The following is a 57,671-nucleotide window of genomic DNA, read 5'->3' as shown; positions in this document are numbered from 1 at the left end:
TAATTACTACATGGATAATATCTGATTGAAATGATATATATAGTGCTTTATTGATAAGATTGATATAATTTTCTTAATAAAGAATGGGATGATGATATACATCAATAGTAATCACGCTGTTAAAACATTCACATTTTATTCTGATTAGAGTGGGATTGTAGGAATAATATAACCCATCCTTGGGTCTGAAAATTATTCAGCATGGATTATTGGATCATTTTTATAACCTAATAACCAAACAATAAGACCGATAATGCCAATGACAAATCCAGAAATAGAAACTCCCATCCAGCCATATTGATGATAGGCATAACCTGATAATAAAGAGCCTAATGCTCCACCAATAAAATAGCTTGTCATATATGCTGCGGTTAAGCGGTTTCTAGCATCAGGTAAAATACGATAAATGGTACTTTGATTTGTGACATGGACGCCCTGAACCGCTAAGTCTAGCAGGACAACGCCAATAATAAAGCTGATGAGCCCAACCCAGTGATAATAAGGTGCAATAATAATAAAACCCCAAGATAGAAGGAGGATAATTAATCCTATTGTGGTGGTTTTCTTGCCTTTCCCTTTATCGACTAATACGCCTGCTTTTCCTGCCATCAATGCGCCTGCAGCACCCACAAGACCAAACAGTCCAATAACTGCATCAGAATAGTTAAAAGGATCTGCGGCTAGTAAAAAGGCCATCGATGTCCATAATAAACCAAAGTGGGCAAAAATCAGTGCACCGATTAATGAACGAGTTCGAAGTACGGGGGTTGTAACAAATAATTTGAAGATAGAACCTAATAACTGAACGTAATTTAAGTCTGTTTGACTTTTATAAGTGGGTAAACAGCGCCATAACGTAATAGCTAAGATTGTTAGAAAAATACTTGCAACCCAGAAAATACCTTGCCAATTTGTAAATGATGCCATTAGGCCAGATACTGTTCTAGCCAGTAAAATACCCAATAAAAGGCCACTCATAATAGTGCCAACGGCTTTTCCTCGTTGGTGTGGTGCGGCGAGAGTGGCCGCAAATGGAACCAGAATTTGAGCGACAACAGAAAACATACCAGAAAGTGCAGTACCTATTAACATTACCCAAATATTTGTTGCCATCGCTGTAATTAATAGCCCACTGGCAGAAATTAATGTCATGGTAATAATGAGTGAGCGACGTTCAAAAATATCTCCCAAAGGCACTAATAGCATCAGTCCTACGGCATAACTGAGTTGCGCGGTGGTGACAATAAACCCAGCTAAAGTTGCTGATATATGAAAGTAATTTGCGATAGAATCAAGTAGAGGTTGTGCATAGTAGTTACTGGCGACAACCATGCCTGTAGCAACGGCCATTAGCAGAATAAGGCCTTTGCTAAGTGATGTTTGGGATACGGTGTTTTCCATAATACTCATAACAAATCATTTGTAAGGTAAATGATAGTAACATGAGTCATTTTTTTGAGAAAAGAATTACTGTGATAGAAATGTTCAATTAATTTGATGTAAATTCTTATATTTGATTGTTATAACATATTGTTTTATATAATAAATAAAGTTATTAATTGATCCTTTAATAACTAAAAAGGGTAATAAAGAGAATAACTAGACTCCATATCCATTGAATTGAAACTCCAATTATCGCAAAAGAGAATAGACGCTTAGTCCCTAGCCAGCGGGCTTCCATAGTCTGTTTTTGGGGACGTTTAGGAAATAATGTAGAGAGGCTTTTATCAAAGCTAACGTCATCTTGATAACGATACAGAGCCTGAAAAAAGTGACTATCAAGCCATAAACGAAAAAGAAAGTATTGGGTAAATAAAAACAAAAGAGACGCGACTAAAAAAGCCAGTTTATGATGAAAATGAAGGCTAAATACAGGCCATGTACTTAAATAAGGTAAAAGTGATAAAAACAGTAAATAACGCCAACTTAGTGTTAAAGATACAATTACTTTACCGCTAGTTTTAGTTGTTAACATGGTTGCCTCGTTATTTAATGTGTTGAAAATGTGAATACCAAATTTGTAGTGCTTCTCGTGTTTCTAGATTTAAAATAACGTGAGGGCGAGCTTGAGAGACTTTTTCTATCGCATCTTCTAACGTTGCTACTGTGCCAGTATAAACTAACCAAGCAACAACAACGGTTGCACTACGTGAATAGCCTAATTTGCAATGAATATAAACAGTACCCGCTTTATTTAGTTGCTCCATTGATAACATTGCTTTGTTGATATCATCCGGAGATAAAGGTAATAAATCAATTTGAGGTTGCGCTAAATAAAGCTGATTTTGGCTAAACTTATTTCTTGGCCATTCACAAGTTAAATCAAATACCGCATTGGCATTGAGTTCATAAAGAGGGCGTCCACCTAATAAAATGCCTTCAGTGACTAAACTCGGTGTTTGGCACTGTTTTAAATAATAACGATAAGTACACCAAGCAAAGAAGCGATAAGGTAATAGGATTATCTGTGCAGAAAGAGGAATTTTACCTTGTGTATTTTTTTGGAAAATAGAAGCCCCTGCGCCCAAATAGCCCAAAGTCACAAAAGTTAATGTGATTGCTGGCCAGAGAAAGATCCAAAAGAGCCCTTGCAGGCCAAAAGATAACAGATAAAACACCATTGCTGATAACGCATAGTTTTTACCAATCCGTAAACTACGTTTACTGCCAGTAAAGCGCCATTTCCAACGCGAATTTATTGGTAATAAATAGCAAATCACTACGCCAACACCAAAGCCGGTAATAATATCAATAAAGTGATGTTGCCATGTTGTGAGTACAGAAATAGCAATTAACAATGACCATAAATTTAAAAAATACTGCCACGATTTAGGCGTATGGGCGCGGAACCGTAACCAAATAATCCATAATAAAATAATGTGTAAAGAGGGGGCTTGATTATACGGTAAATCGAAGCCTTCTAATTGGGTAAATAACCAACCAGAAAATCCCTCTGTAGTTGGGCGAATAAAACTAAATTTTAAAGGGAATAATAAAAAGCCAGAGCAGGCTATAAGAGAGGCAACAATTAAACGCAATCCATGCATAAATTGTTCTCTTAGTGTTGTACAAATAAATAGGGAAATACCATAAGCAATATTAACACTCCAATAAGGAATAATTGTCCACGGTAAAAAGGGAATAACGTTTTCCCACGAATAAACAAAAGAAGGAACATCAGATAAGGTAGAAGTGTAAGTATTGACTTGCATATAAGTTAAATAGAAAAATGGGGCTAGAAATAACAGCCATATAATCCCAGCAAGCCAGATGCTTTTTCTTGATGATATTATTTGAGAGCGTTGAGTTCCCTCCATACTAAATTTCCTTTCTTTATTTATATTTATCGTTTTCTTCTATCTTTGCAGTTTGCTTAAAATTATCGCTATATGTTGCCATATAGCGATATTTCATTTAGCTATAGTTAACTTTGTTAGCGGCGTTTTGCTATCGATACACTAAAAATACCCCAGTGATCAATTTGTTGATCGAGCTTTTCAAAACCCGCTTCATTCACTAATGCATCCATTTCACCCTGACTGCGACAACGCATGATCCACGGTTGACCATCTTGGTGGCTGGGTAATACACGGGCAATCATTTCAAGTTGAGGATGCCAAGGTTGGCAGGTGTAAATCAGTAATCCTCCGCTAGGAATGGCTTGAGATAACCCTTTTAAAGATGCTTTTAGTAGATGATTTTCAGGAAATAATTCATAAAGCCCACTTACAATGCCCAATGTTGGTGAAGGTGAAACCGTACTCAAACTGTCTGTATCAAAAGCGTTACCTTCTTCAAAACGCACTTTGTCTTCTAAATGGCGTTCTTTAATGGCAATTTGACCTTGCTCAACATTAATCGGGCTATAGTCTCGCATTAAAATTGAGTCAACCTTACCATAGTCATTAACCGCATCAAAAAGATAGCGACCTTGCCCCGCGGCAATATCCATAATATGTACTGGCATATTATTTTGTGTTAATTGGCGAATAGCGTATCGGATCGTGTTTTCAATATTGATTTTACGTTGGCGAATACCTTGCCAACCAATACTGTTCAAATATTGTCTATCAACGATTCGACCAAATAAGCCTTTTCCTTGAGGTTGATTGCGATAGACATAATCAAGTGTCGATCCAGAATCAAAACCTTTATCGTAACCTAGTGCTACACCTTCGGATGCTTTACCTAGCGTGCTCATCGAACGACTAAGCACTTTGTAATAGAGTCTTTTGGGGCAAAATTGAGGAAGTGGTGTCTGTAATGTACGATAAACATCTGCACTATGGCTCCATATATCCTCATTTTGATAATCATGTTGATAAAGCGGTTGTGCAAACAACGTTTCAATAAAGTGACGCATTTTATTGATGGGGATTGCCCTGTCTTTCTCGCCTAAGGTATCGTGGTAAAAACCGGGTAAAACATGCTTTTCTTTAATGGAGGTATTTAAACGATCATAGAAAAGATGCTGAGGTTTTGCGTGAACAACATGATCATTACCCGAAATAAATAATTGTGTTGGTAAGGTAATAGCATTTGCATCTTCAACCACACGATCAGCTGTTTTATAAAGTTCTAATAAAATATTAACGGCAATAGGGCGGGTGATTAGCGCGTCTTGATTAAAAGAGTCGATACGATTTTGATCATGGGTTAAGTATTTAGCTTTTACATAGGAATTAACATAAAAAAGTCCGCGAATTTTTTGCATTAAGGCAAGGCCAGTGCGTGCAAAAGGAACATATAATTTTACTTTAAATGCAGGGGAAGCTAATACCATACCGCGAATTTTGGGTGCGTAATCATGTACCCAACCTGTGACTAAAACAGCGCCTACACTTTGGCCAACAACAAGAATATTCTCCATCGGAATATTATAGTTAGATGAAACATAATGGACGAACTCATCGATATCTTTTATTGACGTTCCCATGGATGGGCTATAACCGCGAGCACCTTCATTTTTACCATGTCCACGAGCATCCCAAGCAAACATTGAGAAATCAGGAAGATCTAACTCATCAACTAGATGAGAAACTCGGCCTGAATGTTCGTGACCTCGATGAAATAAAATAATTGCTTTTGGCTCAGTGGTAATTTGAGCCGGCCAATGACGATAATACAGCGGTGTTTTATCGCTGGTGGTAAATTCAGACTCAATCATATTCCTTTGAGTGTGATATTGCGGTTGTTGATTCATAACGATGTATCCTTATCTTTATCTGTCATCGTTGCTTCTTTTAGTGCGCGATGAATTCGGTGATAACAAGTCAACAAAAGTAATAAATTAATAATAATAAAAAGATAATGCGTGTTTTCTGATGATGTCAGTGAGGGGAATAATCCGATAAAAAAGGCAATAGTACCGAAAATAAAGGCTCTATCACTTTTTCCCATTGGGCCATCATAACGACGAGTAGCATGGATCGTTTGAGCAAGAACCCCTAGAAACTCAGTCATTATCATTAAAAAAAGTGCCAGCATGATCCACCAGTAGGCTTGTGGAAAAATAAGGGCAAAAGGGAGATAAAGTGCAATGTCTGAAATCACGTCGCTGGCTTCATTTAATATTGCACCTAGTGCACTTTTTTGATTATGTTCACGTGCCAGCATGCCATCGATAGCATTAAGTGCCATACGAAAAAAGAGGACGAAAGGAAGTAATAAAAATAAACGAGGGAAAGGATAAAGCAAAAGTAATCCACCAACGGTAATGGATAACAGTAAAGCAAAAAGCGTGACCTGATTTGCTGTGATCCCTTTTGTGAATAACTGTTCTACATAAGGGCGCAATAGAGATTGAAATTTGGGTTTTAGGTCATAAATTGTCATGACGCATCCTTGTGTTCAAAAGTGCGTATATTACCTCAAAATTATTATTTTATTATTAGCTGATTTTTATCTCATTGAATATCTTTATTTCAATGGTTTAATTTATTTATGATTTAAATATAAACCTAATATTTGAAATTTACTTGAGTTAATAATTATTTAGTACTAAAAATAAAGAGAAAATAAGATACACATAATTGTAATTATCAGACTGTTCCGTGTCTGTTTTATTCTTTCATTTCAAAAATGATTAAGTTTTCTTCAGTAATATATACGTAGTTATAATTATAGGATGACATGAGATGAACGAAAATAAGGAGCGTTAAATACCTTATAATAACTAATGAAATTAGTTTAATTTGTTATAAATATTATTTTGGATAAGATTTAAATCTAACAAGAATGCATCAATAGTGTAGTTATCTGTATTGAGTGATAAGTGCAAAAAAACTAGATAATGATAATTATTATCATTATCATAATTAGCGCTGTTAGTTACAGCAAAACACCTATCAAACTAATAACCATACAAAAAGATACGACTATTATGATCCATTTCTTAGCAAAAAATGATGCTTATCGTCAGGGAATTGGGATATTTTCATTTTCATCATCAGCGATTGCATTATTATTGACTTCACTCACTTCGTTAAATAGCTATGCGGCTGAAAGTGTTAAACCAGAAATAACGGCATCCACAAAATCAGAGAATCCTGCGCAACCCAAATCGCGTGAAAAAATTATTATTGAACCTATCTACGTATCAGGTGAACTCAATTCAAGTGTTGATGCAGGGAGTACGGTTCTGACATTAAAAGATATCGACCGAATTCAGCCTAATAATATTGCAGAGCTGGTGGATAAGTTACCGGGAATTTCATCATCTGGATCACCAAGACCTGGCGGTCAAACATTAAATATCTGGGGGATGGGCAATCCTGAAGATATTAAAATCACACTTGACGGTACACCCAAAACCTTTGAAAAATATCGCCAAGGTTCCATTTTTATTGATCCAGAATTAATACGCCGTCTTGATGTTGATAAAGGCCCTCATAATATTACTCAAGGTAATGGTGGGTTTGGTGGTTCGGTGAGAATTGAAACCAAAGATCCTGATGACCTATTATTACCCGATCAGAATATTGGAATGTTTTTAAAATATGGTCACCATACTAATGATAGGCAAAATCGTTATAGTGGTGCGGTATACGGTAAATTGCTTGATGGACAAGCAGATGGACTATTCTATTTTAACCGTCGTGAAAGTGATGATTTACGACGTCCTGATGGAACTAAATTTGGTTATTCACAATCCGATCAAGATTCTTTTTTAATTAAAACCAATATCTATTTAACAGAAGAACAAACATTAACGTTATCAGCATCACGATCAGAAAGTGATGGCTGGACACCTTGGGCGGCTAAACGTGATGAATTAGCTAAACCTAGCCAAGCTGATGTGGATAAATATGGCTTTGATGCGGCGATGAAACGTAAATTAGTTTATCGTGACCAAAAAGATGATACTTTCAGTGTGAAATGGAATATTCAGCCAGTTGATTCTGATTTAATTAATTTAACGCTGACTTATGGTTATTCAAAAACCAAACAAAATGATAGTCGCCCAGAGACAGCTAGCTCCTATTTTAGTGGCAGTATGGGAAATCAAAGTTGGGTAGATTATCGAAATCATCAAATTGAAATTAAAAATGAAAGCACAATTATGCAAGGTGCTTTAGAGCATAAACTATTAGTGGGAACACGTTGGCATCGTAATGATCGAGATGTCTTAATGTTTACACGCGATAAAGCTAAAAATCCGAATTATAACTATGGATATTATGCACCTCCTTATATGCCAGAAGGCACGCAAACGACAACCAGTTTCTATCTTCAAAACTCGATGAGTTATCGAAATCTGACAATAACACCGGGCGTTCGCTACGATATTGTTAAAAATCAAGGCAAGGGGAGTCGAGCTATTACCTATCAAGATCCTGATCCCTATTATGGTCATGATTATTCTGATGTAACTTATAGTGGGGCAACACCTCATTTAGGTTTATTATGGAAAATGAACCAGAATTTCAGATTCTTTGGTGATTTAACCTATACATGGCGAGCACCATTGATTGATGAGCAGTATGAAGTACAAGGAAGTATTTCTAGTTTAACAGGCACGAGCCGTCATCTAGACAAAGAAACAGTAAGAGCTGCACGGATTGGTGCAATTGCAGACTTTGAAAGTGTTATTCAACAAGAAGACCAACTGCAGTTAAGAACAACACTGTTTGATACTCGTGGTAAAGACGAAATCTTCCGTCGTCGTGGTGTTTATTGTGAAAGTCAAAAGGTGGATGGACATAATGGAAATTGTCCACCATCAATTGGTAACTACCGCAATTTACCTGGCTATCATATACAAGGGCTAGAAATTGAAGCCTTTTATAATAGTCCTAATGTATTCGGTCGTTTAGCGTATTCAACAATGAAAGGAAAACGCGACCAATCACCGCGTGACCCATGGTTTGGTCAGAAAACATGGATTGCCGAAATTCAACCTGATGCTTTACATGCCACTATTGGTGTAAAAGTCCCAAGTATTAACGTCAATATGGGATGGACGGGGGATTTTATTGGTGCTCAACGCCGTTCACCTATGGATACCGATCCTGATGCGGGCTATTGGTCATTACCAAAAAGTAAAGGTTATGCAATCCATGGTTTATTTGCGAATTGGGAACCTTCTTTTATAGATAATACTGAGATTCGTTTTACCGTCGCAAATTTATTTAACCGTGATTACTACCCTTATTTAGGTGAATCAGTTTCAGGAGTAGGACGTGATTATCGATTTACTGTGGTAAAACGTTTCTAATATTACTGAAAATAAAAACAGATAAACTCCATAGATATTATGGGGTTTATTGTAATTAAGAAATCAATAACCGTATGTTGCAGAAGTTGCAATCATTGCCATCATGGTAGTGAAGAATAAAATAAAGAAAATAGCCGCCATTACGATGCTGATAATAAAGTAAACAAAGCCAGCTCTATTCCATGTTTCTTGTACTTTCATAAAGGTTTCAACAGAATCGTAATCACCACTCTTCCAAGCCCATTCGTTACCTTTAATACCACAGACAAAAATCCAGATAAGGTTAAGTAAAGGAACGAGCGCTAATAATGGAAGGTAAGATTTATTACCAAAACCCCAAATAATATTAAACATGAAAGCACCCCAATTCCAACGTTTAATTTCTTCAGGTACTGGTTTGTTAGTGTAAGACACAATTTATTCCTTATCTAAATCTTCAATATAAAATAAGAATGCCAAAATGGCTACTGGAGAAAAAGATAATCATAATTGAATAAATCAATGAATAAAAGGAAGGGGTATTTAAGTGCCTAATAAGAAGAATAATCTTAATAATAGAGCAGGATTATTCTTCTTATTGTATAAACGTATTTTGTTTAATATCGTATCTTATTGTTTTTATAAATAAAAACAAGCCACAATATTGTGGCCTGTTTAATAATAATCTCTATTTTAGATTATTTTTTCTTTCATTATATTATTGTGCAGCACTTCGAGCTTGTTCAACCCAGCCATCAAATGTTTTCTGATGTGCTTTGATCCATGTATTTGCATGACGTTCAATATCAGCCTGTGATTTTTGACCATTATGCATACGTAAGTTTTGCGCATTGATATCGGCAACAGGCACTTTCATGACTTCAAAGAGTTTTGCAGCAGCAGGATTTTCTTCAGCCCACTTTTTATTTGCTGCAATATGCATGGTACTTGGTGGGAAACCATAGTTTTTACCATTTGCTAATGTGGTGTCTGTTTTATCATCACCTGGTAAAGATGAGAATGGCACTTGTAACCAAACAACATCTTTACCCGGTTTTAATACATCACTTATCCAATATGGTGTCCATGTGTAATAAAAAATAGGTTTACCTTCTTTGTAGCGAGTAATGGTATCTGCCATCATAGCCGCGTAGTTACCTTGGTTATGTGTAACCGATTTTTCTAAATCATAGGCTTTTAAGTGATTATTGATAGCTTCTTCACATCCCCAGCCTGGGTTACAACCCGTTAAATCGGCTTTACCGTCACCATTGGCATCAAAGAGTTTAGCAATTTTAGGATCTTTAAATTGCTCAATATTGGTGATGTTGTATTTTTCAGCTGTTTTCTTGTCAATTAAGTAGCCTTGAGCTGCATTAACGACATAATCACCTTTACGATAAAAAGTGTTATCGCCGCCCGCAGCTTCATATTGTGAGTTATGAAGCGGAACCCAACTTACCGCCATAAAAGTGGCATCACCGTTGGCGATAGAGGAATAAGCGACGTTGTAATCGACTTCTTTGATCGGTTGAACTGTGTAGCCTAATTGTTCGAGTGCTTTGTTGACGATTAAGGTTTGAAACGTTTCTTCAGAAATCGTACTTTGCACAGGTTGAACCGAAATCCCTTTTCCGGGTAAATCAGCAGCGGATAACTGGGTGCTTATCAGTGTGGCGGACAATACGGTTGCCCAGATAACTGGATTACGCATAGTTTTTCCTTCTGTTGTGATAGTAAGAGATAAATAGCGACAGCGAACTGTCGCCTCTATTTCTTATATTGATTGAACGTTATGTTCTTTATAGATTTTTAATTAATAATATTTATTACGATGCTTTTTTGCCAAATAGTCGGCAAATTAAGCCAATAGGGCCTGTCATATACCAGCATCGGTTGCCTTTATGACGGCTATTCTGACCCAAGGATTGTGTTAATCGGTCAAGAATAATCGCGAGAATAACAATACCGGCACCCCCTACAGCAGCAAGTCCCATATCAAGGCGACCAATGCCACGCAATACCATTTGACCTAACCCACCGACGGCTATCATTGATGCAATAACAACCATTGAAAGTGCTAACATCAAGGTTTGGTTTACACCAGCCATAATCGTAGGCATAGCGAGTGGTAACTGTACTTTAAACAACATTTGTCGTGGGTTTGCTCCGAATGATTGAGCTGCTTCAATTAAATCTTCAGGAACTTGTTTGATCCCTAAAATGGTCAGTCTCACAATAGGAGGTAAAGCAAAAATAATAGTGACTACAACACCTGGTACATTACCAATCCCAAATAGCATTACGATAGGCACTAAGTAAACGAATGCAGGGGTGGTTTGCATTGCGTCAAGCAAAGGCCGGACAATTTTTGATGCCTTATCACTATTGGCAAGCCATATCCCCAAGGGGAGTCCGATTATCAGACAGAACAGTAGGGAAGTTAGTACTAAAGCAAGCGTAACCATTGCTTCAGACCAAGCGCCAATCGCACCAATCAATATCAATGAAATAAACGAAGTGATACCCATCACTTTGCCTGAGAGTTGCCATGCAATCAGTGAAAATAAAATAATGGCAACAGGTGCAGGCATTGAGGTTAAGAAATTTTCAAAGCCACTTAACACAAAATCAACGGGGACACGAATACCTTGGAACACAGGACGAAAGTGCAATACAACCCAGTCAATTGCTTCGGTAACCCATGAATCCAAAGGGATCAGCGTATTGTGAAAGGGATCCATAAGATTAAAAGAGTCTGGAGCAACATCAGTAGGTGTTGCATCTAGCCAATCACTCCCTGCGGATGATGTATCAATACCTTCACTACCACTACCAGCTCCCCATGGATCGGCATCTGCTGATGAACTGTCAGCACTGCTCCAAGGATCATTTTCTGTTGTACTGGTATCGGTTGTAGCCCAAGGATCATCATTTACGCTATGGGTTGTTTCTTGTGCGGTCTCATTTGTCGCGGTTTCTTCGATATTTGTATCTAAAACAGTATCTTGACTTGTTGTATTACTCATTTGGCGTCTCCTTATCCAGTGCTTGTAGTAACATTCCTTTAGAAATTAAACCGATATAGCGGTTTTTTTCATCAATAACAGGAATAGCACAGGGAGATTGTGCAACAGTTGAAATCAGCTCATTTAATGGTGTATCACCATTAATAGCGCAAGGTTCGGATAAAATGGCTGATTCAATAGGTTGTTTATTTTTTAGAGCTTCTTCAAGAGAGTTCACAGAAACAATACCAATAAACTTCTTACCTCGTTCAATGAGATAACCAAAATTTCTATCTTCATCTTCAAGCACTTTTAATGCTGAACGAGGGCCGAAACCAGGAGCAATATGCAATAAGGTTTCAGGGCGACGTTTGGCAATATCTTTTGCACTAAATACGTGGCTAATATCAACCCCACGGAAGAATGTGCGTACATAATCATTAGCCGGATTATTTAGTATCTCATCCGGTGTGCCGATTTGGACGACGACCCCGCCTTGCATAATGGCAATACGATCACCAATACGCATTGCTTCATCGAGATCATGAGAAATAAACACAATAGTACGTTGTTTATCGCCTTGTAAGCTCAATAATTCATCTTGCATCTCAGTACGAATTAATGGGTCAAGTGCTGAAAAAGCCTCATCCATTAACAAGATATCGGGATCATTGGCAAGAGCGCGAGCCAGACCAATACGTTGACGCATCCCACCAGAAAGCTCATCAGGCCAAGAGTTAGCATAGCTACCTAGATTGACTTGTTCTAACGCATCCATTGCCTTTTTATAACGCTCATCTTTGCTTAATCCAGCGAGATCCATTCCAAAAGATGTGTTATCAAGCACATTCATATGTGGCATTAAGGCGAATGACTGAAACACCATACTGATTTTTTTACGTCGAACTTGTCGTAATTCTTTATCAGACATAGTGGCAATATTTTCACCATCAATAAGCACCTCTCCCTTTGTAGGAGAGATCAGACGATTGAGAAGGCGGACTAGGGTGGATTTACCTGAACCAGATAATCCCATGATGACAAATATTTCGCCTTCTTCAATTGCCAGATTTGCATTTTGCACACCTACGGTTAAACCTGTTTTATCAAAAATCTGATCTTTATTCATACCAGACTTTAATAATTCAAAGGCTCGTTTTGGATGCTCGCCAAATACTTTATAGAGATTTTTTACTTCGAGTTTAATTGCCATGCAATATATTATTTCCTATTTAAATAATGAAAGGAATAAATTAAATTTAATTAAAGCAGTATTGTTATTTTCCTAAATGAGATTTTTAGTAAGGGAAATACCCTAACACAATGATTGCGCCTGACAACCCTATGTTAATTATAATTAACTAAAAAACAGGGGTGTTTTTTGGTTGTTTTTATAATGATTAATAATTAAATAAAGTGAAATAAATTTTTTTTATTAAAAGATAATATTTCTTTTAACTTGCTGAAATACAGTTATTTTTAAAGGTATTATTATTTTGATTAGGATATCAATAGAAAGGGTCATTAAATAACTTAATTGAGGAAAAAAACAAGGAAAAATAAATGAAAAAAAATCCATATACATTAGAAAATATAATGATTTTTGGGTTGTTATCGGTTTGGATATTTAAAGTAAGCTAAAATAATTCGTAAAAAATTGATTGTTTTAATAAATCGAACGGTAAAAATCATACAATTAGGTGCTTTATTGAACAAATAAAAGCGCACTAAAAAATAATCTTTATTTTTCAGTGCATTATGTGAAGTGTGAAATACATAATCAAATTGAATGTATTGTGTCGTCTCTAATACATTTAATTGTGTTACTTCGTTTTAAAAATCCCAATCATCATCTTCGGTATTAATAGTTTTTCCAATAACATAGGATGAACCAGAGCCAGAAAAGAAATCGTGATTTTCATTAGCATCTGGTGATAATGATGAAAGAATTGCAGCGCTAACATCTGTTATTTCATCAGGGAATAAGGCTTCATAACCTAAATTCATTAATGCTTTATTTGCATTATAATGAAGGAATTTTTTTACATCTTCAGTCCAACCAACAGTATCATAAAGATCTTCAGTATATTTAACTTCATTATCATATAAATCCAATAATAATGAGAATGCAAAATCTTTAATATCCTGTTTCTCTAATTCGGATTTATTTAATAACTGATTTTGAAATTTATAGCCAATATAATAACCATGAACGGCTTCATCACGAATAATGAGACGAATTAAATCGGCTGTATTGGTTAACTTTCCTCTGCTTGACCAATACATAGGTAAATAGAATCCAGAGTAAAATAAAAAGGATTCTAAAAATACACTAGCAATTTTTTTCTTTAAAGGATCACTGTCTTGATAATAGCGCAGAATAATATCTGCTTTCTTTTGTAGATAAGAGTTTTCCTCACTCCAACGATATGCCTCGTCAACATCTGTTGTTAAACAGAGTGTGGAAAATATCGAACTGTAAGAGCGAGCATGAACTGCTTCCATAAAACAGATGTTGGATAACACCGCTTCTTCATGTGGTGTCAGTGCATCGGGCATCAATGTTGGCGCACCTACTGTATTTTGGATCGTATCCAGTAATGTTAATCCAGTAAAAACACGGATCGTGAGCTGTTTTTCGGCTTGAGTTAATGTATTCCATGAAGGAATGTCATTAGAGAGTGGAATTTTTTCAGGTAACCAAAAATTCATGGTTAAACGGTTCCAAACCTCTAAATCTTTTTCGTCTTCAATACGATTCCAGTTAATCGCATTAACATGACTTAATACAGGTGATGACATGCTATGTTCTCCTTATTGTAATTATTAAAGTGCGCACGAAACACAGCCTTTTATTTCAGTGCCTGCTAATGCGGATTGTCGGATACGAATGTAATACAAGGTTTTAATTCCTTTACGCCAGGCATAAATTTGTGCTTTGTTAATATCTCTTGTTGTGGCTTCATCAGAAAAGAATAACGTCAGTGATAAGCCTTGATCGATATGTTGTGAAGCTTCTGCATAGGTATCAATAATCTTTTCAGCCCCGATCTCATACGCATCTTGATAATATTGGCGATTTTCATTAGTCATAAATGGGGCTGGATAATAAACTCGTCCAATCTTGCCTTCTTTCCTAATTTCTATTGGTGCTGCAATAGGATGAATGCTTGATGTGGAATGATTTATATAGGAGATAGACCCAGTAGGTGGTATTGCTTGTAAGTTTTGGTTATAAATCCCATGCGTCATAATAGACTGCTTGAGTGTTTTCCAATCTTCTTGTGTTGGAATATGGATATTGGATTGGCTAAACAACTGGTGGACTTTTTGTGTTTTTGGTAGCCATTGTTGTGATACATACTTATTAAAGTATTCACCTGTTGCGTATTTTGAGTTTTCAAAACCTTTAAAGTGTTGTTTCTTTTCAATAGCTAATTGGTTTGAAGCTAATAACGCATAATAAGTGACAGTATAAAAATAGATATTGGTAAAATCTAATGCTTCTTCAGAGCCGTAATAAATTCTTTCACGCGCTAAATAGCCATGCAAATTCATTTGTCCTAAGCCAATCGCATGAGAAGCGAGATTGCCTTTTTCAATAGAAGGAACAGACTCAATTTTTGTCATTTCAGAGACATTACTCAATGCCCTAATTGCAGTGCTGACGGTATGTGCAAAGTTAGGGGAGTCCATTGCCATAGCAATATTCATAGAACCTAAGTTACAACTGATGTCATGACCAATATGGCGATAGCTTAAATCTGGGTGATATTCACTAGCGCTGTTGACTTGTAAAATTTCAGAGCAGAGATTGCTCATATTAATTCTACCCGCGATAGGATTTGCGCGGTTTACCGCATCTTCAAACATGATATAAGGATAGCCAGACTCAAATTGAATTTCGGCTAAGGTTTGAAAGAACTCTCTCGCTTTAATTTTCTTTTTACGAATTTGTGCGTTATTCACCATCTCACTGTATTTTTCGCTAATACTGATTTCTGACATAGGTACGCCATAAACACGTTCTACATCATAAGGTGAGAAGAGATACATATCTTCATTGCGTTTCGCTAATTCGAATGTGATATCTGGGATCACTACGCCTAAAGAGAGGGTTTTGATTCTGACTTTTTCGTCTGCATTTTCTCTTTTGGTATCAAGAAAATGATAAATATCAGGATGGTGAGCATGAAGATAAACAGCACCAGCGCCTTGTCTTGCACCTAATTGGTTTGCGTAGGAAAATGCATCTTCAAGCATTTTCATAACCGGAACAACGCCAGAAGATTGATTCTCTATACGTTTAATGGGGGCACCTGCTTCACGTAAATTAGTGAGTAGAAAGGCGACACCCCCTCCACGTTTAGAGAGCTGTAATGCGGAATTGACTGATCGACCGATAGATTCCATATTATCTTCTATACGCAATAGAAAGCAGGAAACCAATTCACCACGCTGTTGTTTTCCACAATTTAGGAAAGTTGGTGTAGCGGGCTGGAAACGACCACTAATAATTTCATCAACGAGATGAGTGGCAAGATTGGTATCACCTTGTGCAAGGGTGAGCGCTACCATGCAGACGCGATCTTCATAGCGTTCAAGGTAACGTTCGCCATCAAAGGTTTTTAAGGTGTAACTGGTATAGTATTTAAAAGCACCTAAAAAAGATTGAAAGCGAAATTTTTTGCTATAAGCATGTTTGAATAGCTGTTTGATAAAGGCAAATTCGTATTGTTCTAATACTTGAGCTTCGTAATAGTGTTGTTGTACTAAAAACTCGAGTTTTTCTTTTAGATCATGAAAAAATACCGTGTTTTGATTTACATGTTGACGAAAAAAATGATGTGTTGCTAGTTTGTCTTTATCAAACTGAATATTACCTTGCTCATCATACAGATTTAGCATGGCGTTTAAGGCATGGTAATCGAGTTGTTCTATTGATTGTGTCATGTTAATTATCTCGTGACGCATTGGTCTGCTAGGTTTGACCAAAACGTACTTAAACCAGTTTTTACACGTTTTACATCTTCTGGTGTGCCTAATAGCTCAAATCGATATAAAAAAGGGATTTGGCATTTTTGTGCAATGATGTCGCCAGCCAATCCATAAGCCACACCAAAATTTGTATTTCCAGAAGCAATAACACCGCGTATTAATTGACGGTTTTCAGGAATATTTAAAAACTGAATAACCGCTTTAGGAACTGCACCTTTAGTACCGCCACCACCATAAGTAGGGCAAAGTAACACAAATGGTTGTGTTGCAAGTAATATTTCATCTTCAATAATCCTCGTCGCCTGTAAATGGAGCTTTTGTACAAAGCGATGGCAGTTTTCTGAGCGACTTGAAAAATAGATCAAAGGTGCAGTTTGCATGAAAGGCTCCTTTAAAGCGTAATCTGTCTTATCTTATCAGGGCAAAAACCCGACCAATGTTGGTCACCATGAACAACAACAGGAACTTGGCGATATCCCATAGAGACAATTTGAGCTAAGGCTTGTGTATTTTGGGTGAGATCAACGGCAACAAACGGAATATTTTTCTGTTTTAATGCGCGTTCGGTGGCACTACATTGAACGCAATTCGGTTTGGTATAGAGGATAACAGACATAAAAATAACCCTTATAAAAATATGGATGCGTCTGTTTTCACATCCATAATGAGAAGTACTTAAATACTATATATAGAGTTATTTATTTTCAACCATACAATATATGGTGTTTTTCTGTTTTGATAATGATTATCATTAAAATTAAACAGTTAGCGCACTAATTTTATTTTTCGATCGCTCTATTGATCTATTTTTATTAGATATACAAGTAATTAGATGATTGCTTTATCAATCAAGCATGATTTACTCTTAGCGTTACAGACAAATCAGCAGAGAAAATATTATGTACCAAGACTATCTCGATGCACCTGTTGGCTTCCCAAAACCTTATATTTCTATTACAGCCAATGAAAAAGGGATCACCAGCCTCTATTTTGTAAATGACAAAGATGTTGCTGTGAATTCAAGTCCTGTAATTAATCAATGTATAAAACAACTAAAAGAGTATTTTGCGGATAAACGTACCACCTTTTCTGTGCCATTGGCGCCAGAAGGAACAGAATTTCAAAGTCGAGTTTGGAAATCATTACAAACGATCCCTTATGGTGAAATTTGGAGTTACAAAAAATTGGCACTTACATTAGGTTCAGTCAATTATTGCAGGGCGGTCGGAATGGCAAACTCACGAAATCCGATTTCTTTAATTATTCCTTGCCATCGTGTTATTGGTCATAACGGTAAGTTAGTTGGCTACACTGGTGGGTTAGATATTAAGCGTTGGCTACTTCAACATGAAAAAATAGAGATTGATGAATAGTTCAGATGGTAAGTATTAAGTATTGTTTCTTAAGTGAACTATGCGTTAAGTCATGGGATTTGTCTGAATATTAATCATTTGGCAGAAAAAAAATGTGAGTTTCGTGATCTAGACTGTGGACAGGGAATCATCATTTTTGTTTTACTATAGCCAACGCAAAACGCTTGCGTTTATTTTCTATTTTAAAGGTAAACTTGATGTCTAAATTAAAAGGTAACGTTAAGTGGTTTAACGAAACTAAAGGTTTTGGTTTTATCACTCCAGAAGATGGCAGCAAAGATGTATTTGTACACTTTTCCGCTATTACATCAGAAGGCTTTAAAACCCTTGCTGAAGGTCAAAAAGTAGAGTTTGAAGTTACTGACGGCGCGAAAGGGCCATCTGCTGCAAACGTTGTCGCTATCTAATTAACGACTTCTTTGAGACAGTAAAAACCCGTTTTTAACGGGTTTTTATGTTTTATATAGCTAAACCTATTATTAAATAGGTTGTTACGCATCTAATATTACATTTCACGTAATAACCAAAATGCAAATGCAGTCATTAAAAATGAGCCAGCTAAGTTAGCCCCCATGGTGCTTAATGCCCACCCAATTTTCCCTTCCGTCAAGAGTGCAACCACTTCAACCGAAAAGGTTGAAAAAGTTGTCAGACCGCCACAAAAGCCTGTTGTTAGCATAATTTTCCAAATAGGATCAATATGTGGTGCTTTGCTAAACCAAGCGATACCAAAGGCAATAATAAATGCACCAATACAGTTAGCAACTAAGGTGCCTGTGGCAAAATGAGGAAAAATAGAATTTAGGCGGTAGCTAATCAGCCAACGTAGTACGCTACCTAAACCACCACCTATAAATACAGCAATTGCAATGTTAAGCATGAGAGATTAATTGTTATTTAACCTCAATCCCCTGAGCTTGAAGGTCGGCATGATAAGATGAGCGAACAAACGGCCCACAAGCTGCATGGGTAAAGCCCATTGCAAGTGCTTGTTCTTTCATATATTCAAACTCGTCAGGACTGACGTAGCGTTGAACAGGAAGATGGTGACGACTTGGCTGTAAATATTGCCCTAATGTCAACATCGTTACCCCATGTTTACGCAGATCACGCATAACGTCAATAATTTCTTCGTTGGTTTCCCCAAGACCTACCATCAGACCTGATTTTGTTGGAATATCAGGGTGTGCTTGCTTAAAGCGTTCTAATAGCGTCAATGACCACTGATAGTTAGCACCAGGACGGACTTGACGATAAACGCGAGGCACATTCTCTAAGTTATGGTTAAAGACATCTGGTGGGGTATCTGTAAGGATCTCAAGTGCTTTATCCATACGACCACGGAAATCAGGCACTAGTGTTTCAATACGAATAGTGGGATTCTTTGCACGAATAGCTGCGATACAATCTGCAAAATGCTGAGCACCACCATCACGTAAGTCATCACGGTCTACTGAGGTGATAACGACATAGCGTAATCCCATATCTTTAATGGTTTGTGCGAGTTTCTCTGGCTCTTGTGGGTCGGGAGCATTTGGTCGACCATGTGCTACATCGCAAAATGGGCAACGACGTGTACAAATTGCACCCAAGATCATAAAAGTTGCCGTTCCGTGATTAAAACACTCTGCAAGGTTAGGGCAAGATGCCTCTTCACATACAGAATGAAGACCATTTTTACGCATTGCAGCTTTGATGCCCTGAATTTTACTTGAATCAGCGGGCAGCTTTATTTTCATCCAATCAGGTTTGCGTAGCAGTTGTTCTCGTTCTGTAGCGACTGTTTTAACAGGAATAAGTGCCATTTTATCGGCGTCGCGATATTTAACTCCGCGTTCCATCTGAATAGGTTTACTCATAATTGTGCCAGTTCCAGTTATCTAGAGTGATTAACACGATGTGACTGAGGTAATCAGGGTTTTAAAAAAAAATGACAAATGTTAAAAAAATTATAGCATTTTTATTACTGTGGTTGGAATCCTAGTTGTGTACAAAAATGCTTAACTAATAATGGTGCTACCTGTGTCGTTGTCGTATTAGGAGCAAAATCAATTAACTGTGTCATTTTCAGATCAGAATAACCACAAGGATTTATTCGTGCAAAAGGGGATAAATCCATATCGATATTGAGGGCTAAGCCATGAAAGGAGCAACCTTTACGAATGCGTAACCCTAATGAACAGATTTTATCGCCTTTCACATATACGCCTGGTGCATCAGCGCGAGCATAGGCTTCTACATTAAATTCTGCTAGCGTATCAATAACGGTATTTTCAAGTGCAGTGACTAATTGGCGAACACCAATATGGTTACGTTTTAAATCCACTAAAACATACATGACTTGTTGACCAGGGCCATGATAGGTCACCTGACCGCCACGATCAGATTGAATAACAGGAATAGTTCCTGTGTTTAATAAGTGTTCAGCTTTACCTGCTTGGCCTTGAGTAAAAACTTGTTCATGTTGAACGAGCCATATTTCATCAGGCGTATGACTTTCCCGTTTTTCCGTAAACTGATGCATAGAATCAGAAACCGGTAAGTAGGGTTTCACACCTAATTGGCGAATAATGATTGTTTTGTCTTGCACCGTGAAAATCTTCATTTGTAGCGTAATTGTGAAGAGCAGTATAACGCCCTAGTAAATGAACTACCAGATTGAGATGTTTTTTTTCCGAAGAGGAGAGATAAATGAAAGGTATTAAGATAAGAAAAAGCGCCTGAGAAAAAGGCGCTTTTGAAAAAGTTATCATTTTAAATGAAGGGACTATAGAACCATACGAACTAGTTCAAGCTCACCTAACTCTTTATACAGTGTTTCTACTTGATCGATATGTGTTGCATTGATCGTAATAGAAACCGAATGGTAATTACCTTTACTGCTTGGTTTTACAGAAGGGGTATAATCACCGGGTGCGTGGCGTTGAATAACTTCAACGACTTGATCGACTAATTCTGGTTTTGCATGACCCATCACTTTATAAGTGAAAGAGCATGGGAACTCTAGCAGTTCATTTAATTTTGTTTTCATCATAATGTAATTCCTTAAGACAACAGATACTGTTGTTTTAATTATCTATATCTACACCTAATCTTGACAAATAAAAAGCGCATTCCTTAATTAATAAGGAATGCGATACTGGTAATTAGGGTAAATAGGGGAATGGTAAATGTGTTTATGCCAATATCTATATGTAAGTTATATGTGGTCACATTTACCTTTTTCAAGTCTTAGCTAAACCAGTGTGAAAATAATAATTTGATGTAATCGATAATGCGACTAAAAAAGCCACCTTCTTTTACTTCATTCATCACCACGAGCGGACGTTGTTCAATAATTTGCCCATCAAGTTGGAAATTAATGGTTCCGACAACTTGGTTTTTAGTGACTGGGGCATGTAATTCTACATTATCAAGTATATAGCTTGCTTTTAAGTCTTTTAAACGACCACGAGGAATAGTTAAATAAACATCTTTATCTACGCCTAATTGCACTTTATCTGTTTCACCGTACCAAATTGGTTCAGCAGCAAACTCTTTACCTACTTGCAGTGGTTTTACTGTTTCAAAGAAGCGAAAGCCCCAAGTCAGTAATTTTTTACTTTCAGCATCACGACCTTTAGATGAATGTCCACCCATTACCACTGAAATTAAGCGCATATTGCCTTCGGTTGCAGAGGCAACTAAGTTATAACCTGCGGATGCAGTGTGCCCTGTTTTGATACCATCCACATTTAAACTGCTATCCCATAATAACCCATTTCGGTTTGTTTGGCGGATATTGTTATAGGTATACTCTTTTTCTTTGTAGATGGCATATTCGTCAGGTACATCACGAATTAATGCTACACCAATTAACGCCATATCACGAGCAGAGCTATATTGCCCTGGTGCATCAAGTCCATGAACTGTTTGAAATTGGGTGTTTTTTAAACCGAGGCGTTTAACGTAATCGTTCATCATGGTGACAAATGTATCTTGGCTACCTGCGACATAAGAGGCCATTGCCACACAAGCATCGTTACCTGATTGCAAATTAATGCCACGGGTTAATTGTGCGACAGTAACTTGGTCGCCAGGTTTTAAGAACATTAAAGAGGAACCACGAAAAACAGGGTTGCCCGTTGCCCATGCTTCTTCACCAATTGGCACGATATCATTATTAGTAATTTTACCTGCGCGAATAGATTGTCCAATAACATAACTGGTCATCATTTTGGTTAAACTCGCAGGATCACGACGAACATCAGCATTCATTTCAGCCAGCACTTTCCCAGAATTATAATCAATAAGAATATAAGATTCTGCTTCTATATTAGGAACAGCGGGTATCATTGTTTTTAGCGAATCATCAGCCAGGCTTTGATGCGTTACCGTCAATAAAGCAAAAGTGGCACTTAATAGGCTCGTTCTTAGTAATTTAGCTGGGAGTGTCTGTTTCATTCTGTTTGTTTAATCCGAAAATTCAAGGAAAAATAGGGGCTGATAAATAAAATATCAGCAAAACCAGGCGATTCTACGCTTGAATTTGCTGATATAAAAAGGATTTTACGTCATCTTACTTTTATTGAGTAATAATAAACCCAGAGATATCTTTAACTTGTTTCAGCTTGTTTTTTATTGCTTCAGCTTGATCTTTTGAGGAATAAGGGCCGAGTTGTACTTTATATAGCCCATCTGTTTTATTAATCACGCCTTGAGTACCAAATGATGACGATAAATCATTGAGCCAAAACTGAGCATTATTTTCGTTACTGAGTGCGCCAACTTGTACATAAAAGCCTTGCGCTATAGATTTTGATAGTAATACTGGAGCTGGAGCTGGAGCTGGAGCTGGAGCTGGAGCTGGAGCTGGAGCTGGAGCTGGAGCTGGAGCTGGAGCTGGAGCTGGAGCTGGAGCTGGAGCTGGAATTTTTGCTTCCGGTTGTGCTAGTGGCTCAATTGGCATATTAACAGGTGCTGATATTGTTAATGGCGCAGAGGTTGCTGGTTGAGCATTAAAATTAGGGCGTTCAGGTAAGGCTGTTGTTTTCTTCTCAATTTGAGCTCCATGTGTACCAATACCACTCATATGGCCATTTTGATCGACGACAATTCCTTCAATTTGCAATGGTGTTGTTGGCATTAAACGCAAACTATCAGAAACAGCGGGAGTAACTTGGATTTGTTTACCATTGACGTAAGGGCCACGGTCATTGATCCTGACAACCATTGTGCGCCCATTGAGTAAGTTTGTAATTTTTACATAACTTGGAATGGGTAATGTGGGATGTGCTGCTGCAAATTCATAGGGATTGATACGTTCACCAATAGTCGTTAAACGACTCATGGCTAAGCTATCATAAACAATAGCTTCTCCTCGCTCACTAAAGTTTGCAGGATCAGTCACAATACGATAGACCACACCATTTTTTCGGTAATCTTGGTTTGCCGTTGGGTGATAAGGCTCGTAACGAGGTTCAGCACCGAGAACACGTTGAGCTGGCACATTGGGTAATGGTGTTGGCTGTTTATTAGTGTTTGGTTTATCAACAACACACCCTGAAAGTAGCAATGTACTGATACCTATCAAAACCCATTGCAGACGCATAGAAACCTCATTATAAACTTTTCGATAATAGTTTTCGGTGTGTATGAATAGACATAACAATGCCAAATCCTGCCATTAAGACAATTAGGGCAGAGCCTCCATAACTCATTAGCGGTAACGGAACACCTACAACAGGAAGAATACCACTCACCATTCCTATGTTGACAAAGACATAGACAAAGAAGATTAGCATTAACCCGCCAATCATTACTCTACCAAATGTATTTTGTGCTTTCGTTGCAAGGTATAGGCCTCGCGCAATTAAGAGTATATAAAGAGCTAGTAGTATCAAAACACCAATTAATCCGAGTTCTTCAGCCAATACAGCAAATATAAAGTCTGTATGGCGCTCTGGTAAGAATTCTAATTGAGATTGCGTGCCTTGTAACCATCCTTTTCCATGTAATCCACCAGAACCAATGGCAATTTTAGATTGGATGATATGATATCCGGCGCCAAGTGGATCAGATTCTGGGTCAAGTAGCATCATTACCCGAGCTTGTTGGTAATCATGCATAAGGAAAAACCAGAGTATGGGGATAAAAGCAGCAACAAGAACTATAGCTACAGTGATAAGACGCCAGCTCATTCCCGCAAGAAAAAGAACAAATAAACCTGATGCAGCAACAAGAATGGATGTTCCTAAATCGGGCTGTGCTGCAACTAATAACGTTGGAACAAAAATAAGTACCAACGCAATGGCTGTATTACGCAATGTAGGGGGGCAGACATCTCGGTTCATAAATCGTGCTACCATTAATGGCACAGCAATTTTAGCGATTTCTGAAGGTTGAAAACGTACAATACCTAAATCTAGCCAACGCTGAGCACCTTTACTTATTTGACCAAAGACATCAACAAGAATAAGCAAGATAACGCAAAAGAAATAGAGATGTGGAGCCCAGCTTTCATAGACTCGCGGTGGAATTTGAGCCATGACTATCATGATCATAAAACCCATTCCAATCTGACCTAATTTACGTTGCATCATTTCGGGATCTTGGCCACTTGCACTCCACATAATAAATGCGCTGTATCCCAATAAAGCAATAATACAGAGCAAGAATAAAGGGTCGATATGGACTCGAGTCCAGAAGGATTTTTTCTTATTATTTTCAGTCATAATGATTATTCCTCTGAACCGCGTGGAGCTGGTGGCGAATCAGGTAACACTGTGTTGTTATCACCTAGGAGAATATGGTCAAGAATTTGTCTTGTAATATCACCGACAGAAGGGCCGGCACCACCATTTTCTAAAATAATTGCTATAGCAACTGTCGGCTTATCATAAGGCGCAAAGGCAATCATCAGTTTGTGGTCACGAAGATGTTCAGCCAATTGGCTCGCATTGTAGGTTTCGTAACTAAACACCTGTGCAGTTCCTGATTTGGCTGCCACTTTATAAGGAGCATCAGCAAAACTTCGGCGGCCTGTACCATTAGGGAAGTTAGCCACACCATACATACCATGTTTTGCTAATTCCCAATAGCCAGAGTTAATATCACCAATTTGACGTGTTTCAGTATCAACATAAGGCAACATCTCATTACCAAGTTTTGTACCGTAAAGTAGGTGAGGGGTTTTAACTTGGCCATCATTAATCAATGTCATTAAAGCTTTAGCCATTTGAATTGGCGTTGCTGTCCAATAACCTTGGCCAATCCCTACTGGGATCGTGTCACCTTGATACCAAGGTTTTTTATAACGTTGCTGTTTCCACTCACGCGTTGGCATGATGCCATTACGCTCTTCAGATAGATCAATTCCTGTGTATTCGCCATAGCCAAAGCGACTCATCCAAGTTGAGATACGATCGATTCCCATATCATAAGCAACTTGGTAGAAAAATGTATCCGCAGACTCAACAATGGACTTGGTAACGTTGAGTTTACCATGCCCCCAGCGTTTCCAGTCACGATAGCGTTTTTCAGAGCCAGGAAGTTGCCACCAGCCAGGATCGTGGATAGTCGTATTCGCGGTGATAACCCCTTCACTTAATGCAGCAACAGACATAAAGGGTTTAACTGTTGAAGCTGGAGGATAAAGGCCTTGTGTTGTTCTATTTATTAGTGGTCTATCAGGGTTATTTAGTAATCCTTGATAATCAGTATTAGAAATACCGCCCACAAATAAGTTCGGATCATAACTTGGATTTGAGACAAGGGCTAAAATTTCACCATTACGTGGGTCAGTCACGACAACAGCAGCTCGGCTTGTGGTAAGTAATGTTTCAATATAGGTCTGTAATTCAAGATCAACGGTAAGGTAAATATCTTTACCTGCTTGTGGTGGTTGTTCGTGTAATTGGCGAATAACGCGACCACGGCTATTAACTTCAACTTCTTCATAGCCAGTTGTTCCGTGTAATACAGACTCATAATAACGTTCAATACCTAATTTACCAATATCATGAGTAGCTGCGTAGTTAGGTGATAAACCTTCTTTATCAAGGCGTTCAACATCTTTATCGTTAATTTTTGCAACATAACCAATTACATGTGTTAATGCTGAACCATAAGGATAATAACGGCGTTGATAACCTTTGATTTCTAAGCCTGGATAACGATATTGATTGATAGCAAAACGCGCGACTTGCACTTGGCTAAGTGTGGTTTTTAAGGGAATAGAACTAAATCGACGAGAGCGCTTACGTTCTTTTTCAAAAGCTGCGATATCTTCATCAGTTAAGTCAACAACTTCTCTTAAACTTTCAAGCGTTTCTTGTAAGTTTGTTACCTTTTCAGGTACGACTTCTAACTGGTAGATAGTACGGTTGAGCGCAAGAGGGATCCCTTTACGATCGTAAATAATGCCACGACTAGGTGCAATTGGGACGAGTTTAATTCGGTTATCATTTGAACGTGTTTGATAATCGTCATGGCGAGCGATTTGTAAGTGATTGAGGTTAAAAACCAAAACACCACTTAATATAATAATTACTGAAAATGCGACGATCACACGGCGGATAAACAATCTTGATTCCGCAGTATAATCTCGAAACGGGGTACGTTTTTTTCTTTTCATCCCATTTGACTTCACTTACTGACCCGCCAATTTATTGATTATTCACGATGATAAGGATGGTTTGTCGTAATACTCCATGCTCGATAAAGGCTTTCTGCAACCACGACACGAACAAGAGGGTGTGGCATAGTTAAAGGAGATAAAGACCAGCTTTGCTCAGCTGCAGCTTTACAAGCAGGTGCTAATCCTTCAGGACCACCAATCAATAAGCTGACATTTCTACCATCAAGCTTCCATCGATCAAGTTGTTCTGCAAGTTTTGGCGTATCCCAGCGAGCGCCAGGAATATCAAGAGTGACAATACGATTCCCTTTGCCAACAGCCGCTAACATTTGTTCGCCTTCTTTTTCGAGAATTCGTTTAATATCGGCATTCTTTCCGCGTTTACCTGCGGGTATTTCAATAAGTTCTAAAGGCATGTCTTTGGGAAATCGATTAAGATAATCCATAAAGCCGGTCTGTATCCAGTCCGGCATTTTTGTACCAACGGCAATGAGCTGTAATTTCAAACTCAGCTCCAGAGTTTTTCAAGTTCGTACATGCGACGGCTATCTTCTTGCATTACGTGTACCATGGCTTCACCAAGATCGACGACAATCCAATCAGAAACGCCTTGTCCTTCCACACCTAAAGGTTGTAATCCCGCTTCGCGGCAATCATCAACGAGATTATCTGCAACAGACATGAGATGTCTGCTTGATGTACCTGTGCAAATAATCATGTAATCCGTTACACTTGATTTTCCACGGACATCTAATGCAATGATGTCTTGAGCTTTAGAATCTTCAAGTTTATCAATAATAAATTGTTGTAATTCAGAACCTTGCAAAAGGATCACCTTTAATCTAATGAGTTAATTCAATCGAGAAACAACTATACTCGTTATACGTCAATTGGCAGTATTGTTGACTACGTTTATTTGCACTAGTTACAGACTTTTGTCTGCTTTGAGTGACCTATTTACTTGTCGTTTTACTGCACCTTGAATTATTTAGAGTATGAACGCCATTTTAAAGGAATTTATACCAATAAATCTATTTTACTCGATGAGTAATTTCAGTTAGCGATAACAAGAACATAAATCTTATTCTTTTGTTTTTCGACGTTTGATTTAGAAAAATTCACATATGCCCATTAACTGCGTCATAATTAATAATAAAAAGAAGGCGCATAAGAACTTTTCAGTTAGACGACAGTTTTACCTTACAGTTCCCTTAAGGGAACAGAGGGTGAGAATAACAGCTAAACACCGTCTGTCAATGCTCATCAAACACCTAATTTGGTGTGTTTTTACTTTGTTAGCTCCAGATTATACCGTGTAATGCTCAGACTTTTTAATTGGAGAGAAAAAGAATGGAAAGAAAAGTGAATTATCTCGGGATATCTTCAGAAATTATGAGTAACACCAATCACCAATTGCAAGAAAAATTAGCATTACTTTGTGATACTGTTCAGGCGGAAAAAATAGGCGTTATGCAGATAGATGCACAAAATAGAGATAACCCATTGCCACTTTATGGTTATGTTGGAAAAAAAGGAGACAGCCTTTCCTCTCTCTCGAGTTTTATTTTACCTCAATTAAGTATTGATCAACTTTTACAGCCCATTGTTCTTGACCATTTTCTTACCCGAATTTTCACACTGTTCGATTACCAACAACAGGTCAATCAATCATTAACTAAAGGAGCTTTAGTTAAATTTCACAGTCGATATAAATATTTAATTATGGCTTATTCACAAGTAGCTTATCGAGAGTTAGGGCGTGGTATCGCTAATTTTTCTGATGCTATTCCCCTTGAAGAGATTGCATCGGAATATCTGGAAAAGCTAATGAGGGCATTTAGTATTGCAGCAAATAGAGAAGGGCAAACTAATGCGTTAATGCATATGGCGGGGTATTTTAAGCGAAATCTAAACTCACAACAAAAACAAGAAATGGCGCAGACAATTTTACAATATCGTCAAGGTATTGTGCCTTTATCTAAACCTTATGATTTACTCAAATATTGGTTAACCGTTTATCCCGATGAATATTTGAGCCATCAACGCTATTTTTCACCTTATCCGTTCGCTTTTAATTATTTAAGAGAGCAACTTTAGCCTTAATTATTTATAGAGTTGTTGCTGGCGAATATAGTTTTCAACAGAACTGGGTAGTAAATCGTGACAATCTAATCCCGCTTTATGGCGAGCACGAATATCTGTTGCTGAGATATTATAAAGAGGCGTATCAGCCAGAAAAATTTTGCCAGAAGGTAGGTAATGAATATCTTCTTGTTGATTGGTTTGATGTTTTTTTAGCCATTCCTGCATTTGGGTTGACTCGAAATAAGTTTGATAACCAGGGCGAGCACAAACTAACAAATGGCATACATCTAATAGCTTTTCCCATTGGTGCCACGTATTAATTGAAAGTAATGAATCCTGACCAATAATAAATGCTAAAGGTTGTTTATCACCAATTTCTTGTCTGAAGTCTCTTAATGTCTCAATGGTATAAGAAGGTGTTGGCTTCTCAAGCTCACGAGTATCCACTTTAAATGAAGAATATGGCTCAAGAGCAAGATGTACCATATCAAGACGTTGCTGAGAAGATGCTTCAGGCTGTGGGCGATGAGGGGGAATATTATTGGGTAGCCACACCACTTCTTTTAAACCAATTAACCCTGAAAGTGCTTCAACAGGACGTAAATGCCCATAATGAATTGGATCAAATGTGCCACCGTATAAGGCGATAGCTTGATTAATTAAAGGTGTAGAGCCATTGTCTTTAGGCATGATTTACAAATCCTTCTGGTAATGCTTTCCCACAAAGCAATAAGCCTAATGCACTAAGAGATGGCCAAACAGTTTGGCCATAATCTTGTTTAATGGTCATTTCGATACTGGTTAATAACCGTATTGCAGTCAGCAATTGATGCTCAGATAGACGTTGTAATGCGGCTGTAAAAATTGGGCGTCGGTTTTGCCAAATTCGATGCTTATCAAAAATAGTTTTTAAAGCAGCTGTTTTAGACTCTCGGTGTAGCGTAATTAATTGCATTAACTCGCGTTGCAACGTTCTGAGTAAAATAATAGGTTCGCTGTCTTCTCTTTTGAGTTGTTGTAAAATATGCCATGCGCGTTGTGTTTTACCTGCAAGCAATGCATCAACCCAGTGATAAGGGGTAAAATGCGACGCGTCATTAACAGCAGCTTCCACTCTAGGCAATGTCAATTTACCATCAGGATAAAGTAGGGAAAGGCGCTCTATCGCTTGTGCCAATGCGAGCAAATTACCTTCATAGCAGTAGCAAAGTAGTTGGTTACCTTGTTCATCCAGCGCTAATCCTTTTTGTTTTGCTCGACGAGCAACCCAATTAGGCAATTTATCAAGCTCAGGTGTGAGACAAGAAACATACGTTCCATTTTGGCTTAATGTTTTAAACCATTCACTGTTTTCTTGAGCTTTGGTGAGTTTATTGCCACGTAAAATTAATAATAAATCTTGATGTAACTCTTGAGATAACCCAGTGAGCTTCTCTGACATAGCTGCATTAGGACCATTATCAGGTAAATGAAGCAAAATAGATTGTCTTTGAGAAAAAAGGCTTAGTGATTGACAAAGGGAGTAAATTTCATTCCAGTCTGTATTATTATCAAGAGTAAATTGATAGTGTTCAATAAACCCTTGGGCTTTAGCAACAGATTGGATGGCATCTTGAGACTCTTGGAGCAACAGAGGTTCATTGCCCCAGAGTAGATAACTTTGGCGCAGCCCCTCTTGGAGCTGCGCATTCAGTTGTTCTGGATATAAGCGGATCATTTGGCCGGAGAGATTATCTGTTTTGCTTGCTCAGCTTGTGCGACTTTTTGGCGTTCAGCATTGTGAACAACCAATAATTTACGCACTAATATTGCTGTCGCTTGTTCACGCATTTCTTGCTTGATAATGTCATTTTCAGCGTCTTTTGCTAATGCTTCTAATGGGTTATCGAAGAATGGGCGTGATACCTGTGATGAAATAGGGTAAATCGTGCCATCAGGCATAATCACTTGCGCATCTAGCACAAATGTTAGCTGACGTTCTGCTGATTTACCGTCTTGATACACAGAAACGGTTTCTTTACTCTCTGACGAACCCACAATTTTGAGAATAGGGATATCTGCTGTTGGATTTTCAACAAGCTGAACATCACTAAGTCTGAGTTGTTGACGCATTACACGAGATAATGGGCCATAAGGGTCACCAGAGCTAAGATAAAGCGTTTTTAATTCTGCTGGAACCTGAGTTTTCCCTTGTAAGTGAAAACCACAGCCAGCGGTGATTAACACCGCTAAACCGAAAAATAGCGAAAATAGATATCGCACTAGGCCTCCTTATCAGCCAACAACGATGTTCAGTAATTTTCCTGGAACATAAATGACTTTACGAATAGTCACATCTTCCAAGTATTTAGCAACACTGTACTCTTTTGTCGCCATTTCCTGAACATATTCTTTTTCTGAATTAGCCGGAACAGTGACACGACCACGAACTTTACCATTCACTTGAACAATAATCAGTTTAGTGTCATCAATCATGGCTTCTTCATCTGCAACAGGCCATGGCGCAACATCAACGTCTTCTTTTCCACCTAATGCTTTCCACATCACAAAACATGCATGAGGAATGATTGGAGAAAGCATACGAACGATAGCTTCTAATGCTTCTTGCATTAAAGCACGATCTTGCTCTGTTTCTTGACTTGCACGAGTTAATTTATTCATTAACTCCATGATAGCTGCAATTGCTGTATTGAAAGCTAAACGGCGGCCTACGTCATCAGACACTTTAGCGATAGTCTTATGTAAGTCACGGCGTAAATCTTTTTGTTCTTCTGTTAGTGCAGACAGATCAAGTGATTGTGCCGATCCTTTTTGAGTGTGCTCATGAACTAAACGCCATAAACGACGTAAGAAACGGTTAGCACCTTCAACACTAGACTCTTGCCATTCAAGTGTTAATTCTGGTGGAGCTGCAAACATCATAAATAAACGGACGGTGTCTGCACCATAACGTTCAACCATTGTTTGTGGATCGATACCGTTATTTTTAGATTTAGACATTTTGCTCATGCCAGCATAAGTCAGTTCATGACCAGCACTGTCAGTCGCTTTTATGATGCGATTTTTCTCATCACGTTCAACAATGGCTTCAGCAGGTGATACCCAATGACGAGCACCATCTTCGCCTGTGTGATAGAACGCATCAGCTAATACCATACCTTGGCACAGTAAACGTTTTGCTGGTTCATCAGAGTTCACTAACCCTGCATCACGCATTAGTTTGTGGAAAAAGCGGAAATACATTAAGTGCATGATGGCATGTTCAATACCACCGATGTACCAGTCAACAGGTAACCAATAGTTAGCCGCTTTTGGATCTAACATGCCTTTATCGTAATCAGGGCAGGTATAACGAGCGTAATACCAAGATGATTCCATAAAGGTGTCGAAAGTATCTGTTTCACGCAGTGCTGGCTGACCATTAATAGTGGTTTTCGCCCACTCAGGATCAGCTTTAATTGGACTGGTGATCCCATCCATTTTTACATCTTCTGGCAGGATAACGGGTAGTTGATCTTCAGGAACGGGGATAACAGTACCGTCTTCTAAAGTTGCCATTGGAATTGGCGCACCCCAGTAACGTTGACGAGAAACACCCCAGTCACGTAAACGATAGTTAACTTTACGTTCACCAACACCCATTTGTGCAAGTTTATCTGCAATAGCATTAAAACCAGCTTGGTTATCTAAACCAGAGAATTCACCAGAGTTAATCAGACTGTTTTTCTCGGTTAATGCACCTTCAGATAAATCAGGTTGGTTACCTTCTGCATCAGCAATAACAGCTTTAATGGGTAAGTTATATTTGGTTGCAAATTCCCAGTCACGTTCATCATGGCCAGGAACAGCCATCACGGCACCGGTGCCGTATTCCATTAAGACAAAGTTAGCGACCCAAATAGCCACTTTTTCTTTGGTTAACGGGTGAATGGCATAAAGACCAGTGGCAATCCCTTTTTTCTCCATTGTCGCCATATCGGCTTCTGCCATTTTCATGTTACGGCATTCATCAATGAAATGTTGAATTTCAGGATTATTTTGAGCTGCTTTTTGCGCTAATGGATGGCCCGCTGCAACAGCGACATAAGTAACACCCATAAAGGTATCAGGACGTGTTGTATAAACCGTCATTTTGTCGTTGCTATCCGCAACATCAAATGTAATTTCGACACCTTCTGAACGGCCAATCCAGTTACGTTGCATGGTTTTAACTTGTTCAGGCCATTCATCTAACGTATCTAAATCGTTTAACAGTTCTTCTGCATAATCGGTAATTTTGATAAACCACTGTGGAATTTCTTTACGTTCTACAGGGGTATCACAACGCCAGCAACAGCCATCAATAACTTGTTCATTAGCTAATACGGTTAAATCATGTGGACACCAGTTAACAGCAGAGGTTTTTTTATACACTAAGCCTTTCTCATATAACTTAGTAAAAAACCACTGTTCCCAACGATAATATTCTGGTGTACATGTTGTGACTTCACGATCCCAATCGTAACCAAAACCCAGTTTCTTTAACTGGTTTTTCATATAATCGATGTTTTCGTAAGTCCACGGCGCAGGCGCTGTGTTGTTTTTTACTGCGGCACCTTCAGCGGGTAGACCAAATGCATCCCAACCAATAGGTTGTAAGACATTTTTACCTTGCATACGTTGATAACGGGAAATCACGTCACCAATGGTGTAGTTGCGGACGTGTCCCATGTGTAGTCGACCAGAAGGATAAGGTAGCATTGACAGGCAGTAATATTTTTCTTTGTTATTATCTTCTGTCACTTTAAATGTATTGTTCTTTTCCCAGTGTTCCTGGATAGTTTGCTCTATATCTTCGGGACGATATTGTTCTTGCATGGCACCGATAATCCTATGGTGAATTAATGGCTACCGGAGGGTAACCGCTATTATGAAATTAAGACTTGCATAGCATAGCTGATTTTGTCTAATAGCCACAACTATTGATCTTAATGAAAGCCACTGTTTGCATAACTTTTTCAATACAATTGCGAGATATCTTGGAAAGAGTTAACACAAAAAGAGAATAAATGCGTATTTTCTAGAAAAATAATGGTGATATTGCGAAAAAAGAAGATTACTTGGTATTTAGTTGCGAGGTTGTTCAGAATTATTATTTGAGGCTGACGTGCTAAGAAAGCACGCCAGCAGAGGAGATATGAAGTATTAATGCAAGATTTTAGCTAAGAAATCTTTTGCGCGATCTGATGTTGGATTATCAAAAAAGTCATTTTTAGGTCTATCTTCTACAATGCGCCCTTCATCCATAAAGATAATACGGTCAGCTACTTTTTTGGCAAAGCCCATTTCATGGGTTACTACCATCATCGTCATACCTTCATTTGCGAGTTCAACCATAACATCCAGCACTTCATTAATCATTTCGGGATCAAGTGCGGATGTAGGTTCATCAAATAACATCGCGATAGGATCCATACATAAAGCACGAGCAATGGCGACACGCTGTTGTTGACCGCCAGAAAGTTGAGCTGGGTATTTATTTGCATGACTGGATAAACCAACGCGTTCTAATAACTTTAAGCCTTTTTCTTTTGCTGCACTTTTCTCTCTATTAAGCACTTTAACTTGTGCGAGTGTAAGATTCTCAATAATAGAAAGATGAGGGAAAAGCTCAAAATGTTGGAATACCATACCTACTTTTGCTCGTAATTTAGCAAGATCGGTGTGTTTATCATTTACTTTTATTTCATTAACAAGGATCTCACCTTGTTGTATTGGTTCTAGACCATTCACTGTTTTAATCAGTGTTGATTTACCTGAACCAGAAGGCCCACAGACAACAACAACTTCCCCCTTTTTAACTTCAGTGGAGCATTCAGTCAGTACTTGAAATTGACCATACCATTTGGATACGTCTTTTAGGGAAATCATCTAGGTAGTCCTTTTTTTAAGAAAGTTCACTAACATTGAAGCAGCGAAGCTAATGACAAAATAAACAAAACCCGCAAAGAGGATCATCTCAACTTGTGTGCCATCGCGCTCACCAATATTTGCCGCCGTTCTGAAAAAGTCAGTGAGGCTTAATACATAAACTAAGGATGTATCTTGGAACAAGACAATTCCTTGAGTGAGTAAAAGTGGAACCATGGCTCTAAATGCTTGAGGTAAAATCACTAAGCGCATCGTTTGTGATTTGGTCATACCTAATGCAAGTGAGGCAGAAAACTGTCCTTTACTAACACTTTGAATACCTGCCCTTATAATTTCAGAGTAGTACGCAGCTTCAAATAATGAGAACGCTATCATTGCTGAAATTAAACGGATATCACTTTTCGGCGAAAGTCCTAGAACATTTTGTAATATGTTAGGCACAATTAAATAAAACCACAGTAATACCATGACTAATGGGATAGAACGAAAGGTATTAACGTAAGCGGCCGCAAACCAACTAATAGGTTTAAACGTAGACAGGCGCATAACAGCAAGCACCGTTCCCCATAAAATACCAACTACAATGGCAGTGATGGTGATTTTTAAAGTGATTGCCATACCATCGACTAAAAATGGCAGGCTTGGAACAACAGAACTCCAGTCAAATTCGTACATTATTGACCTCCTGTTGTGCCAGGTAAACGCACTCGTTTTTCAAGCCAACTCATGATTAACATAATGATGACGTTGATAAAAACATAGGCGAGAGTAATTGCCGTGAATGACTCATACGCTTTCGCTGAATAATCAAGTAGCTTGTTTGCTTGTGCTGCCATATCAATCAATCCGATAGTGGAGGCAATTGCTGAGTTTTTGACGAGATTAAGCATTTCAGAGGTCATTGGTGGAATAATGACACGATAAGCATTGGGCAATAAAACATAGCGATAGGTTTGAGGTAAGGTTAAACCCAAGGCAAGTCCTGCAGCTTTTTGCCCTCGAGGTAACGAGTTAATTGCAGCTCTGACTTGTTCGCACATACGTGCAGCGGTAAATAAACCTAAACAGAGTGCTGAAGAGACAAAAAACTGTACATTTGGCGCTAAGTCCATTTTAAACCAGTCACCAATAGATTGAGGTAATAGTTCAGGAATAACTAAATACCACGTAAAGAATTGAACAATAAGCGGCACATTACGAAATAACTCAACATAAACAGTACCTAAACTCGAAAGCCAACGATTAGGCACGGTACGCAAAATTCCGAATAAAGAACCGACAAGAAAGGCAATAACCCAAGCGCATAAAGATAAGGCAATGGTGACTTGGAAGCCTGAAATCAGCCATCCTAAGTATGTGGTATTTCCGAAAGGGGCTTCTTGGAAGAATATCCCCCAATCCCAATCAATCGACATGATTTCACCTCCGGTGAAAAATAGGGGCAGGGAACGACTGCCCCAAACTTCACTGATCTGTCTGTCCAACAGATACTTTATAATTATTTGTTTGCATCAACTGCGTATGTGTTTTTAATTCAATGCCTTATCATTTGGTGATGCAAATAGGGCTTTCATTTCATCAGAGATAGTGAATTCTAGGTTAAGATTTTTAGGTGGAATAGGGGCATTGAACCATCGATTGAAGGATTTTTCTGCTTCACCTGATTTCTGTGCATTAGCAATTGTTTCATCAATTAATGCTTTGAATTGAGCATCATCTTTACGCAACATACAGCCATAAGCTTCTTCAGATTGTGGTGTTCCTACAATTTCCCACTGACCCGGTTTTTTCGCTTTAGCGCGTTCCCCAGCAAGTAATGCATCATCCATCATAAAGGCGACAGCACGACCTGATTCAAGTGTACGGAATGAGTCCCCATGATCTTTTGCGCTGATAATGCGCATATTCATTTTTTTCTCATCGTTAAGCTTGTTGAGTAACATTTCAGACGTTGTTCCTGATGTTACAACGACGTTTTTACCGGACAGATCAGAGAAGTCTTTTATTCCACCGTCTTTTTTCGCCAGTAAACGTGTACCTACGATAAAAATAGTATTAGAGAAACTAGCTTGTTGCTGACGAGCTTCGTTATTGGTTGTTGAGCCACATTCAAAATCAAACGTACCATTTTGCAATAATGGAATGCGATTCTGAGATGTAATAGGGATCAGGCGAATTTGCAGATTAGGTTTGCCTATTTTGTCTTTTACCGCTTGTACAATCAGATTGGAATAGTCTTGAGAATAACCAACCACTTTTTGTTGGTTATCATAGTAAGAGAAAGGAACGGAGGATTCCCGGTGTCCAACGATAATAATATCGTTGTCATTGATTTTTTTTAAGGTTCCAGTGAGTTCTTCTGCCTGCACAGCCCCTGCAGCCCCTAAAATCATTAATGATAATGCTAGTTTACGCATGCGCATAATAACTCCTGTAGTGGTGATAAGTGATATTTATGATTTGCCTTGTGTTGCTTTTTTGTTTTAATTTGTTTTGATAATGTTAATAGATAGAACAAATAACATACCGTTGGGAAGTGTAATTTGTGAAATACGAGAGGTATCTCTCAATAAAAGAATGAAATCAAATGTAGTTGATTATTTTTTTGGAAGTTGTTTTCAATATTTAAAATGATTGTAGTAGAAACCTTATGGAAATAAAGGTTAAAGATGAAAAATTGAGATAATAGGAAAAATAAAATAAGTAGGGATTTGTAAAGTTTGTCTTAAGGAGTTGTTTGTCTGTGGATTACCGTTAAGATAGCGGGTCATATTGATGAGGAACATCTATGAGTAATTGGCGGTCAGGTCGCTGGCTAGTGGTGATAACAGTTTTGCTGATCTTGTGTTGCATTGTTCAGCGTTCATTAGGTGCCCACATCATTAGTGAGCGCTTAGCGACAGCTGTTTCTCAAACTCAATATCCACTATCAACACCGATTGCTGATGAGAATAGTGCAACAGAACATACTTATTCACTCTCTACCTGTGAATTAAGCGCTAAATCATTATTATCTGTCCCCCCACTAACGATAGAGCCTTTTTTCCATTCGTGGGCTGTACTATTACTCTTAAGCATGGCCGCTATCTATGTCTCGCGTCAGCGTAGCCAAAAAAAGCATCATCATCCACCTCCACCGATAAGACTTCACCTTCACTATTGTATTTTGAGGGATTAGAAATTTCCTTTTAGCTAAAAAATTGTACGTCTATCTTTGGGCGTAGCTTTGTGTAGCGTTGTAGGAATTTTTAGGGAGTTGTTATGTTTCGTTCTTTTGTTATGGCGTTGGTATTAACGCTATTTACGTTATCTACATCTCAAGCCGCAGATACAGGCTGGTTAACCATGCCTGATAATTCTCACGCACAAGTGAGAGCGACAGCACAAAAGTCACCAACGGGTGATGTGAGAATGTTACTTGAAGTGCAACTTGAATCTGGGTGGAAAACTTATTGGCGCTCACCAGGGGAAGGTGGTGTTGCACCTGAAATTAATTGGTCACAAGATGTGAGTGCAATGATATGGCATTGGCCATCACCTTCTGCTTTTGATGTTGCAGGCATTCACACCCAAGGATATGATAAACAAGTTGTTTTTCCTATTGAATTAACCTCCGTTCATGCTGATCGTTTAACTGGAATTTTAACGTTATCAACATGCAGTAATGTCTGTATTTTAACGGACTACACTTTAGATTTAGATCTTACAGAGCCAGCACCTGCTGATTTTGAATGGCAATATAGTCAGGCGATGGCAAAAATCCCAGTTGGTACAGGACTCATCTCCTCGGTTTCTTCTGATTATAACAACAGCCAGCTCACTATCTCTTTACAAAGAGAGCAAGGATCGTGGATAAAACCTAATATTTATCTCGATCCTCCCGAAGGTATGCTTTATGGAGTTCCGCATTTAAATCATAAAGATAATAATTTATTTGTCACTGTTGATGTAACTGATGACTGGGGCGATGCCGCGGGGGATATTTCGGGTAAAGCACTCTCATTTGTTATTACTGACCAAGATTTTTCCCGCCAAGTTAATGACACAATAGGACAGGGGGAAACAGGTATTGCTCCTCCATCTAATTCAAGTGTTGGATTATGGGGTATTCTAGCTTTTGCGCTATTAGGTGGGTTGATCCTAAATTTAATGCCTTGCGTATTGCCTGTACTCGCGATGAAATTGGGCTCGATTTTACATCTTGAGGATCGCGATAAAGGGGTTATTCGTAAGCAATTTTCGGTGTCTGTTTTAGGTATTTTAGTTTCTTTTTGGGCATTAGCTCTATTTATGACGGGTTTACGTTATAGCCAAGAAGCCTTAGGTTGGGGAATACAGTTTCAAAGCCCTTGGTTTATTGGATTTATGGTGTTAGTGACGGCTATTTTTACTGCTAATTTATTTGGTCTATTTGAGTTACGTTTAAGTAGCAATATGAATACTAAAATGGCAACGGCAGGTGGACAGGGATATGGTCGTCATTTTTGGGAAGGTGCTTTTGCTACTTTACTTGCCACACCTTGTTCTGCACCGTTTTTAGGTACCGCAGTCGCTTATGCTCTGATTGCTCCGTTAAGTGAGTTATGGCTTATTTTTACGGCATTAGGGATAGGAATGAGTTTGCCTTGGATCTTAGTGGCAATATTCCCGTCTGTCGCAAAAATACTACCAAAACCGGGTAAATGGATGAATCGCTTAAGGGTTGTTTTAGGTTTTATGATGCTGTTGTCTAGCATTTGGCTTATTACACTTTTAATTCCTCATTTGGGTATGACAATTGTTGCCGGCATTTTTATTGTTATTACTTTACTTTTATTACTCGCAATTGCACGGCACTACGGCAAAAAAACGGCTCTTATTTCTACTGTGATAGCTCTATTTTTGGCGGGAAGTACTTATTTATTTATTGCTCAACCAGAAAGCCATACACTTGCAGGTGAAGACACGGTAAATTGGCAGCCTTTATCTGAAGAAGCAATACATCAAGCCTTAGCTCATAATAAACGTGTGTTTGTTGATGTGACGGCAGATTGGTGTGTGACCTGCAAAGCAAACAAATACAATGTATTATTGCGAGAAGATATTCAGGCTGTATTGTCAGCACCTGATGTCGTTGCATTAAGGGGGGATTGGACTAAACCCTCTGATAAGATCACCCAGTTTTTAAAACAACGAGGTCAAGTTGCTGTACCTTTTAACCAAGTTTATGGACCTTGCCATAAAGATGGCGTGGTTTTACCCCCTCTTTTAAATAAAGATTCAACATTGACTATTCTTTCAGAGGCTAAAGGAGCCCAATAATGAAAAAAACACTTTCTGCACTGGTTATTTCGTCATTACTTTTTGGTGCAAATGTGCAAGCAGCGGCATTAAGTGCTGATCAGGAAAAAGAAGTTCGTGCGCTGGTTCGTGATACGTTAATCAAAAACCCAGAAATTCTGGAAGAAGCTATCACTGCATTACAAGCACAAAAAGCCGATGAGCAACAAGCACAATTTCGTACTGCATTAAAGGCTGAGCACGACGCATTATATAACGATGCAGCAAGTCCTCGCATTGGTGCAAAAGACGCTAAGTTAGTGTTAGTTTCTTTTACTGATTATAACTGCCCTTACTGCAAACGTTTCGATCCATTATTAGAACAAATCACAAAAGATTATCCAGAAGTTGCTGTGATCATTAAACCATTACCATTTAAAGGCGAAAGTTCTGCCAAAGCATCTCAAGCTGTACTTTCTGTATGGAAAGAAGATCCAAAAGCGTTCTTAGCGTTACATCAACGTTTAATGCAGAAAAAAACAATGCTAGATAATGCAAGTATTGATGATGCAATGAAAACAACCAATACAAGCAAAGTAAAATTAACGGATGACAGCTTAAAAGCGTTACAAAATAACCTAGATCTTTCTCGTAAATTAGGGATTCAAGGTACGCCTGCAACTGTTGTTGGCGACATGGTTATCCCAGGTGCAGTTGATTATGCTCAGCTAGAAGTGATTGTGAAAGAGCAACTGGCTAAAGTGAAAAAATAATGCGTAGTCGCTTACGAAAGTGGAGTAAAGAACTTATTGTTCTGGTTGTCATTTTCGTTGTAGCCTCTTTCGTAATGGATTGGTGGCGACAACCTACGCCACCATCTTTAACGAATTTACCTGAACTTTATACTATTGATAATAAAGTTGTTTCATTAACAGAATTGAGTGCTGAAAAGCCCTTATTAATCTATTTTTGGGCAACATGGTGTGGTGTTTGTAAATTAACAACACCCGCAGTGAATTCGTTAGCGCAAGATGGGTATAATGTGACATCTGTTGCGGTCCGTTCTGGTGATAACGCAAAGTTAGAGCGCGGTATTCAATCTAAAGAACTTGTCTTTCCTGTAATTAACGATAGTCGAGGCGATATTTCTCAGCAGTGGGAAATTAGTGCGACACCTTCATTTGTTATTGTTTATAAAGGGGAGATGGTGGGATTTACGAGTGGTTGGTCATCTTCGTGGGGGTTAAAACTACGTTTATGGTGGGCTTCTGTTTAAATCGGTTATCAGAGTTTAAGTAAAGAAAAAATGATACCGGGTAAGCTAGCAATAAAATAGAGCACCTCATAAATAATATTTTTACGTCTGCGCTCAATTTTTGCTTCTTGGGTATTTTGAGCTATTAACATTTTTTCATCGGCAATGCGTTTTGACGTATTAATATGTATCGGCACAATATTAATAGGGATAACGGTTTGATTATTTTTATTCGCAGGTGTTAATTGGGCTAATGTCCAACCATATTGATGCTGTTTATCTCCGAACGCATTTTGCTGAATAACATAACCGTAATAATCTTTACGAAAACCTTTTTCTTCATTATCGCTGGAAATTTTATGAGCATGTTGCCAATAAGATTGAATATCTGCTGATGACTGAGTTAATTGAGATAGTGCTGGTGGCTCAAGTAGGATGACATTAACGCGTTTAGACTCAGCTTCTTGTTTTTGTTGATCGGTAATCGCAGTTTTCCAATGCACGGGTACAATGGTTTTATCTTCAAGAAGTTGATTAACTGACTCAGGTTGTTTTGATAATACCCAGCCAAACTCATGTTCGTGTTGATTGAACATTTGGCGTTGGATCCATTTATTTTCTTTATCTGTACGAAAACCCTTCGTTTCATTATCTGTTGATATTTCTTTAGCTCTTTGCCAAATAATATCGAGAATATGTTCAGGATAATGATCCATGTTAAAGCCCTTTCATTAGAAAAAGCCCAACCTAATTAATATTAACTTAATAAGGTTGGGCTTTATTCATTTTAATTACGTCGTTTAATAAAGGCGATAATAAAAAATAATCCAACCATTATCCACAATGGTGTATTACCCCATTTGTAATAAGGGGTTAACCCCGTTGTTGGTGTAATTTTTTCTGCTAAAGCACCTTCTTCGAACTGAGGAAGTTGAGAAATTACATCACCATTGGCATCAATAAATGCGGTAATACCGTTATTTGTTGAACGTAATAATGGTCTTCCTAACTCAAGAGAACGCATTCTCGCCATTTGGAAGTGTTGCCAAGGGCCTATTGAATTACCAAACCATGCATCATTAGAAATCGTTAATAAGAACCGAGTATCCGGTTTAAAATTAGCGCGAACTTGTTCACCTAAAATTATTTCGTAGCAAATAGCTGCAGTTATTTTGGCATCATTGACAGTAAGCTGAGGTTGTACATACTCACCTTGGCTTAATGATGACATCGGTAAATTAAAGAAAGGCGCGAGTGGGCGTAATAGTGATTCTAATGGTACATATTCACCAAAAGGAACAAGGTGATGTTTGTTATAGCGATCTGTTGCCGGGTATTGATAAGCATAGTGTTCACCTAATGTGATGACACTATTGTAGAAACGATAACCTTCTAATGTCGGCCGAGCATCAATAATTCCTGTCATTAAATGGGTATCTTGCTCTCTTAATTGCTTATCAAGCTCCGCTAAAAAGCCTTGTTGTTGAATTTCAACATCAGGGATCGCAGATTCAGGCCAAATAATAAGATTTGCATTGCCGATAAAAGGGCGACTTAAGGTGAGATAGGTTTTTAGCGTGCTTTCTAATGTACCTGGTTCCCATTTTAATGATTGCGCAATATTTCCTTGAACAAGTGCTATCTCTTGTGTTTCATCCGGTAATGGTTGATACCACTGATAAGATTTAAAGCTGATAGGCAGTACCAATAAAAGGAGAGCAACAACAAGGCTATAAATTGATTTTCGATAGAGAGCAAATGCGATAAGGCCACTGATAACAGTAAGTAGTAGCGTTATCATGGTGACACCAAAAATAGGTGCAATACCTTTTAATGGACCATCAATTTGGCTATAACCAAATTGTAACCATGGAAAGCCAGATAATACCCAACCTCTTAAAAATTCTGTAATTTGCCATAGTGCGGGTGCGGCAAAAACAAATCTCCATAGAGTAGGGTTTGGGAAAAACTTATTTAATAAGCCGGCAAAAAGTAGGGTGTATAGTGATAGATAAAGTGCCAATAAAATCACTAAAAAGATATTTATCGCAAATGGCATACCACCAAAATCAGCAATGCTGACATAAACCCAATTTACACCAGTACCAAATAATCCAAAGCCCCAGGCAAAGCCAAGAAATGCACCTTGGCGGGTTGTACGTTGTGTGATTATTAGTAATAGGCCCAACAGTGAAATTAAGGCGGCTGGCCAAAAGTCAAAAGGCGAAAACGCGAAGGTGCCGGTAGCACCGAAAAAAACCGCCAGGAGGGCGCGGACCCACTGGCGGTTTAAGAAAGAGGTCTTATTCATTTAGATCCTATGCATCATTACCTAGTTCAGGAATGGGCGCATCATCTGGGATATGCACATAAACCTGAATGATCTTACGGCTATCTGCCATAACAACTTTAAATTGGTAATTATCAATGGTAATAGTTTCACCACGAGCAGGAAGATGACCAAAGGCTTGCATAACTAAACCGCCAATAGTATCAACTTCTTCATCGCTGAAATGTGTACCGAACGCTTCATTGAAATCTTCTATCTGGGTTAAAGCTCGAACTGAGTAAGCGTGGCGACTCAGTGGACGAATATCAATATCATCCTCATCGTCATACTCATCTTCAATTTCGCCTACGATAAGTTCTAGAATATCTTCAATTGTGACAAGCCCTGATACACCTCCGAATTCATCAATTACAATTGCCATATGATAGCGTTGTGAGCGGAATTCTTTTAATAGGCGATCGACCCGTTTACTTTCAGGTACAACAACCGCTGAACGTAAGACTTTATCCATACTAAATGGCTCTGCGTCAGTACGCATGAATGGCAGTAAATCTTTTGCCATCAATAAGCCTTCAATATGATCTTTGTCTTCACTTATGACTGGGAAACGGGAATGTGCTGAATCAATAATTACATCTAAACATTCATCAAGAGTTTGATTACGTTTTAGTGTAACGATTTGAGAGCGTGGGATCATAATATCCCGAACACGCTGTTCAGCAATATCCATTACCCCTTCAAGCATGTCGCGGGTATCAGGATCAATTAATTCTTTCTGTTCAGAATCGCGGATAAGCTCCATCAGATCATCACGGTTTTTAGGTTCACCGTGGAACCACTGATTAAGCAGTGTGAGAAACCCTTTCTTAGGACCAGGGTTATCGTTACTCGAAGATTGGTCGTCGCTCATGGCGTTTTAACTATTTTTCCTCATTGAATGGTTAATTAGATATAGTATTTATCATAAAAATAAGAGAACTGTTACTCTTTTTCAATTAAATAGGGATCTGCATAACCTAAATTTTGTAAGATTTCCGTCTCCAAACCTTCCATTTCTTCGGCTTCATCATCTTCAATATGATCATAACCTAAAAGATGCAGACAACCATGAATAACCATGTGTGCCCAATGTTCTTCAACGGTCTTACTCTGTTCAACAGCTTCTTTTTCTACCACTTGTCGGCAAATAATTAAATCACCTAATAAAGGCAGTTCAATTTCAGGTGGTGCTTCAAAAGGAAAAGAAAGCACGTTAGTGGGTCTATCTTTACCGCGATAAGTTAGATTAAGCTCGTGGCTTTCTGCTTCATCAACAATGCGGATGGTGACTTCACTGACTGGCTGAAACTGTGGTAATACCGCTTCAAGCCATGTCATAAATTGGGCTTCACTCGGAAGCCCTTGCGTATTTTCACTTGCAACTTGTAAATCAAGGATAACTTCACTCATGATTTTCTCTCTGAAGCTTCTCTTTTTCTGCTTTGATAGCTTGACGACGTTTTTGGTCTTCGGTTTCCCAAGCTTCATAGGCGATAACAATTTTGGCAACCACTGGGTGACGAACAACGTCTTCGCTGTGGAAAAAGTTAAAACTTAAGTCATTCACATCTGATAAAACTTCAATGGCATGACGTAAGCCTGATTTATTGCCTCTTGGTAGGTCAATCTGAGTAATATCCCCAGTGACAACGGCTTTAGAGTTAAAACCAATACGTGTTAAGAACATTTTCATTTGTTCAATGGTGGTGTTTTGGCTTTCATCAAGAATGATAAAGGCATCATTGAGTGTACGCCCACGCATATAAGCGAGGGGAGCGACTTCAATAACATTACGCTCTATTAGTTTCTCAACTTTTTCAAAACCCAACATCTCAAATAACGCATCATAAAGCGGTCGTAAATAAGGATCGACTTTTTGACTAAGGTCACCTGGTAAAAAACCCAGCTTTTCACCAGCTTCAACCGCAGGGCGCGTTAACAAAATACGACGTACTTCTTGACGTTCAAGGGCATCAACAGCGGCAGCAACAGCCAGATATGTCTTCCCTGTACCAGCAGGCCCGATACCAAACGTAATATCATGAGTTTGAATATTGGCAATATATTGTGCCTGATTCGGTGTGCGAGGTTTTATCACACCTCGCTTAGTCCGAATATTGGTTGATTTCCCAAATTCAGGAACATGCTCATCGCTTTGCTCAAGCACACGGCTTTCTTTGATAGCAAGATGAATTTGTTCAGGGTCGATATCGGGGATCACGCCTTTAATTGGCGAGGTTTCCACATACAGGCGACGTAAAATTCCTGCTGCCGCATTGACACACAATGATTTACCCGTGAGTTTAAAACGGTTATCACGATGGTTAATCTCGATACCTAAACGGCGCTCAAGTTGCTTAATATTATCGTCGAATGGGCCACATAGGCTCATTAAACGGGCATTGTCAGCTGGCTCTAAGAAAATTTCTTGGGTCGCTACTTGTGCATGTGCTATTACTGTCACTGATTATCCTTTTGTTAAATCTGATTAATTAAGGTTGGTAAACACCTACCCCTAATTCATCTTCTTTACGAGTACGTGCAATGACGGATTCTGGTGATTCATGGATACGTAAATCCATTTGATCTTCCGTTCTAACCACTTTACCACGTAGGGAGTTGGCATAAACGTCCACAATCTCAACATCAACGAACTTACCAATCATATCTGGTGTACCTTCAAAGTTAACCACTCGGTTATTTTCAGTACGACCTGAAAGCTCCATCACATTTTTACGTGAAGGACCTTCAACAAGAATACGCTGCACACTGTTTAGCATAGCTCGGCTAAAGTTCATGGCTTGTTGATTGATACGTTGTTGTAGCAGATATAAACGCTGTTTCTTTTCATCTTCACTTACGTCATCAGGTAAGTCGGCTGCTGGAGTACCAGGACGCGCGGAATAGATGAAACTAAAGCTCATATCGAAATTAACATCTGCAATTAATTGCATCGTTTTTTCAAAGTCATCTTGTGTTTCACCTGGGAAACCGATGATAAAGTCTGAACTGATCAGAATATCAGGACGTGCTTTGCGTAATTTGCGAATGATGCTTTTATATTCAAGTGCCGTATGGTTACGCTTCATTAATGTTAGAATGCGGTCAGAACCACTTTGTACTGGTAAATGTAAATAGCTGACTAATTCTGGCGTATCTTCATAAACAGCAACGATGTCGTCAGTAAATTCGATAGGGTGGCTGGTGGTAAAACGAATACGGTCAATACCATCAATTGCTGCCACTAAGCGAATTAATTCAGCAAAGCTACAAATTTGTCCATCAAAAGTAGCGCCACGATAGGCGTTAACGTTTTGGCCTAATAAGTTAACTTCGCGTACACCTTGAGCTGCTAATTGCGCGATTTCAAATAGCACATCATCACAAGGGCGACTGACTTCTTCACCGCGAGTGTAAGGTACAACACAGAAAGAGCAGTATTTATTACAGCCTTCCATGATGGAAACGAAAGCAGAAGGACCTTCTGCGCGAGGCTCGGGTAAACGGTCAAATTTTTCGATTTCAGGGAAGCTGATATCGACAACTGGACTTTTGGTACCTTTAACCTGATTAATCATTTCAGGCAAGCGGTGTAAGGTTTGTGGTCCGAAGATAATATCGACACACTGCGCACGTTGACGGATGTATTCACCTTCTTGAGAGGCAACACAACCGCCGACGCCAATGATAATATCGGGTTTATTATCTTTAAAATATTTCCAACGTCCTAACTGATGAAAGACTTTTTCTTGTGCTTTCTCACGGATAGAACAGGTATTTAGCAGTAGAATGTCCGCATCTTCGGCGACATCGGTTAACTGATAACCGTGGGTGCTTTCGAGTAGGTCTGCCATTTTGGATGAATCGTACTCATTCATCTGACAGCCCCAAGTTTTAATGTACAGTTTTTTTATCGTCGACATTGTGTAAATCCGGTATTTTCAGTGAGACAATAGCTAATCACTGGAAAACGTTGCGTGTAATAAGCCAATAAGGCGGTTATTGTAGTCATTTGTGTGGTCAGTGACTAGAGTAAGTCGGCGCTAATTATTTATGGCGTTTAGTTTAATCAAAATAAACTGAAACAGCGCTTACCTATTATTTAAAGTAATGAGTTATGGCATAACAATGATGAGTAATGTAAAAATCGATTTTGATGCAGTCATCGCGGGTGGCGGGATGATTGGCGCTGCTGTTGCAATTGGACTGGCGCAAGAAGGATTGCGTGTCGCAATGATTGAACGACAGTCTCCAGCACCTTTTGATGCGTCATCTCATCCTGATATCCGTATTTCTGCGATTAGCTGTGCGTCCGTTAGTCTATTAAAACAACTAGGTGCATGGCAACATGTTTTGGCTATGCGTTGTGCACCTTATCATACTCTTGAAACATGGGAAGAAGAAAATGCTCATGTCATTTTTGATGCAAAAAGCCTAGGATTGCCTGAATTGGGGTATATGGTTGAAAACCGTATTTTGCAATTAGCACTTTGGCAAGAGGCTGAACGTTATAGCAATATCACTTTATTATGCCCAAACAGTCTAAGTAAAATGACTTATTTAGATGATAAATGGAAAGTAACACTTTCTGATGGCAGTGAAGTGTGCACAAATTTAGTGGTAGGTGCGGATGGTGCGAATTCTCAAGTGCGCCAATTTGCGGGTATTGGTAGTAATGGCTGGCAATATCGCCAATCTTGTATGTTGATTACAGTAAAAACAGAATTACCACCAGAAAAGGGAACATGGCAACGTTTTTACCCTTCTGGGCCTCGTGCTTATTTACCGCTTTTTGATAACTGGGCATGCTTAGTTTGGTATGACTCGCCTGACAGAATTAGAAAACTGCAAAATATGTCGATGACGCAGTTAGAAAAAGAAATTCAACATGCTTTTCCTGAGCGATTAGGTAAAGCGACACCTATTGCAGCTGGTTCATTCCCATTAACACGTCAACATGCAAGCCGTTACGTTGATAAAGGAATTATTTTGTTGGGAGATGCGGCTCACACCATTAATCCTTTAGCGGGACAGGGTGTCAATTTAGGTTACCGTGATGTGGATTGTTTCTTAGACTTAGTGGCTGATGCTAAAAAACATTTTGAGCCTTGGGATTCAATGGCGTTATTGAAAAAATATCAGCGTCGACGTATGCCTGATAACTTAGTGATGCAAGCAGGAATGGATGTTTTTTATCATACCTTTAGTCACCAATTACCGGGTTTAAAAATCGTTAGAAATATCGGTCTTTTAGCAGCTCAACACGCAGGTAAGGTTAAAGAAATGGCACTACGTTATGCATTAGGCATTAAGTGATTTAAGTAATGCGATGATCTCTTCAAAGAGAGCATCGCATTTGCATTATAGCTAAGCGTTTAGGTGTTTAGCATGAAAGGCAATATGTTCACCAATAAAACTCGCCACAAAATAGTAACTGTGATCGTACCCTTGATGTAAATTCAATTGATAAGGGAACTTTTTCTTGTCACAAGCTTGCGCAAATAATTCAGGTTTAAGTTGCTCTTGATAGAAGGGGTCGTCAGTTCCTACATCAACGCGCATGGGTAATGCGTGTTCGACATTATCAAGCAAAGTAATCGCATCATACTGTTGCCATTGTGTCATATCATCCCCTAAATAAGCGCTAAACGCCTTTTTGCCCCAAGGAACGATAGATGGCGCTACTATAGGGGAGAATGCAGACACGCTACGATAGCGGGCCGAATTTCGTAAGGCAATTGTTAATGCTCCATGCCCTCCCATTGAATGTCCGCTAATTGCGCGTTTATCCGTGACTGGAAAATATGTTTCAACCAGTGTCGGTAGCTCATCAACAATATAGTCATACATCTTGTAATGCTCATTCCAAGGGGATTGGATAGCATTAAGATAAAAACCAGCACCTTGCCCTAGATCATAAGCACTATCATCAGCGACATTTTCACCACGAGGGCTGGTATCGGGCACAACTAAAATAATGCCATGTTGTGCCGCAAACTGTTGAGCACCAGCTTTAGTAATAAAATTTTGTTCGTTACAAGTTAAACCTGATAACCAATATAAAACAGGGTATTTTTGCTCTTCTTCCATAGGAGGAAGATAGATGGCAAATTTCATCTCACAATTTAACGCCTTTGATGTATGTTGATAAATTTCTTGCCAACCACCAAAACAGGCGTGACGTTCAATCCTTTCCATTTTGACTCCTTTAAAAACAAAGACAAACCTATGAGGTATAGGTTTGAGGATGATTAATCGAAATGAATAACAGTTCGGATTGATTTACCTTCGTGCATTAAATCAAAAGCTTCATTAATTCTTTCTAATGGAAGTTTATGGGTAACAAAAGGTTTAAGTTCGATATTACCTTTCATGGCATCTTCAACCATACCGGGTAATTGACTACGGCCTTTCACACCACCAAAAGCAGTACCTTTCCACGAGCGACCTGTCACTAATTGGAAAGGACGTGTTGAGATCTCTTGTCCTGCGCCTGCGACACCAATGATGATTGATTGACCCCAGCCACGATGCGCACTTTCTAATGCCGCTCTCATCACATTGACGTTTCCGATACATTCAAAAGTATGATCAACGCCCCATTGAGTCATTTCGACAAGCACTTGCTGGATAGGTTTATCGTAATCATTAGGATTTAGGCAGTCTGTCGCACCAAATTGACGCGCTAATGCAAATTTTTCAGGATTAGTATCAATGGCAAAAATACGACCAGCTTTGGCTTGTCTCGCACCTTGCAGAACAGCAAGGCCAATACCACCTAAACCAAAGACCGCGACTGAATCACCTTCTTGTACTTTTGCCGTATTGTGAACAGCACCAATACCAGTTGTTACACCACATCCTAATAAACAGACTTCTTCGTGATTAGCTTCAGGATTAATTTTTGCTAGTGAAACTTCAGCGACAACGCTGTATTCACTAAAGGTAGAACACCCCATGTAGTGATAAATAGGCTGTCCATTATAGGAAAAGCGTGTTGTCCCATCGGGCATTAAGCCTTTTCCTTGCGTTGCTCTGACGGCAACACATAAGTTTGTTTTGCCTGATTTACAAAATAGGCATTCACCACATTCTGCTGTGTACAGTGGAATAACATGATCGCCAGGTTTTACGCTAGTAACGCCTTCACCCACTTCAATAACAACGCCTGCGCCTTCATGACCAAGAATAGCAGGGAATACACCTTCAGGATCATCACCTGAGAGCGTAAAGGCATCTGTATGGCAAACACCAGTGTGGCTAATTTTAATAAGCACTTCGCCAGCTTTTGGTGGCATAACATCAACTTCAACAATTTTTAAAGGCTCTCCAGGTCCAAATGCGACCGCAGCTCGAGATTTCATGGTGTATCCTTTTTTTGTTATTAACGCAGGTAAGTGCGGATAAGTGAAATGGCATCATCAACAGAATTTTTTTGATCTTCAGGAGAAGCGACGGCATCCATAAGACCTTCACGTAGATGACTTTCGAGTACACCTGCCATTAGGCCATTGATAGCGCCTCGAATGGCAGCAATTTGTTGTAATATCTGGCCGCATTCATTTTCATTTTCAAGAGCAGTTTCTAATGCAATAAGTTGCCCTTTGATTTTTCTCACGCGAGTTAACGCGGCTTTTTTTTCTGCTGGTGAGTGTGGCATACATAATCCTTAAATATACTATAGGGGAGTATAGTATTTGAGTGAATATATGTACAGAAAGATCAAAAAGGCTTGGAAAAATCAAGATGAAATAAAAAATTGTTTTGAATGCAGGAAAGTAAAGAGAAGTACAAAGGGGAGAAATCGTGTTTGGGGAAAATAGGATCGTAGAAACAAAAAAGACCCGCTATTGCGAGTCTTAATCGTTGATTTCGTGATATACACGTTAGTAATCAATGGTGCGGGAGGCGAGACTTGAACTCGCACACCTTGCGGCGCCAGAACCTAAATCTGGTGCGTCTACCAATTTCGCCACTCCCGCAACAACTTGGAGAAAAAAAGACTCGCTTTGCGAGTCTCTCTTTCAAAATATGGCTGGGATACCAGGATTCGAACCTGGGAATGCCAGGATCAAAACCTGGTGCCTTACCGCTTGGCGATATCCCAAAAAAATGGTGGCTATGACGGGATTCGAACCTGTGACCCCAACATTATGAGTGTTGTGCTCTAACCAGCTGAGCTACATAGCCATATTGAATCTAGCGAAAGATGGCTGGGATACCAGGATTCGAACCTGGGAATGCCAGGATCAAAACCTGGTGCCTTACCGCTTGGCGATATCCCATCCGCTAATTCAATTGTCAACACACTTATTATTTATCAGAAATATGGCTGGGATACCAGGATTCGAACCTGGGAATGCCAGGATCAAAACCTGGTGCCTTACCGCTTGGCGATATCCCAACTGATAAATTCTTGACGAGGTTAAAATGGTGCGGGAGGCGAGACTTGAACTCGCACACCTTGCGGCGCCAGAACCTAAATCTGGTGCGTCTACCAATTTCGCCACTCCCGCAAAAAAGATGGTGGCTATGACGGGATTCGAACCTGTGACCCCAACATTATGAGTGTTGTGCTCTAACCAGCTGAGCTACATAGCCATCTTTTTTTGCATAACCTTCGTCGGCGTTGCGGGGCGCATTATGCGTATTACAGACAAATCCGTCAACTGCTTTTTGCATTAATTTTCGAGAAACGTGTCCGTTTGCTCGATGGTTAATCATTTTGTCGAAAAAAGATCCAAAAAACAACCTTTTTGATAAAAAATATACTCAAAAATATGAGAGTGTAAAGTGTGAATAAAAAGAAAAAACAAAGCAGTAAGAGGAGAGGGATGAATAAAAACCATGTAAGATGTAGGGATAAAAAAGTATAAAAAAGAAATGTAATGAAAAAATTACGTGACATTTCTTTTTTTTAATCTATTACTGTTTGAAATTTATACTTATTTCTCTATTTAAATAAGAAAAAGTATTTATTTAACTCAAAAAGTATAATTTATCGGCAATAACTTACTTTTCTAATAGCTGTTGAAGCAATTCTCCATTAAGCATTGCACGTTTAGTTAATGCAAAAGCCCCTATTGCAGAACGATGATCAAGCTCTGATGTGACAACAGGAAGCTCTTCTCTAAATTCTTTTAATACTTGAGTATTAATACAACTTTGAATAGAAGGAAGCAAAATTTCAGCAGCTTCGGTCAATTCACCCGCTAAGACAACTTTTTGTGGGTTAAATAAGTTAATTGCAATCGCAATGGCTTTGCCCAAATGTAGACCAACTTGTTTAATCGTTTCCACCGCTAATGGATCATTTTTAACCGCAGCATGACAGATATCTTGGATTTGGCACTGTGTCGATGATAAATATTGGCTTGGGTAACCTTGCTCTAATTGATAGCGTACTTTGGCTTCAATAGCCGTATTTGATGCAATTGTTTCTAAACAACCAAAATTACCACAATGACAACGCTCACCTAGAGGGTCTATTTGGATATGGCCAATTTCCCCAAGGTTACCGCGCTGATTGAGGAGAATTTTATTATTTATAATAACTCCTGCACCAGCACCACGGTGAATTCGCACTAATAGCGAATCTTCACAATCTCTTGTGGCACCAAAATAGTTTTCAGCTAATGCGAGGCTTCGAATATCATGACCAGCGTAACATGGTAGGCTAAAGTGTTTTTCAAGACTGTTTACTAATGCCCAATTATCCACTTTCATATGAGGCATATAACGAACAATGCCTTTATTGGGATCAACAAGGCCGGGTAAGATCACGGAAATTGAAATAAGCTCACGAATACGACGTTGATTTTGTTTAATAAAATCATCAATTGCGTTAATAAGCAGAGTTTCAACTTCATTTTGTGTGCTTTGTTCTATGGGATAGTGTTGCTCAATAATGACCTTACCACTTAGATCATAGAGTGCGACAGTCGCATCATTGCGTCCTAGTCGCACACTGACGGTATTAAAATTACGGTGTTCAACAATGATAGAAATCGCACGTCGTCCACCTGTTGATGCTTGTTGGTCAACTTCTTTGATGAGCCCACGTTCAAGCAACTGACGAGTAATTTTAGTCACACTGGCCGGTGCTAGCTGGCTTTGTTCGGCTATTTGGATACGGGAAATGGGCCCGTGTTGATCAATCAGTCGATACACAATCGCACTGTTAAGTTGTTTAACAAGATCGATATTGCCAATTTGCGTTTCAGTGTTGTTATGACTCATCAGCATATACATCCATTAGTTATCAGTTATTTCAATACCATTGACAAATGTTGTGCAAAGGTTGAAGTCCTTGTCAAAAGAAGCGAGATTAGCAATTTTTCCAGCTTCAATTGTACCGAGTTCTTTTTCTACCCCAATCGCACGAGAGGGATAAAGTGTAGCCATTCGTAATGTTTCATCTAATGGAATACCTACATGAATCACGCTATTTTTAATTGCGCCAATCATAGTAAGTGATGATCCACTTAATGTGCCATCAGCATCGACACACAATCCATTACGATAATATATGGTTTTTCCTGCAAAAACGAAGCTATCCATCTCATTTTTATTAGGATCAAGCCCTGCAGGCGCAGTTGCATCTGTAACTAAAAGTAATTTATCGCCTTTTAAACGCTTACTATTGCGAATATTGGCCCATGAAACATGCATACCATCAGCAATAATACCTGCATAAACCTCTGGTGTATCATAAATAGCGCCAACAAGACCAGGGCCTCTGCCTGTAATATAAGGCATTGCATTATAAAGATGGGTCGATAATGAAATTCCATTACGGAATCCTTTACGCGCTTCTTCATAAGTCGAATTGGAATGGCCTGCCGAAACAATGATACCTGCTTTGATTAATTGACGAACATACTTTTCATCAACCATTTCTGGTGCAAGGGTGATTTTTGCGATGACATCAGCGTTATCGCACAAATAGCTAATCATCTGAGCACTTGGTTGACGAATAAATTGCGGATCATGCGTCCCTTTTTTAATCACATTGATGTAAGGGCCTTCTAAATGTAATCCCAGTACTTTATTTTTATGTTTTTTCATGTAGGCACGAGTTGCTTCGATGCCTATCTTCATCAATTCATCAGAACAGGTAATTAGTGTTGGTAAATAACTGGTACAGCCTAAACGCTCATTCGCTTTTTGCATGATTTCTAGCGTTTCAACGGTAACATTTTCTGGGGTGTCATTAAATTGCACGCCACCGCAGCCATTAACTTGTAAATCGATAAAACCAGGAGAGACAATTGCACCTTTCATATCACGTACAGTGATATCTTTTGGCAGTTGATCCTGTGGGCAAACCTGCTCAATACGGGAGCCGTTAATAATAATGGCGTGATTTTCTAAACGGTCGTAACCTGTATAAATAACAGCATTTGTTAAGGCAAACATACCTTTGTCTCCTGATAAGGGAAGTCAATCTAAAAAAGCCGATATCAGCCAGTAAATTCTGGCTGATAAGTAAGAGAGCTTAGCCTTTTCCACTACTTAATCAGTAGGTACTTATTTTACTAAACTTAGTCTTGATATTTTTGACACTCTTGCGCTTCAATCTGTTGGAAATAACGCAATGTTTTAACTCGTAATTCCATTGTGGCAGGATCATCACACACTATAATTGCTTTCGGATGAAGCTGGACACAGGAGATTGTCCATAAATGGTTAACTGCACCTTCGGTGGCGGCATGTACAGCCTGTGCTTTATTAAAGCCTGTTGCCAAAATCATTAATTCTTCAGCATCTAATAAAGTACCAACACCAACAGTCAGCGCGTATTTAGGAACATGATTAACATTATTATCGAAGAAACGTGAATTCGCTAAACGCGTGTCTTCGGTGAGTGTTTTCATGCGAGTGCGTGAAGATAATGATGATGCAGGTTCATTAAAAGCAATGTGACCGTCATTACCCACACCCCCCATAAACAGATTGATTTTGCCATAAGACTTTATTTTAGCCTCATAACGCGCACATTCTGCTTGTGGATCTTCTGCGTTGCCGTTTAATAAATTGATATTTTCATCTTTAATATCAATATGATTAAAGAAGTTTTCATACATAAATGTACGATAACTTTGTGAATGATCAGACGGAATACCGACGTATTCATCCATATTGAATGTAACAACGTGTTGAAAACTGACTTTTCCAGCACGGTGTAATTCAATTAACTCTTTATATGTCGCCAATGGCGTGCCACCAGTTGGTAAACCAAGCACGAAAGGGCGATCTGCGGTTGGATTAAATGTGTTGATCTTTTCAACGATGTAATTTGCAGACCACTTACCAACTTGTTTTGCCGTGGATAGGGGGATTAACCTCATAGTAACCTCATAGAAAAAAGACAAATCTGATAATTCAGGAACATGTTATTTCGCTGTGTGATTATCAGTGACTCATCTATAACACGAATTTCTTTTCATTTTTAGTCGATGACCCAATTGTCCCGCCAAAAGATATTTTTAATCATAAAATAAGCTTTCTGACTTAGCCAGCATTTCAGCTAAAAAATATACGATATTGGTGACTTCAATCACAAATTATGACTAATTAATTTGCGATACGAAATAATTTTTTTAGACTGAAAATGGAATTAAATAATTAGCTCATCAATTTTTTTATAAAATATGAATGAGTATGAATAAGATCCCGTATAGGGGCTATCCAAGGGGGAGTTTGTGAATATTTTAAGTTATCTGCAGAAGATAGGACGGGCACTAATGGTGCCTGTTGCTACATTACCTGCAGCAGCAATTCTGATGGGGATTGGCTACTGGATTGACCCAGTAGGCTGGGGTAGCGATAACGCGCTTGCTGCCTTACTTATCAAATCTGGTGCTGCTATCATCGAAAACATGTCAGTCTTATTTGCCATTGGTGTTGCTTATGGCATGTCAAAAGACAAAGACGGTGCTGCTGCACTAACGGGTTTTGTGAGTTTCTTGGTAGTCACAACACTTTGTTCGCCAGCGGCTGTGTCTATGATCAAGGGGATCCCATTAGAGGCAGTACCTGCAGCATTTGGTAAAATTGAGAACCAATTTGTGGGGATTTTAGTGGGTGTGCTTTCAGCGGAACTTTATAACCGTTTTAGCCAAGTTGAATTGCCTCTCGCACTCTCTTTCTTTAGTGGTCGGCGTTTAGTTCCAATTTTAGCGTCATTCCTCATGATCATTGTCGCCTTTATTTTGATGTATATCTGGCCTGTTATTTATGGCGGATTAGTCAGCTTCGGTGAAAGTATTAAAGATATGGGGGCATTAGGTGCAGGTATTTACGCATTCTTTAACCGTTTATTAATTCCTGTTGGTCTACACCACGCGTTGAACTCCGTATTCTGGTTTGACGTTGCGGGTATCAATGATATTCCTAATTTCCTTGCTGGTCAGAAATCTATCGATGCGGGCTTAGCGACTGTGGGTGTAACGGGGCGTTACCAAGCAGGTTTCTTCCCTGTAATGATGTTTGGTTTGCCGGGTGCTGCTCTTGCGATTTATCACTGTGCACGTAAAGAAAATAAAGCAAAAGTTGCTGGTATCATGATGGCGGGTGCATTCGCTGCATTCTTCACTGGTATCACCGAACCGCTTGAATTCTCCTTTATGTTTGTTGCACCTGTACTTTATGTTATTCACGCATTCTTAATGGCAATCTCTGTTTATATTGCTGCAAGTATGGAGTGGATTTCAGGATTCGGCTTTAGTGCGGGCTTAGTGGATATGTTCTTATCTTCACGTAACCCACTGGCTGTTCATTGGTACATGCTGATTGTTCAAGGTATTGTGTTCTTCTTCATTTACTACGGCATCTTCCGTTTCACTATCACCAAATTCAACCTGAAAACACCGGGTCGTGAAGATGACGTGTCTGGTGATGAAACTGCTGATGGTTATGACGAAGATATCACAACAGCCCCTGCAAATAGCAAAGAAGGCGTTCAGCAGGAAGCTCGTCAATATATCGCCGCAATTGGTGGTTCTGATAACTTAACGGGCATTGACGCTTGTATTACTCGCCTACGTCTTAATGTGAAAGATTCTTCTGTAGTTAATGATGCATTCGCAAAACGCTTAGGTGCATCGGGTGTCATTCGTTTAAACAAACAAAGTGTTCAAG

General features: G+C 38.8%; 53 protein-coding genes and 7 tRNA genes (1 of these 60 cut by a window edge). 10 read left to right on the top strand and 50 right to left on the bottom strand.

The window, feature by feature from the left end; all coding sequences use genetic code 11:
- Positions 1-192 precede the first annotated feature (192 nt).
- The 5 genes from JEP40_RS07425 to JEP40_RS07405 all read right to left on the bottom strand — a co-directional run bounded on the left by JEP40_RS07425 (position 193) and on the right by JEP40_RS07405 (position 5,835).
- On the bottom strand, positions 193-1,401 hold the full coding sequence (locus tag JEP40_RS07425; RefSeq protein ID WP_198623035.1) for an MFS transporter: 1,209 nt from the start codon (positions 1,399-1,401) through the stop codon (positions 193-195).
- Between the two features lie 166 nt (positions 1,402-1,567).
- A complete protein-coding gene (locus JEP40_RS07420; protein ID WP_198623034.1) occupies positions 1,568-1,975 on the bottom strand; it encodes a hypothetical protein in 408 nt (135 codons plus the stop codon).
- A gap of 10 nt (positions 1,976-1,985) precedes the next feature.
- Positions 1,986-3,317, bottom strand: a complete 1,332-nt coding sequence (locus JEP40_RS07415; protein ID WP_198623033.1) for a phosphatase PAP2/dual specificity phosphatase family protein — start codon at positions 3,315-3,317, stop codon at positions 1,986-1,988.
- A 116-nt stretch (positions 3,318-3,433) separates the two neighbouring features.
- The gene (locus JEP40_RS07410; RefSeq protein ID WP_198623032.1) at positions 3,434-5,203 is read right to left on the bottom strand and encodes a bifunctional alpha/beta hydrolase/class I SAM-dependent methyltransferase; all 1,770 of its coding nucleotides are present in this window, start codon (positions 5,201-5,203) and stop codon (positions 3,434-3,436) included.
- Positions 5,200-5,835 (bottom strand): CDP-alcohol phosphatidyltransferase family protein, encoded by a 636-nt coding sequence (locus JEP40_RS07405; protein ID WP_198623031.1) that lies wholly within the window; start codon positions 5,833-5,835, stop codon positions 5,200-5,202. Before JEP40_RS07405 ends, JEP40_RS07410 begins: the two co-directional genes overlap by 4 nt.
- 547 nt (positions 5,836-6,382) lie before the next feature.
- Here JEP40_RS07405 and JEP40_RS07400 point away from each other — a divergent pair.
- Positions 6,383-8,716: a TonB-dependent hemoglobin/transferrin/lactoferrin family receptor gene (locus tag JEP40_RS07400; RefSeq protein ID WP_232799190.1), complete on the top strand. Its 2,334-nt coding sequence runs from the start codon at positions 6,383-6,385 to the stop codon at positions 8,714-8,716.
- A gap of 63 nt (positions 8,717-8,779) precedes the next feature.
- Here JEP40_RS07400 and JEP40_RS07395 read toward each other — a convergent pair whose 3' ends face one another.
- The 8 genes from JEP40_RS07395 to JEP40_RS07360 all read right to left on the bottom strand — a co-directional run bounded on the left by JEP40_RS07395 (position 8,780) and on the right by JEP40_RS07360 (position 17,317).
- Positions 8,780-9,130, bottom strand: coding sequence for a ribonuclease G (locus tag JEP40_RS07395; RefSeq protein WP_198623029.1), 351 nt, complete (start codon positions 9,128-9,130; stop codon positions 8,780-8,782).
- 283 nt (positions 9,131-9,413) lie between these two features.
- Positions 9,414-10,409 (bottom strand): glycine betaine/L-proline ABC transporter substrate-binding protein ProX, encoded by a 996-nt coding sequence (proX, locus tag JEP40_RS07390; protein WP_198623028.1) that lies wholly within the window; start codon positions 10,407-10,409, stop codon positions 9,414-9,416.
- A gap of 115 nt (positions 10,410-10,524) precedes the next feature.
- The gene (gene proW, locus JEP40_RS07385) at positions 10,525-11,724 is read right to left on the bottom strand and encodes a glycine betaine/L-proline ABC transporter permease ProW (protein WP_198623027.1); all 1,200 of its coding nucleotides are present in this window, start codon (positions 11,722-11,724) and stop codon (positions 10,525-10,527) included.
- Positions 11,717-12,916, bottom strand: coding sequence for a glycine betaine/L-proline ABC transporter ATP-binding protein ProV (gene proV, locus JEP40_RS07380; protein WP_198623026.1), 1,200 nt, complete (start codon positions 12,914-12,916; stop codon positions 11,717-11,719). The genes proW and proV overlap by 8 nt, the downstream gene beginning before the upstream one ends.
- A gap of 620 nt (positions 12,917-13,536) precedes the next feature.
- Positions 13,537-14,505, bottom strand: a complete 969-nt coding sequence (gene nrdF / locus JEP40_RS07375) for a class 1b ribonucleoside-diphosphate reductase subunit beta (RefSeq protein ID WP_198623025.1) — start codon at positions 14,503-14,505, stop codon at positions 13,537-13,539.
- Between the two features lie 24 nt (positions 14,506-14,529).
- On the bottom strand, positions 14,530-16,656 hold the full coding sequence (gene nrdE / locus JEP40_RS07370) for a class 1b ribonucleoside-diphosphate reductase subunit alpha (RefSeq protein WP_198623024.1): 2,127 nt from the start codon (positions 16,654-16,656) through the stop codon (positions 14,530-14,532).
- Between the two features lie 5 nt (positions 16,657-16,661).
- Complete coding sequence (gene nrdI / locus JEP40_RS07365) at positions 16,662-17,081, bottom strand: class Ib ribonucleoside-diphosphate reductase assembly flavoprotein NrdI (RefSeq protein WP_198623023.1); 420 nt, start codon at positions 17,079-17,081, stop codon at positions 16,662-16,664.
- 11 nt (positions 17,082-17,092) lie between these two features.
- Positions 17,093-17,317 carry a glutaredoxin family protein gene (locus JEP40_RS07360; protein ID WP_198623022.1) on the bottom strand — a complete coding sequence of 75 codons (225 nt, stop codon included), beginning with the start codon at positions 17,315-17,317 and terminating at the stop codon, positions 17,093-17,095.
- A gap of 283 nt (positions 17,318-17,600) precedes the next feature.
- On the opposite strand from JEP40_RS07360, the gene JEP40_RS07355 reads away from it, so the two are divergent.
- A complete protein-coding gene (locus JEP40_RS07355) occupies positions 17,601-18,074 on the top strand; it encodes a methylated-DNA--[protein]-cysteine S-methyltransferase (protein ID WP_198623021.1) in 474 nt (157 codons plus the stop codon).
- A gap of 197 nt (positions 18,075-18,271) precedes the next feature.
- Entirely contained in the window at positions 18,272-18,481 is a 210-nt protein-coding gene (gene cspE / locus JEP40_RS07350) for a transcription antiterminator/RNA stability regulator CspE (RefSeq protein WP_023581133.1), read from the top strand.
- Positions 18,482-18,579: 98 nt separating this feature from the next.
- On the opposite strand, the gene crcB is transcribed toward cspE, so the two are convergent.
- From crcB to rsfS, 10 genes are all read right to left on the bottom strand, one after another.
- A complete protein-coding gene (gene crcB, locus JEP40_RS07345; RefSeq protein WP_198623020.1) occupies positions 18,580-18,954 on the bottom strand; it encodes a fluoride efflux transporter CrcB in 375 nt (124 codons plus the stop codon).
- 13 nt (positions 18,955-18,967) lie between these two features.
- Positions 18,968-19,933, bottom strand: a complete 966-nt coding sequence (lipA, locus tag JEP40_RS07340) for a lipoyl synthase (RefSeq protein ID WP_075671558.1) — start codon at positions 19,931-19,933, stop codon at positions 18,968-18,970.
- A 104-nt stretch (positions 19,934-20,037) separates the two neighbouring features.
- Positions 20,038-20,679 (bottom strand): lipoyl(octanoyl) transferase LipB, encoded by a 642-nt coding sequence (gene lipB, locus JEP40_RS07335; protein WP_198623019.1) that lies wholly within the window; start codon positions 20,677-20,679, stop codon positions 20,038-20,040.
- A gap of 162 nt (positions 20,680-20,841) precedes the next feature.
- On the bottom strand, positions 20,842-21,105 hold the full coding sequence (gene ybeD, locus JEP40_RS07330) for a DUF493 family protein YbeD (protein ID WP_036912266.1): 264 nt from the start codon (positions 21,103-21,105) through the stop codon (positions 20,842-20,844).
- Positions 21,106-21,305: 200 nt separating this feature from the next.
- Positions 21,306-22,517: a D-alanyl-D-alanine carboxypeptidase DacA gene (gene dacA / locus JEP40_RS07325; RefSeq protein ID WP_198623018.1), complete on the bottom strand. Its 1,212-nt coding sequence runs from the start codon at positions 22,515-22,517 to the stop codon at positions 21,306-21,308.
- Between the two features lie 121 nt (positions 22,518-22,638).
- Positions 22,639-23,664: an endolytic peptidoglycan transglycosylase RlpA gene (gene rlpA / locus JEP40_RS07320; protein ID WP_198623017.1), complete on the bottom strand. Its 1,026-nt coding sequence runs from the start codon at positions 23,662-23,664 to the stop codon at positions 22,639-22,641.
- Between the two features lie 10 nt (positions 23,665-23,674).
- A complete protein-coding gene (gene mrdB, locus JEP40_RS07315) occupies positions 23,675-24,787 on the bottom strand; it encodes a peptidoglycan glycosyltransferase MrdB (RefSeq protein WP_198623016.1) in 1,113 nt (370 codons plus the stop codon).
- A 5-nt stretch (positions 24,788-24,792) separates the two neighbouring features.
- Complete coding sequence (gene mrdA / locus JEP40_RS07310) at positions 24,793-26,688, bottom strand: peptidoglycan DD-transpeptidase MrdA (RefSeq protein WP_198623015.1); 1,896 nt, start codon at positions 26,686-26,688, stop codon at positions 24,793-24,795.
- 38 nt (positions 26,689-26,726) lie between these two features.
- Positions 26,727-27,197, bottom strand: a complete 471-nt coding sequence (rlmH, locus tag JEP40_RS07305; RefSeq protein ID WP_004246050.1) for a 23S rRNA (pseudouridine(1915)-N(3))-methyltransferase RlmH — start codon at positions 27,195-27,197, stop codon at positions 26,727-26,729.
- A 2-nt stretch (positions 27,198-27,199) separates the two neighbouring features.
- Positions 27,200-27,526: a ribosome silencing factor gene (rsfS, locus tag JEP40_RS07300; RefSeq protein WP_006537732.1), complete on the bottom strand. Its 327-nt coding sequence runs from the start codon at positions 27,524-27,526 to the stop codon at positions 27,200-27,202.
- A 515-nt stretch (positions 27,527-28,041) separates the two neighbouring features.
- On the opposite strand from rsfS, the gene JEP40_RS07295 reads away from it, so the two are divergent.
- A complete protein-coding gene (locus tag JEP40_RS07295; protein ID WP_198623014.1) occupies positions 28,042-28,788 on the top strand; it encodes a YbgA family protein in 747 nt (248 codons plus the stop codon).
- Between the two features lie 6 nt (positions 28,789-28,794).
- Here the strand turns inward: JEP40_RS07295 and nadD are convergent, their stop codons facing one another.
- The 8 genes from nadD to JEP40_RS07255 form a co-directional block, all read right to left on the bottom strand.
- The gene (gene nadD / locus JEP40_RS07290; RefSeq protein ID WP_198623013.1) at positions 28,795-29,466 is read right to left on the bottom strand and encodes a nicotinate-nucleotide adenylyltransferase; all 672 of its coding nucleotides are present in this window, start codon (positions 29,464-29,466) and stop codon (positions 28,795-28,797) included.
- Positions 29,459-30,493, bottom strand: coding sequence for a DNA polymerase III subunit delta (gene holA / locus JEP40_RS07285; protein ID WP_198623012.1), 1,035 nt, complete (start codon positions 30,491-30,493; stop codon positions 29,459-29,461). Before holA ends, nadD begins: the two co-directional genes overlap by 8 nt.
- Positions 30,490-31,038: an LPS assembly lipoprotein LptE gene (lptE, locus tag JEP40_RS07280; protein ID WP_198623011.1), complete on the bottom strand. Its 549-nt coding sequence runs from the start codon at positions 31,036-31,038 to the stop codon at positions 30,490-30,492. Before lptE ends, holA begins: the two co-directional genes overlap by 4 nt.
- A gap of 12 nt (positions 31,039-31,050) precedes the next feature.
- Positions 31,051-33,633, bottom strand: coding sequence for a leucine--tRNA ligase (gene leuS / locus JEP40_RS07275; protein ID WP_198623010.1), 2,583 nt, complete (start codon positions 33,631-33,633; stop codon positions 31,051-31,053).
- A 327-nt stretch (positions 33,634-33,960) separates the two neighbouring features.
- On the bottom strand, positions 33,961-34,686 hold the full coding sequence (locus tag JEP40_RS07270; RefSeq protein ID WP_198623009.1) for an amino acid ABC transporter ATP-binding protein: 726 nt from the start codon (positions 34,684-34,686) through the stop codon (positions 33,961-33,963).
- Positions 34,687-35,361 (bottom strand): glutamate/aspartate ABC transporter permease GltK, encoded by a 675-nt coding sequence (gene gltK, locus JEP40_RS07265; RefSeq protein WP_072070241.1) that lies wholly within the window; start codon positions 35,359-35,361, stop codon positions 34,687-34,689. It abuts the gene before it with no gap.
- Complete coding sequence (locus tag JEP40_RS07260; protein WP_072070240.1) at positions 35,361-36,101, bottom strand: amino acid ABC transporter permease; 741 nt, start codon at positions 36,099-36,101, stop codon at positions 35,361-35,363. The genes gltK and JEP40_RS07260 overlap by 1 nt, the downstream gene beginning before the upstream one ends.
- A 114-nt stretch (positions 36,102-36,215) precedes the next feature.
- Positions 36,216-37,109 carry an amino acid ABC transporter substrate-binding protein gene (locus JEP40_RS07255; RefSeq protein WP_198623008.1) on the bottom strand — a complete coding sequence of 298 codons (894 nt, stop codon included), beginning with the start codon at positions 37,107-37,109 and terminating at the stop codon, positions 36,216-36,218.
- 365 nt (positions 37,110-37,474) lie between these two features.
- Between JEP40_RS07255 and JEP40_RS07250 the strand changes: the two genes are divergently transcribed.
- The 4 genes from JEP40_RS07250 to JEP40_RS07235 all read left to right on the top strand — a co-directional run bounded on the left by JEP40_RS07250 (position 37,475) and on the right by JEP40_RS07235 (position 41,221).
- Positions 37,475-37,864, top strand: a complete 390-nt coding sequence (locus JEP40_RS07250) for a metal resistance protein (protein ID WP_198623007.1) — start codon at positions 37,475-37,477, stop codon at positions 37,862-37,864.
- Positions 37,865-37,947: 83 nt separating this feature from the next.
- Entirely contained in the window at positions 37,948-39,987 is a 2,040-nt protein-coding gene (locus tag JEP40_RS07245) for a protein-disulfide reductase DsbD family protein (protein ID WP_198623006.1), read from the top strand.
- Positions 39,987-40,718, top strand: a complete 732-nt coding sequence (locus tag JEP40_RS07240; protein WP_198623005.1) for a DsbA family protein — start codon at positions 39,987-39,989, stop codon at positions 40,716-40,718. The genes JEP40_RS07245 and JEP40_RS07240 overlap by 1 nt, the downstream gene beginning before the upstream one ends.
- On the top strand, positions 40,718-41,221 hold the full coding sequence (locus JEP40_RS07235) for a protein disulfide oxidoreductase (RefSeq protein ID WP_198623004.1): 504 nt from the start codon (positions 40,718-40,720) through the stop codon (positions 41,219-41,221). Before JEP40_RS07240 ends, JEP40_RS07235 begins: the two co-directional genes overlap by 1 nt.
- An 8-nt stretch (positions 41,222-41,229) precedes the next feature.
- Here the strand turns inward: JEP40_RS07235 and JEP40_RS07230 are convergent, their stop codons facing one another.
- From JEP40_RS07230 to miaB, 6 genes are all read right to left on the bottom strand, one after another.
- The gene (locus JEP40_RS07230; protein ID WP_198623003.1) at positions 41,230-41,916 is read right to left on the bottom strand and encodes a hypothetical protein; all 687 of its coding nucleotides are present in this window, start codon (positions 41,914-41,916) and stop codon (positions 41,230-41,232) included.
- Positions 41,917-41,987: 71 nt separating this feature from the next.
- A complete protein-coding gene (gene lnt, locus JEP40_RS07225) occupies positions 41,988-43,511 on the bottom strand; it encodes an apolipoprotein N-acyltransferase (protein WP_198623002.1) in 1,524 nt (507 codons plus the stop codon).
- A gap of 7 nt (positions 43,512-43,518) precedes the next feature.
- Positions 43,519-44,400: a CNNM family magnesium/cobalt transport protein CorC gene (gene corC, locus JEP40_RS07220; RefSeq protein WP_023581153.1), complete on the bottom strand. Its 882-nt coding sequence runs from the start codon at positions 44,398-44,400 to the stop codon at positions 43,519-43,521.
- A 71-nt stretch (positions 44,401-44,471) separates the two neighbouring features.
- Positions 44,472-44,939: an rRNA maturation RNase YbeY gene (gene ybeY, locus JEP40_RS07215; RefSeq protein WP_072070232.1), complete on the bottom strand. Its 468-nt coding sequence runs from the start codon at positions 44,937-44,939 to the stop codon at positions 44,472-44,474.
- Positions 44,932-45,993: a PhoH family protein gene (locus JEP40_RS07210; protein ID WP_036912056.1), complete on the bottom strand. Its 1,062-nt coding sequence runs from the start codon at positions 45,991-45,993 to the stop codon at positions 44,932-44,934. The genes ybeY and JEP40_RS07210 overlap by 8 nt, the downstream gene beginning before the upstream one ends.
- A gap of 28 nt (positions 45,994-46,021) precedes the next feature.
- On the bottom strand, positions 46,022-47,452 hold the full coding sequence (miaB, locus tag JEP40_RS07205) for a tRNA (N6-isopentenyl adenosine(37)-C2)-methylthiotransferase MiaB (protein ID WP_006537711.1): 1,431 nt from the start codon (positions 47,450-47,452) through the stop codon (positions 46,022-46,024).
- A gap of 205 nt (positions 47,453-47,657) precedes the next feature.
- Between miaB and ubiF the strand changes: the two genes are divergently transcribed.
- Positions 47,658-48,845, top strand: a complete 1,188-nt coding sequence (ubiF, locus tag JEP40_RS07200; protein WP_198623001.1) for a 3-demethoxyubiquinol 3-hydroxylase — start codon at positions 47,658-47,660, stop codon at positions 48,843-48,845.
- A 51-nt stretch (positions 48,846-48,896) separates the two neighbouring features.
- Here ubiF and fghA read toward each other — a convergent pair whose 3' ends face one another.
- The 13 genes from fghA to nagB all read right to left on the bottom strand — a co-directional run bounded on the left by fghA (position 48,897) and on the right by nagB (position 55,879).
- On the bottom strand, positions 48,897-49,727 hold the full coding sequence (gene fghA / locus JEP40_RS07195; RefSeq protein ID WP_198623000.1) for an S-formylglutathione hydrolase: 831 nt from the start codon (positions 49,725-49,727) through the stop codon (positions 48,897-48,899).
- Positions 49,728-49,780: 53 nt separating this feature from the next.
- A complete protein-coding gene (locus JEP40_RS07190; RefSeq protein WP_198622999.1) occupies positions 49,781-50,893 on the bottom strand; it encodes an S-(hydroxymethyl)glutathione dehydrogenase/class III alcohol dehydrogenase in 1,113 nt (370 codons plus the stop codon).
- A gap of 20 nt (positions 50,894-50,913) precedes the next feature.
- Positions 50,914-51,189 (bottom strand): formaldehyde-responsive transcriptional repressor FrmR, encoded by a 276-nt coding sequence (frmR, locus tag JEP40_RS07185; protein ID WP_198622998.1) that lies wholly within the window; start codon positions 51,187-51,189, stop codon positions 50,914-50,916.
- Positions 51,190-51,426: 237 nt separating this feature from the next.
- Positions 51,427-51,511, bottom strand: a tRNA-Leu gene (locus JEP40_RS07180).
- Positions 51,512-51,561: 50 nt separating this feature from the next.
- A tRNA-Gln gene (locus JEP40_RS07175) sits at positions 51,562-51,636 on the bottom strand.
- Positions 51,637-51,642: 6 nt separating this feature from the next.
- Positions 51,643-51,719: transfer RNA gene (locus tag JEP40_RS07170), tRNA-Met, on the bottom strand.
- 20 nt (positions 51,720-51,739) lie between these two features.
- Positions 51,740-51,814: transfer RNA gene (locus JEP40_RS07165), tRNA-Gln, on the bottom strand.
- A 44-nt stretch (positions 51,815-51,858) separates the two neighbouring features.
- Positions 51,859-51,933 (bottom strand) — tRNA-Gln (locus JEP40_RS07160).
- Between the two features lie 27 nt (positions 51,934-51,960).
- A tRNA-Leu gene (locus tag JEP40_RS07155) sits at positions 51,961-52,045 on the bottom strand.
- 8 nt (positions 52,046-52,053) lie between these two features.
- Positions 52,054-52,130, bottom strand: a tRNA-Met gene (locus JEP40_RS07150).
- Between the two features lie 411 nt (positions 52,131-52,541).
- On the bottom strand, positions 52,542-53,774 hold the full coding sequence (gene nagC, locus JEP40_RS07145; RefSeq protein WP_198622997.1) for a DNA-binding transcriptional regulator NagC: 1,233 nt from the start codon (positions 53,772-53,774) through the stop codon (positions 52,542-52,544).
- Between the two features lie 9 nt (positions 53,775-53,783).
- Positions 53,784-54,947, bottom strand: coding sequence for an N-acetylglucosamine-6-phosphate deacetylase (gene nagA, locus JEP40_RS07140; RefSeq protein WP_198622996.1), 1,164 nt, complete (start codon positions 54,945-54,947; stop codon positions 53,784-53,786).
- Between the two features lie 125 nt (positions 54,948-55,072).
- Entirely contained in the window at positions 55,073-55,879 is an 807-nt protein-coding gene (nagB, locus tag JEP40_RS07135; protein WP_198622995.1) for a glucosamine-6-phosphate deaminase, read from the bottom strand.
- Between the two features lie 354 nt (positions 55,880-56,233).
- Here nagB and nagE point away from each other — a divergent pair, with 354 nt between their 5' ends.
- Positions 56,234-57,671: the 5' portion of an N-acetylglucosamine-specific PTS transporter subunit IIBC gene (nagE, locus tag JEP40_RS07130; protein ID WP_198622994.1), read on the top strand. Its footprint extends 605 nt past the window's final position; only the first 1,438 of its 2,043 coding nucleotides appear in the window; it begins with the start codon at positions 56,234-56,236; the stop codon falls past the right edge of the window.

The organism is Proteus vulgaris (genome assembly GCF_016239305.1).
GTDB classification, from domain to species: domain Bacteria; phylum Pseudomonadota; class Gammaproteobacteria; order Enterobacterales; family Enterobacteriaceae; genus Proteus; species Proteus vulgaris_C.
The sequence above is the reverse complement of the archived record's forward strand: the minus strand, read 5'-3'. Positions and strand labels throughout refer to the sequence as shown.

Bases quoted from the DNA above. Each gene is read 5' to 3' on its own strand.
- JEP40_RS07425 (WP_198623035.1), bottom strand. From the start codon at position 1,401: ATGGAAAACACCGTATCCCAAACATCACTTAGCAAAGGCCTTATTCTG.
- JEP40_RS07420 (WP_198623034.1), bottom strand. From the start codon at position 1,975: ATGTTAACAACTAAAACTAGCGGTAAAGTAATTGTATCTTTAACACTA.
- JEP40_RS07415 (WP_198623033.1), bottom strand. From the start codon at position 3,317: ATGGAGGGAACTCAACGCTCTCAAATAATATCATCAAGAAAAAGCATC.
- JEP40_RS07410 (WP_198623032.1), bottom strand. From the start codon at position 5,203: ATGAATCAACAACCGCAATATCACACTCAAAGGAATATGATTGAGTCT.
- JEP40_RS07405 (WP_198623031.1), bottom strand. From the start codon at position 5,835: ATGACAATTTATGACCTAAAACCCAAATTTCAATCTCTATTGCGCCCT.
- JEP40_RS07400 (WP_232799190.1), top strand. From the start codon at position 6,383: ATGATCCATTTCTTAGCAAAAAATGATGCTTATCGTCAGGGAATTGGG.
- proX (WP_198623028.1), bottom strand. From the start codon at position 10,409: ATGCGTAATCCAGTTATCTGGGCAACCGTATTGTCCGCCACACTGATA.
- proW (WP_198623027.1), bottom strand. From the start codon at position 11,724: ATGAGTAATACAACAAGTCAAGATACTGTTTTAGATACAAATATCGAA.
- proV (WP_198623026.1), bottom strand. From the start codon at position 12,916: ATGGCAATTAAACTCGAAGTAAAAAATCTCTATAAAGTATTTGGCGAG.
- nrdF (WP_198623025.1), bottom strand. From the start codon at position 14,505: ATGTCATCACCTGTATTAAGTCATGTTAATGCGATTAACTGGAATCGT.
- nrdE (WP_198623024.1), bottom strand. From the start codon at position 16,656: ATGACACAATCAATAGAACAACTCGATTACCATGCCTTAAACGCCATG.
- nrdI (WP_198623023.1), bottom strand. From the start codon at position 17,081: ATGCAAACTGCACCTTTGATCTATTTTTCAAGTCGCTCAGAAAACTGC.
- JEP40_RS07360 (WP_198623022.1), bottom strand. From the start codon at position 17,317: ATGTCTGTTATCCTCTATACCAAACCGAATTGCGTTCAATGTAGTGCC.
- JEP40_RS07355 (WP_198623021.1), top strand. From the start codon at position 17,601: ATGTACCAAGACTATCTCGATGCACCTGTTGGCTTCCCAAAACCTTAT.
- cspE (WP_023581133.1), top strand. From the start codon at position 18,272: ATGTCTAAATTAAAAGGTAACGTTAAGTGGTTTAACGAAACTAAAGGT.
- crcB (WP_198623020.1), bottom strand. From the start codon at position 18,954: ATGCTTAACATTGCAATTGCTGTATTTATAGGTGGTGGTTTAGGTAGC.
- lipA (WP_075671558.1), bottom strand. From the start codon at position 19,933: ATGAGTAAACCTATTCAGATGGAACGCGGAGTTAAATATCGCGACGCC.
- lipB (WP_198623019.1), bottom strand. From the start codon at position 20,679: ATGAAGATTTTCACGGTGCAAGACAAAACAATCATTATTCGCCAATTA.
- ybeD (WP_036912266.1), bottom strand. From the start codon at position 21,105: ATGAAAACAAAATTAAATGAACTGCTAGAGTTCCCATGCTCTTTCACT.
- dacA (WP_198623018.1), bottom strand. From the start codon at position 22,517: ATGAAACAGACACTCCCAGCTAAATTACTAAGAACGAGCCTATTAAGT.
- rlpA (WP_198623017.1), bottom strand. From the start codon at position 23,664: ATGCGTCTGCAATGGGTTTTGATAGGTATCAGTACATTGCTACTTTCA.
- mrdB (WP_198623016.1), bottom strand. From the start codon at position 24,787: ATGACTGAAAATAATAAGAAAAAATCCTTCTGGACTCGAGTCCATATC.
- mrdA (WP_198623015.1), bottom strand. From the start codon at position 26,688: ATGAAAAGAAAAAAACGTACCCCGTTTCGAGATTATACTGCGGAATCA.
- JEP40_RS07295 (WP_198623014.1), top strand. From the start codon at position 28,042: ATGGAAAGAAAAGTGAATTATCTCGGGATATCTTCAGAAATTATGAGT.
- nadD (WP_198623013.1), bottom strand. From the start codon at position 29,466: ATGCCTAAAGACAATGGCTCTACACCTTTAATTAATCAAGCTATCGCC.
- holA (WP_198623012.1), bottom strand. From the start codon at position 30,493: ATGATCCGCTTATATCCAGAACAACTGAATGCGCAGCTCCAAGAGGGG.
- leuS (WP_198623010.1), bottom strand. From the start codon at position 33,633: ATGCAAGAACAATATCGTCCCGAAGATATAGAGCAAACTATCCAGGAA.
- JEP40_RS07270 (WP_198623009.1), bottom strand. From the start codon at position 34,686: ATGATTTCCCTAAAAGACGTATCCAAATGGTATGGTCAATTTCAAGTA.
- gltK (WP_072070241.1), bottom strand. From the start codon at position 35,361: ATGTACGAATTTGACTGGAGTTCTGTTGTTCCAAGCCTGCCATTTTTA.
- JEP40_RS07260 (WP_072070240.1), bottom strand. From the start codon at position 36,101: ATGTCGATTGATTGGGATTGGGGGATATTCTTCCAAGAAGCCCCTTTC.
- JEP40_RS07255 (WP_198623008.1), bottom strand. From the start codon at position 37,109: ATGCGCATGCGTAAACTAGCATTATCATTAATGATTTTAGGGGCTGCA.
- JEP40_RS07250 (WP_198623007.1), top strand. From the start codon at position 37,475: ATGAGTAATTGGCGGTCAGGTCGCTGGCTAGTGGTGATAACAGTTTTG.
- JEP40_RS07245 (WP_198623006.1), top strand. From the start codon at position 37,948: ATGTTTCGTTCTTTTGTTATGGCGTTGGTATTAACGCTATTTACGTTA.
- JEP40_RS07240 (WP_198623005.1), top strand. From the start codon at position 39,987: ATGAAAAAAACACTTTCTGCACTGGTTATTTCGTCATTACTTTTTGGT.
- JEP40_RS07235 (WP_198623004.1), top strand. From the start codon at position 40,718: ATGCGTAGTCGCTTACGAAAGTGGAGTAAAGAACTTATTGTTCTGGTT.
- JEP40_RS07230 (WP_198623003.1), bottom strand. From the start codon at position 41,916: ATGGATCATTATCCTGAACATATTCTCGATATTATTTGGCAAAGAGCT.
- lnt (WP_198623002.1), bottom strand. From the start codon at position 43,511: ATGAATAAGACCTCTTTCTTAAACCGCCAGTGGGTCCGCGCCCTCCTG.
- corC (WP_023581153.1), bottom strand. From the start codon at position 44,400: ATGAGCGACGACCAATCTTCGAGTAACGATAACCCTGGTCCTAAGAAA.
- ybeY (WP_072070232.1), bottom strand. From the start codon at position 44,939: ATGAGTGAAGTTATCCTTGATTTACAAGTTGCAAGTGAAAATACGCAA.
- miaB (WP_006537711.1), bottom strand. From the start codon at position 47,452: ATGTCGACGATAAAAAAACTGTACATTAAAACTTGGGGCTGTCAGATG.
- ubiF (WP_198623001.1), top strand. From the start codon at position 47,658: ATGATGAGTAATGTAAAAATCGATTTTGATGCAGTCATCGCGGGTGGC.
- fghA (WP_198623000.1), bottom strand. From the start codon at position 49,727: ATGGAAAGGATTGAACGTCACGCCTGTTTTGGTGGTTGGCAAGAAATT.
- JEP40_RS07190 (WP_198622999.1), bottom strand. From the start codon at position 50,893: ATGAAATCTCGAGCTGCGGTCGCATTTGGACCTGGAGAGCCTTTAAAA.
- frmR (WP_198622998.1), bottom strand. From the start codon at position 51,189: ATGCCACACTCACCAGCAGAAAAAAAAGCCGCGTTAACTCGCGTGAGA.
- nagC (WP_198622997.1), bottom strand. From the start codon at position 53,774: ATGCTGATGAGTCATAACAACACTGAAACGCAAATTGGCAATATCGAT.
- nagA (WP_198622996.1), bottom strand. From the start codon at position 54,947: ATGTTTGCCTTAACAAATGCTGTTATTTATACAGGTTACGACCGTTTA.
- nagB (WP_198622995.1), bottom strand. From the start codon at position 55,879: ATGAGGTTAATCCCCCTATCCACGGCAAAACAAGTTGGTAAGTGGTCT.